The following is a 57671-nucleotide window of genomic DNA, read 5'->3' on the forward strand; positions in this document are numbered from 1 at the left end:
AACATCTATACTGGTTGTTTTAATTTTAAACAGAGGTCTCCAGACGGAGAACGAGATATTGCCAATTCATCATTCATCAGGGAATGCTGATCATTACTTTGAATATTAAAAGTAATCCGAAAAGTAAGGCGCCTGCTGCTCAATAGCATCTTCTAACAAATCAAGCGTTTCTGGATCACATTTAATACGGCCAATCTTATGCAAATACTCAGGACGCTTATAACCTAACAACATGGTCGTCATGGTTTGGATACTTATGCTATCTTCACTACGTCGACTTTGACTCCGAATTACTCTTCCGCTTCCATTCGGTTCAATCTGTAGAGTAAATGTGCCTTGATTCCAAGACAGCAACGGATCTTGCAACGTAAACGTCCACTCTCTATCCATCGCTGCGGGTTTGAACGGATATTTTGAGATAAATTGCTCAATGTCCACGATCCGTGCCATAAAGTAAGGTGAAATGGTTTCCTTAATATCCGCATCTTCCAGCAAAAAGGCAAGCTGTTCATCGGTATGAATATTGCCTACCACTTTAGATATCATTGAAAAATGTGCACTAATGAAATTCCACAGTCCACTGCGTGCCTCTTCATGAATGAAGATCATATCTTTGACGTGGAACACTTCTTCTTCAATCCAATATAAAATGTAGCCATCCGGTTGACCGTCTTCTCCATAATAGACAGCTGCAGTTAAATCATCTGAATCCCATCGCCAATACTCACTCCACGCAAGTTCTTTCCGCAGCATGGCTCCATGGGTTTGCATTGAAAAGCGTTCATAAGCCACCTTCACATCTTCGCTGTCGGGTTCGACACGTGCCACATCACCAGGAACAGGTTTGTTTTTGGGTAATTGGAAGTCTTGAACCTCAAACACGATTTTATCAGAAATGATCTCCCACCCTTTACGGCGATAATACGGTATGGAGTAAGGATACAAGTAAGAAATGGATTGTTTCTGTCCACGCATATTGGTGAGAGCTTGCAGCAGCAGTTTATTCATTAAGCCTTGACCCGAATATTCCGGAAAAGTCCCCACACCAGTGACGCCACCCATAGCGTATGTTTCGTTAAATATCCGAACTTCAAATGGATATATGGATACCTGAGAAATCAGTTTTTCTCCATCAAACCATCCAAGTACATCTGCTTGTTGTAAGACAGGTGATTTTTCATGGAGAATTTCGCTTTCTTTCCAGCCATGTTTGTGAAGATCATTATGAGTAACTTGAAATACATAGCGTAACAGTTGACTATATTGTTCTAAATGCGCTAAATCTACTTTTTTCATTTTTAAATTTTGCTTACGATGCATGCCAGTTATTCTCCCTTGGTTTTAAATTATATTATTTACCAATTGCTGCAGAATAATGCTGGCTCTGATCTAGATCAAGATAATTATTAAGATCTTGTTTTTACCTCTCTAAGTTTCCCTGTCGAATCTCTAAGGATAATATCCAGAAACTTATGTGCTGCATTATGTGAGAAGCTGAGCTTAAGATTCATATCTGACTCCAGTGTTGCTTTAGAGCTATATGCAAACATTTTTTTCTCGTAGTGCTCTAAAGCCGTTTTTAGATCGCTGTGATTAGCAAGAGATAAGCCTAACTCAGCTGCATCAAGCATCGCAATATTCGCTCCTTTTCCTGCAAATGGAGACATTAAATGCGCAGAATCTCCTATGAGAGTGACCCCGTCCTTATGCGTCCAGCTGTGGTCGATTGGCAACATATAGATTCTACGAGGCAACATCTCGCCATCAGAATAACGAATGTAATTTTTCAAGTCATCACTCCAATCGGATAATAATTGGAGCAGAGATTCTTTTGCCATTGTTGGTTGTTCAAATTTAATACCGCAATTATCCAGCCATTCTTTTTCAATCCTGAAAGCCAAATAAACTCGGATGCGGCCGTCACCATTAAGCTGAGCCATAATCGCTTTTTGATCTTGGAATGCAAACATACTCCCTTTCCCGTTGAATTCAGCTAAATCCGGGTGAATTTCATCAACATTTGATATCCCCATCTCAACCGCGCTTATTCCCGTGTAGATCGGCTGCACATCCGAGAGAAACTCGCGAACTCTTGAAAAAGCACCGTCAGCACCAACAACAAGATCTACAAGTTCTGTATGCTCATTCTCAAAATGCAACTCAAGCTGACCGTTGTCTAGTGAATTTATACTTTTTAGGTGATGGCCCCATTTTATTGTGTTTGGTTCAATAGAATCCAATAACAATTTGCGAAGTACGCCACGATCTATCTCAGGTCTATGGTTATCTTCGGGACCTGATATTTCGTCCCAATAGACTTTTCCGGTTTTATCTAGAAGCCGTAAGTCCTGGCCTTCATAACGAGCATTCACTTCGAATTTTTTTATCAGTCCAGCTACCTCCAATGCATATTGACCTGACTCAGGATGCATATCAAGTGTGCCGCCTTGTTGACGAGAGTTGGAGGATGGTTCACGCTCATATACAGTAGCTTTCATTCCATTTTGCTGCAGAATTCGAGCAAGCGTTAATCCAGAAGGACCTCCACCAATGATAGCAATACGGGCATTTTTATTTGACATACGAAAATCTCCCTTCAATCATATTAATAGTTAAGATAAATAAAATGACGTCAAACTTATTATTATTTACCTGTAAACAATAATAATTGATAAAGATTATCATTGTCAAATGTTAACGTGATAATGTCTATATCTTAGAATACTAACGTTTGTTTTAAAAATCATGCTAGAATTAAGCGAAACGAACCATTTTGTCTATTCATTTGACCTGAAGCTGATAAATTATCGCTTTGGTTCCTTTATCCAATTTAAATGCTACTCATGTGCTCATAAAATATTTCATATTATAATCTATTTTATTGTAAACTAGTTAACTAAATTACATTAACAAAAATGCTATTCTCAATCCGTTTAAAACACATTATGTCTTCTGCTTATAAAAAATCCAGACATGTGTTGATCTTCTCATTTGGGACAAGATTTCGTACCAACAAAACAAAAAAAAGCCGCTAAAATAGCGACTTTCAATGGATCCATCTTATTGCCTCGTACCAAGTAGTAATTAATTTTTTAAGTCCAATGTAAATCCTTCCAGCTCTTCTTCAGCTTCATGCATCAGATCCAACAACTGATCTGCGTACTCTCCAAGAGACTTCCGACTTGCCTCAAAATCAATCCACTGAATGGTAAGTGGCATAGGAAGAAATCCAGTTAGGCAATCCCATAATGCGTCCAAATTCCGCCCATACGTTTGACCTAACTCAAGACTGGTCTGAAGTACATCATGTAACTCTTCTTTTCCATGAATGTCCTTTCCATTGATGACTACTGTCTTCATATGATCACCCTTTCTCTATTCGATTTGCTCGAACGTACGATAATGATCGGTTGTTTTATAGATTAATCCATCATTGGAGTATAAAATCCGATCACTGCCCCGCGTTCCTCCCGAATAGTTAATATCTGCTTCGTACCAAGTCCTTCCTTTTTTCTTGGGCAACAGCCCTTCTCGATTTTGAAATACGTCACCGCCAATGCTTTTGCCTGGAGCCACTTTTTCCAAATTACCTTTACTAGGCTCCCATCCTAATTCTCTAGCTTCTTTCTTGGTTATATAATTTTCCGGGAGTTCATTATGCTCCGAAATATACTTGGCTACTTCATCAAATTGCGTTAGAGTTGCATTCTCTTGAGATGAGCCATTTAATGAAACCGTTTCGAGTGAGCAGCCTGTAAACAGGATGGTCGCCAGAATAAAAAGTAAAGCACCTAACCACTTTTTTACAACCATTGATTTTGATCTCCTTCTGAAAAATTAGCATCCTCCCTATCATAACATGTTCCTTTCGTATACTCCTCTTTATATTCGTTTCTCGCGGCTTTCAGCCGTCCCAACAGAAAAAGGCTGGAGTAGGGATATCCCCGCTCCAACCTTTATTATGCTTGCCTGCTTACGGCTCAATTCCCCAAACCAGTTGACCGTTGATATAGCCGGTAACCTGTTCATGGTTTGCGAACTGAGTACTCGATGCCTTAAACGAGTAATCGTTAGCCTGGTTGTAATTGGACCAGTTATTTTTGGAGAAACGTGCTTGAATTTCTGCGCTTTGTCCGGCATTAAGCGTTCCGGCAGAACTCGTAAAACCAACTTCCAAAACATAATCCGCTCCGGCAACTGGCGTTGCCAATTTAACGAATTTGCTGGTTACATTTGCACTTCCGATACTGGCCCAGTCAGACCAAAAACTCTGTGCTTCTTCCCCGTCGATCGTATAGTAATACCGGAGCTTTACATCACTTAACTGAATCGCCGAATTACCGGTATTGACCACTTTGAATTTAGGTGAGATTCCGTTGGTGGACACACTTGTATTGCCGTTAAAGGCTTGGATCGTCAAATTCCCAGAGGGTACAGAAACACTGCTGTCCACTACGTTTACTGTTAGAACAGCGTTATTTCCTCCATTAAAATGAAACGTTATCGTATTTTGGCTTAGCGGCAGCGTGGAAAGGTAGGATTTGCGCAGAACGATGGCATTGCTTGATGCCGTATAATCCTGGCCTGATACAAGTGTATAATTCCCATTCGTTATGCTTGTAAGCTGTCTTCCGTTTAAGGTAAGAGTCAAGGAAACATCCTGTGCTAGATTCGCTGCTTTATCAAATGTTGCATTCACGGGCGAAATTACAGCGCTTGTGCTTGGTGTTGAATCAACAATTTTAACTTTTAATACAGGATCTTGCCCTTGATTAAAATCAAAAACGATGGAATGTTCGCCAACCGGCAGTCCGGCTAAGAATTCTTTTTTCAGCAGTAACGTACTTCCGCTTAACGTATAATCCTGATTTGCAGTCAATGCAGAGGTACCTATCCGTAGACCGGTTAACGTATTACCGTTAAAGTTCACGGTTATGGCCTTGTCGCTTGGATTGGGCGTATGTTTGTCAAATTCAACGGTTGTAGGTGTGAGGGACGCGTTTGATGTTGGATTGTTAACCTTCAAATTAGGCAGTTCATTCAGCGTAATGACATAATCGCTTTGATAAAGCGTTTTCAGAGTTGCCGGATAATTAAAGGCTGAACTCATGAGATGCTCGCCGTACCACGGGCAGAAGTAGAGCCATCCTGATTTTTCCTCTGTCAGATTCTGTACACTTGGGACGGTATCATTCTCCGTCATGGCCACCATTTTCTTGCCGCCCGTTAAATCAACCAGTTGATAGAAGATCGAGGTAATGGCATCCTCATTCGGTACGCCGGACAACCCGTCAGTGCGGTTGTAGATCGTATTGTATTTATCATAGCCGACAATATCTACCCGATCGTTACCAGGGTACCATGCAGGAGAAGTGTTATATACGTAGCTGTTGTAAGTCCAAATCAAGTTGTGCAAACCGTAGGTCTCTGTAAGTTCAGTGTAGAGCATATCCCACAGTTGTTTGTACACATCTGCACCTGCGGAAGCCCACCAGAACCAGGCGCCTTCTCCATTTAACCCACCGTTGCCCTCCGCCTCATGATAAGGACGGAAAAGAACGGGCACATTGTTATCTTGCAGAATCAACAGTTGTTCCGCCAGATCATCAATCGTACTCATTACGTATTGATATTCTTTCGTACCAGGAATTACGGCGTTGGCTGTATTAAAATTGGTTTCTGTTGGTTTGTAAGTAGCCTCTTTCCAATCCACATGATCCCCAAGCTGGTAGGTCGTGAAATTTCGGGGCACATTAATATGCCAGGAAGCTGTCGCAATTCCATCCCGATTATTCACCCAATCGATCATTCGATCGGTTGTGCCGTCTTCCCATCCGTAGAGCGGATTATAGTTCATAAAATCAAATCCACGGATAGCCGGATACTTTCCGGTTAAATTATGAATCCAATCAAACTCCAACTCCGTATTGCCATCGTTTCCACCACCGTATATCTCCTGTTGACCTGAGATAATATGATTGCCATAAACCTCCGTTAAATAATTCATCAGAAGTTGTGTTTCCGGTGTGGCTTGGGAATCAGTAAGGACAGGCTGAACATCCAGGGGATCAAGATTGGCATAGTCCACAGTGAAGGTGTCAAAATAAGCGAAGCCCCAACCAGCCTTCAATTGAATCGTGTTACTTCCTTGATTCAGCTTCTGATAACCAAAATTGAAATCAGACCATGTTGTTGTGTATGGCAGCATATACGAGCCCTTGGTAACGCCATTAACGGATAAATATTGAAGTCGGCCGTCAGCACTAAGCTCCTGCATGTATCGGGTAGAAATTGCATACATGCCTGTTTCGGGGACAGTCACAGTGAAGGTTATCGTGCCGGAATTCTGCATCCAGACAAATCCACTTCCAGAAAATCCGGGCTTGGGTTGTCCGTAAATTTCTGTCGTCACTTGAAGATCGGAGGAAAGTAAAGCGTTTTCGCTTTCGATCGTAAAAAGTGGGGAATCTGCATGAACGGGTACTGTCATCAATCCAAGAAGCAGAGTCAATGCCAGCATTAATACGCCTGTCTTTTTGAGCAAAATCATCATCATCATCTTCCTTCCCATTTTAAAATATGATAAAGAATGATCCCTCTGTTTACTCATGATGGCGCTTTCATTGTAAACATAGCATATGTATCAATTTTTGCAAATATATGGACGAAAAAAAGCCGCAATTTGCGGCTTTCACTATGTTCATCCATTCATTTTCGGCAAATTTACTCCTCTTATTGGGCGGTGTATCCACCATCCACGATTAGACTATTTCCTGTCATATAGGATGAATCGTCGCTAGCTAGGAACAGTACGGCTTTGGCCATTTCATCTGCTTGACCAAGCCGCTTCATTGGTGTTGCCGAAGAAAGAGCCTGTTTGCTCTCTTCTGGAATAATCGGTGTATCGATGAAGCCTGGGCAAAGTGCGTTCACCCGAATATTTTTCTCAGCATACTCAAGCGCAAGTGAACGAGTCAAATTCACAACGCCACCTTTTGCTGCATTGTAGGCTGCAGAACCAGGTGAACCAACCCATCCGTACATGGAAGCCGTGTTGACGATAGTCCCTCCGCCAATTTTGAGCATTTCTCGGATCGCTTCACGCGCGACCAAGAATACGCCGTCCAGATCTACATTCACCGTATTGCGCCATTCAGCATATTCAAGCTCATGCGAAGGATGAACACGCCCGATTCCTGCATTGTTAAATACGATATCCACTTTACCAAAAACCTCTACGGTTTTTTTGAAAATCTCAGCAACCTCTTGTTCACTCGTGATGTTCGCTTTAATAAACAGAGCGTCAGCTTTAAGCGCTTTCAGTTCTTGCTCAAACGCCTTACCTTTTTCTTCATTCAGGTCCACCAAAACCACTTTGGCTCCTTCTGAAACGAATAAGCGTGCTGTCGCTGCGCCGATTCCGGATGCCCCTCCCGTAATAATTGTCACTTTGTCTTGAAGTTTGCCCATGATTAAATCCTCCAGTATACTATTTTGAATAGCACCTATTTGCATATGTGCTATATGACGTTTACAAACATAATTGTATGCTTAAAATTGTAACAATCCAATCATTAAGATACGATGATATGTCTACTACATAGACACTTGGTAAAACAATGTCTATTTTTATAGGAGTTTTATGTATGAATGATGAACAAATTATGAAATCTCAACAGCGCAATCGAACAGAAGAGCATCTTAAAAGCGCTCTGATCCAACTCATTAAGAAAAAAGGCTATCATGCCATCTCTGTCAAAGACATCGTTGATCAGGCAGGTTATAATCGCAGTACTTTTTACTTACACTACCAAGATAAATTCGTGCTCGCCGAAGAATTGTTGAATACGAAGCTCGAAGGTTTGAGACTCGCCGTAGGCAAGCCATATTCGCATGGTCAAAAGGTCTACACCAACAAGCTTAATTTTGAATCCTTTCAAATCATCGATTATATCTATGAAAACCGAGACTTCTTCGAACTGATTCGATATGATGATACGTTACCTGGTCTGCATACAGGTTTTCCTCAGACAATCCTGAAAATCTATGAGGAGCAGTTTATCTTCGAGACGATCAACGATTCCCCCGTTAACATGGAGTATTTTAAGTACTATACGGCTTACGGTTTTTTTGGAATATTGAACAATTGGATATTAAGCGATTTTCGTGAATCACGTGATATGTTTATCAAGAACGTAATCGAACTATCTAAAACACATATTCATTCTTTTCATTATGTGGGGGACAATTAGTTAAATTTCATTTAGAGACAAAGAAGAGGAATCGTATCCTCCACTCTTTGTCTTTTTTTGTCTTTCCCTCTCTTTTTCTTATGGAATTTATTGAATGATTATTTCTCAATCTGCTTATCTATAAATTTGCCTCTTGAGTAAATTTGCACAATGAGCAAATTAAAGTTATGATAATTTCGAGTAAATACTAAGGAGTTGAGTGAATACCAAATGAAAACAATCTACTATCGAGAGAGTTATTTTCTCCAGAAGCATGCATGTGGAGGTGTACGCATCTGATGGCCAAGCAAACCCTGCGACATTTAAAAAAAGAAGCTACTGAAAAAGCGCTAGCGACTACAGCATTTGAACTAGCACTTGAACATGGGTTGGACGGTTTTGTTGTCGAAGATATCGTGCAAAAAGCCGGCTATTCCAGAAGAACTTTCGCAAACTATTTCACATGCAAGGAAGAAGCAGTAGCCATTGGAGCTACTTCAGTTAATAACACAACTGAGTTTGAGAATTTGATCACCAAAATTCCACCAAATGCCTCTTTGCTTGACATTTTGTATCAACTAATCCAGATGCAGCTTACAGCAGACCTTATAGGAAGATTGCGTGAACTTCTGTTACTTTCCCAAAAATATCCTGTTCTCGAACCGCATTTCCTTGGAGTAGTACACCAAATGCAGACGACTGCTCAAGAGACATTATTAGACTTATCAAACGGGAATGATGACGAGGTATATACTTATCTACTTATTAACGCGGCCTACGGAACCATTCTTCCATTAATTGACGGAAGACTTAATGTGCTGTTACCAGGACAAAACATAAGTGACCACCAAAGAACTGGGGCTGTATCGTTCGATGAGTTTTTAGAAAACATGTTTGGTCACTTGCGCAAAGGATTCTAATACAGCAGCAATCCATATTCACCATAGAGGGAGTGTAAAACAAAGATATGTCTACATTATTATATAGAGTGGGGAAAACCGCTTTTCGCAAACCGGGGTACTTTATACTCGGATGGATTTTAATTTTAGGAATTGTCGTCTCGATGATCAGTGTGAATGGTGTGCATATCAGTTCCGAAATGAAGATTGAAGGCACAGAATCTCAAAAAGTTCTGGACCAGTTAGCCAAAGAATTACCTGCGGCCTCAGGCGGTCAAGGGAGTGTTGTGTTTGAAGCACCTCCAAACGAGCGTCTAGATACGCCAGAACGATTGGCAGCAATCACAAAGGGTGTTAATGATGTTTACGGGATAAAAGATGTGATTAACCCTGCAGATTATGCTGCTGAAGCCAGCGGATCAACTGCTGAGATGGCTCAGGCTTCCAATACAGAGCAGTCTGCAACAGTGGCTGCTCCCTCCTATGGTCCTCTGATGGTGGATGGTGTTCCTGTGCCGGGTGTTCTTCTCTCTCCCGACGGCAGAATTGCTTTGTTCCAATTTCAGTTTACCATTGAGCAGTCTGCTATCACGCAGGATGTTTTTGACTCCGTAATAGATTCCGTCATGACTGTTGAGAAAGGAACCAATATTACGGTCCTACCAGGCGAAACACTAAAAACCGTATCCATCGGTGTAGGATCCGCCGAAATCGTTGGACTTGTTATTGCCGCGGTTGTTTTGCTGGCCACACTTGGGTCCGTTGTAGCGGCAGGACTGCCTCTTGTAACTGCACTTCTAGGTGTCGGCATCGGAGTGGGCGGAGCATTCTCCATTTCCAAATTCATTGAAATGCCTAGTGTCACTTCGGTTTTGGCTCTTATGGTTGGACTAGCAGTTGGAATCGATTACGCTCTATTCATTGTAAATCGTCAACGCCGGATGATTATTGATCAACGTCTGAGTGCACAAGAAGCTGCTGCCAGAGCTATTGGTACATCGGGCAGTGCTGTATTTTTTGCAGGTTTGACGGTTATCGTAGCTCTATGCGGTATGCTAGTAATCGGTCTTACGTTCTTATCGACAATGGCGTTGGTAGCTGCTGCAACCGTGCTCATCAACGTATTCGTTGCCTTAACCCTTTTACCGGCGCTGCTCGGGTTGGTGGGTGAGCGTATCTGTTCGCCTAAAGCTCGTGAGAAAAGCGCCAAGTCTAACAAAGCGGCTGGTCGAGGCGCAGCTGACAGATGGGTTAAATTCGTTATCAAGTATCGTTGGGCCACAATTGTCGCCATCATCGTACTTCTTGGTGTCGCAGCAATTCCGATTACAAAAATGGAGATGGGCATTCCTGGAGCTGCTTCAGCGAATCTGGACACGACTGCAAGACAAAGCTATGAAGCAATTTCCGAAGGCTTTGGAGAAGGCTTTAACGGACCACTTATTCTGGTCGCCGAGCCCAAGGATTCTTCAACGCAGGTCTCTCCCGAACTCGTAGGTAATCTTGTGAAAGAGCTTCAAAGTCAAAAGAATGTTGCGCAGGTTTCACCTTTAGGCATGACTGAGGATATGGCTATTTTTAGTCTGATTCCTGAAACTGGCCCTAATGATAAAACCACCAAAAACCTGGTAAATGATTTACGTTCTTCTGAGTCGAGTATTGCACAGACGTATGACGTTAAGCTTGGAGTTACCGGATTCACTGCCGTAAATATCGATATGTCGACCAAGCTGGCAGAGGTATTCCCTATATATGTAGGAATTATTATTCTGTTGTCCCTTATCATTCTACTCTTGGTATTTCGTTCAATCATCGTGCCAATCAAAGCAACCATCGGCTTTCTTCTTAGTATTCTTGCTACGTTCGGAATCACGACAGCTGTGTTTCAGTGGGGCTGGCTCCACTCTCTCTTCGGCTTTGATACAGGTGGTCCGCTGCTAAGCTTTATGCCGATCATTGTTACGGGTATCCTTTATGGACTCGCAATGGATTATCAGGTTTTCCTTGTTAGCTCCATGCGGGAATCGTATGTTCATGGTCATCGGGGGACTGAATCCGTCGTTCACGGGTACAAACAAGTGAGTCGTGTCGTAGTTGGAGCCGCTGTAATTATGGTTTCTGTTTTTGCAGGGTTTATTTTCACGGATGATGTCATGATCAAACAAATTGGATTTACGTTAGCTGTAGGAATCTTGATCGATGCCTTCATTATTCGAATGGGATTGGTCCCGGCCATCATGGCTATTTTCGGGAATAAAGCGTGGGCGCTTCCGAAATGGCTGGACCGCATTCTGCCGAACCTTGATGTCGAAGGCGAGAAACTGATTGCTTCACTCAATGCTAAAGATAACGAACATCACAAGTCTTGATGCGGCAAATTATTTAGATTTGAATTCCTTTGGATGAAAAATAAGAAACAGCGACCACGTTCTGGTTACTGTTTCTTATTTTTTTTCATATTAATTTAGCTTAATGGATCTGGAGTTCCGCCACCAACATGATGGAAGCTTAGTTCCTGAAGTACTGCCTCTTGGTCACTTTCGATGATTTCAACAATAACACCCCGAATTTTGATCGCAGGGATACGAATAATTGCCTTATGACCTATATGCTGCCCTTCATAAATGGTCACAGGTCGTCTTGACTTTTGAGTAATGATGTCAATCTTGAAGCTTCGTATATTTTCACCAGATGTAAGATCCTCTTGGATGATAACGTGGTCGAGTAACTGGGGCACCTCTGTCTCGTAAACCCACGATTTTTCAAATCTTCTGCATTGCTCAAGTGTTGCAAATGGACGTTCGAAACGGCGAATTTCCGAACCGAATTCCAACAGTCTCTCTACATCTTTCTCCGGAAGCAGACCGTTGCGATCCGGTCCAATATTCAGGAGCAGGTTTGCACCACGGCCAACGGAATGATAATAAATGCCCATAAGTTCTTCCGTACTTTTCAGGGTAAGTTCATTGCTATCGCTATAAAACCAATCTCCCCTTATTTGGACGTCACATTCCGCTGGCAGCCATAGGTGTTCAAGCAATTGCTCTTTCTTTTCCGTCATAATTGAAAACTCCGTTGAGTCAACTTCATTCCAGCATGGAATAGGTGCAATACCATCCTCATTCCCAACCCACCGAAAGTCGGGGTCACCCATATTAAAAATTAAAATATGAGGCTGCAAGCGGCGAATTTCATCAATAATACGTTTCCAATCATATGAATGTGCCTCAGAGCCACAACCGTCAAACCACAGAATATCGATGTCGCCATATTGCGTGAGCAACTCTGTGATTTGATTGACGAAATAATCGTCGTAGGCCTTCGCATCTTGGGTGTAAAAGTCAGCTGAACCATCATACGGTGAATAGTACAAGCCTGGTTTCATATCATATTTTCGGCAAGCATCAACAAATTCGCGTATGACATCCCCTTGCCCACCCTTCCACTGAGAAGCCGCCACACTAAATCGACTGTAGTCGGAAGGCCAATTGGAAAAGCCGTCATGGTGCTTCGCAGTTAACACAGCATAGTTCATTCCGGCTTCTTTGGCCGACCGGATCCACTGCTCACAGTCTAAGTCAACAGGATTGAAAGCAGCCGGATCCATCTGCCTTTCATCGAAATCGACATATCCTTCATAAAAGGTGCGAAGTCCGAAATGAAGAAACAATCCAAATTCCCATTTTTGAAAAGCAAGTTGTTTGGCTGATGGCGTTAATTTTTGAACAAGATTCATATGATCACACCTTTCTCATCCCATTGTTTAATACAGCTGTTCATTCTGTTTGTCCGTTCTCAATCTCATATAATCGATCGTAGTCCTCGATATTAAAACTGTATAATTGCATGGCCGTTTTGCCAGAGGAGGGTGCAAGCTCTCTCGGATGATCGAATCGAAATACTCGCTGGAGAATCTTTTCAACCTGCTCTTCCTGTCCATTCTGCTTTGCTATCTGCATATATTCATAATCGCGGATGCCTCGCTGCAGCCACTTATAACGTAGTGAAAGCAGCGGTTTGCCCCTTTTTCCCGGGTAAACGAAATTGGTATCCCCGGCCTTCCAAATCATAGGACGATAGGAAAGCCTCTCCAGAGGTTTGTCGGGCCACACGGTATAATTCCACCGTAGAAAGCCATCCAATTTCAGCTTTTCTGCGAGCCAAGGGATCACCCGAGACTCAATTGACGGCGAACTGAGGAACGTGTTGGGTTTCTCTGGCGAGCAGCAAACGTAAAACGTAAATGTCCCCTTCACTTCTTTTCTTAGCTGCTCTAGCTGTTCATACTCTTCTGCAGCACAGTCAAGCACAGGCACATAATCAACGATTCCTTTAATATGTTTACGAATAAATTCGGTATGATTGATTGCTGCTTTATAGAGGAATGATGGCGCCATCTCGCGTAAGCATGCTAAACTTTCCTCAAATAAGCAGATATCAGCCGGTTCATCCGCAACAACACGAACGCGGTCAATCCACTTTTTCGAGATAAAATGCTGCTCTAATGCCACTACATAAGCGCTAAGATCTGATTTATTTCGGATAAACTTATAGCTCCCGGTTTCTTCATCATAATAGCGGACGCGAATGGCATCGGGGTAATCATCCACAACTCCCCCAAACCCTTCATCCTCATGCTTCCAAATATTGATCAAGCCGAATACTTCTATTTCTTTGCATATTCCGTGCTTCTCTCCTATCTCAACATACCGATCCAAGTGCGTAAAATCATAGTCAAATCGACCGTCGCTCCGTCTCACGATTTGAACGATACTGTATTCATTCAAGTCGGATGGCTCAGCATCGATAAATGATCGTTGTCCGCTCCATGGCTCCTCTGAAACAACAAGCGTCAACGCCTTTTGTCCGAGCTGAGATAAGCTGTGAAGATACGAATCAAGAAGCGTAAAATGTTCATCGGTCCAATAGGAAACATCATATTTTCTTGCAATATTACAGTTATGCTGCCACAAGTCCAAAACGAAAGTATAATTTTGAGGCTCTGGCAGCACTTGTTCACTGATCGTTAAACGAAACGTCAGTTCTTTTTCCAAAACCTCATCCTCGAACATCGTATGCGTGTAGAATTTCAGCTTGCCTTCATATTGACCGCTTACAACGGAATCATCGGCATGAAGCTCCACCCACAAAGGTTGGATCTGACGCTTCCTAAGCCATTGATAGGGTTCATCCAGCAGAACATCTGAAGTCATAACGCGATTATCGTCCTCAATTAACCCGATTAGCTGAAGATCGATCTTGCAGGGAGCATCCGTTTCCACCTCACAGCGCACGATTTTGATCGGCCCGCCCTTCCATAACAATGCATCCCGGTTAATCGTAACGAGCATATCCTCTTGATCTGAGCTGACCAATGCCTGGAAGGCGGCGCTGTCATTTTTACAGCAGCGAAGTTCCAAGTGTTTCACCTGCGTGTCTTCACGTCCCTGATTCCACCAATTGGACGACCACATATACTTATAGAACATGTTTTGCAAACCACAGTTCACTTTAAACTGCACCTCCGAGTCTAATCTGAAATCCTCCAGGTCCTCCTCCAGGTCAGACTTGAAGGTAGAATTATTTAGGGGAAATTTCGAATTATTTCGTATCAATTGCCTTCTGGTAAATTTCTATATACTGACCAAGCTGCAGACCATCCAGACCTTTTACATAAGAATCCCATTCTTTCTCGATGTCCTTGCTGCCCGTAATGAACTGAGCCATGTTTGACTTGACGTAATCTCGGATTGATGTTTTTAGTTGAGCCGCAACCTGAGTGTCTTCCAATGCTATGAATACGCTGGATGGATAATTCTCCTTCGATTGGAACGGCTCATATTTGGCTGATTCACGCTTCAGACGAACCTCGTAAGCGCCTTCAGCAAGCGGATCCTGCAGAGCTGCCCATGAGTCACGATACTGGTATGTGCGGAGGGACGGTCCAAGCTGATCCCAGCGATCATTATACGTAATTTTGGTTTCACCATCAGAAATAATTGCATAAGTTGCCGGTTTGCCGTCCATACCCAGCTCGCCATCCTCCGCTTTGCGCCATCCTTCACCTTCTGGACCATGCTCTTGATTCACAATGGCTTCTTCTGTATATAAATAGTCGGCCAAACGGATTGCGGCAATTTTCTGTTCATCAGTCGCTTTGTTCGTAATGGCCATTTGCGACACACTTACTCCCGCAAAGTATCCTGCTTGCTGCACACCGTTCGGTCCTTTAAGGGGAGGCACGGTGACATACTCTTTATGACGCGGGTGTTTGTCATCTGGGCTGTGGGCGTAACTGATTAGAGCGGTTGTAATGCTGCCAATCACATTCGCGTCTTGACGGTTGCCCAACTGCTGGATGGCATCGGAGTTCTGTGTGAATGATGCTGGATCGATCAGGCCTTCCGTATAGAGCTTGTTCAGGTACAATAATCCCTGCTTCCATTCTTCCTTATTGGCGACGAAATCCACTTTGCCGTCCTTTACCTGGAGAAAAGTCCCGTTGTCTTTGTCCACCTGATCGTCGATGATAAACGAATTCATCAAGAAGGAAGCGACGTTCCCTGCCCACATGTCGTCAGCGCCGGTAAGCGGAATTTCGTCTTTTATACCATTACCGTTCGGATCATTTTCTTTAAAAGCTTTTAGTACTTCATAAAACTCGTCCGTTGTTGACGGCATTTTTAACCCAAGCTTTTCCAGCCAAGACTGATTGATCCATAGCTTCTGTGCATAGTTGCAGTGATAACACTCGTTCACTTGCGGAAGAGCATAAATGTTGCCGTCCGGTGAAGTGATAGAGCTTTCCAGGTACGGCAGTTCAGCCATTGCTTTTTTGAAGTTAGGCGCATATTTATCAATCAAGTCGTTCAGTGGAATAAACACACCCTCTTTGCCGTACTTCATCTGCTCTTCTTTGGTTAAGCTCCCATGCAAAATTACTTCAGGATAATCACCGCTTGCCAGCATCAATTGTTTGCGGTCGTTTAGCGCTTTTTCGGGTACGAGATCCCATTTTATTTGAATATTCGTCTTGTCCTGGAGGTATTTCGTGAATGTATTGGTTTCCATATTCTCTATGACGGCGTACTGCGGAGCAAACATTTTGATCGTCATGGGCGTATTGACAATCGGATATTCTCCAACGGGCGTAAACACGTCGCTTGCTTCTGGTGCACTAGCAGAAGGTGTATTCGTAGTTGTGCTCGAATCCCCGCTACAGGCGCTCAAGACGAGTGATAAACAGAGTGCAGCTCCGAGGACGCAAGAGAATGACTTTTTCCATGTTTTCATAGTTATGACCCCTCCCATTTATCGAACATTAATTTCAATTACGGAAGCATTCTATCTGGTCTTCAACCCCTCACCTCCTTTAAATGCTGGTTGAGCTACCTCCCCGTCACTATCCTTTTAATGAACCGATCATGACACCTTTAACAAAGTGCTTCTGCACGAACGGATAAATGATCAGGACAGGTGCACTTGCGACAACGATAAGTGAATATTTAAGCAAGTCCTTCAATCCTTGCTGCGCCAACATCTGATCAACATTGGTCACCATAGTCGGATCGATCGAGTTTAGAATAAGAATGTTACGCAACACGATCTGTAACGGGAACAAATCTGGAGATTTCAGGAAAATCAATGCATCGAAGTAAGCATTCCAGTGGCCCACAGCATACATCAACGTCAGCACAGCCAAAATGGGTTTGGAGAGCGGAATTACCATACTGGTAATGAACCGGATGTCACTACAGCCATCGAGTTCGGCAGCTTCCGCAATTTCCTCGGGAATCGTGGTCTGAAAAAAGGTCCGAGCGACAATCACTTGAAACACCGCCATGGCTCCTGGCAAAATCATCGCCCAACGTGTATCGAGGATATGAAGGTTTTTTACTACGAGATATAAGGGGATAAGCCCTCCTTCGAACATCATCGTGATGACTAGAAGGACCATGATGAAATTACGGCCGTAGAACGTTTTTCTGGCGAGCGGATAAGCAAGCATAACAGTCAAAGCAACGTTGACTGCTGTACCTATGACTGTATAATAGAGCGAGTTCAAGTAACCGAAAACGATTTGTGGATTTCGAAACACCGCTTTATAGCCTTCCAGCGTAAAGTCGACGGGTAACAGCCACACCTTGCCGGATACGACGGCTTGCGGTGAGCTAAACGATGATGAAATGATAAAGATGAGCGGAAAAAGGACGACAATCGTCACTACGCTCAAAAAAGCATAGACACCGAGTAGAAACAAACGATCACCATACGATTCCCGAATCCTTGACGCTTTGAACATATTTGTTCCTCCTTTCTGCTGATTTGCTGCTACCATAAACTCGAATTGGATAATTTCTTGGCAATGTAGTTAACGCTCACAAGAAGAATCAGATTGATGATCGAGTTGAAGAAACCGATTGCAGTCGAAAAGCTGAAGCTGGAGCTGAGCAGTCCCACCTTATACACATAGGTAGAAATGACTTCAGAAGTGCTGATGTTTAGGGGATTTTGCATCAAATATACTTTTTCGAAGCCAACTTTCATGAAATTCCCTAAATTCAATATGAGCAGAATGACGGATACAGGGATAAGGCTCGGTAAGTCAATATTAATAATTTTCTGCATCCGGGACGCACCATCCACTTTTGCCGATTCATATAGTTCAGGATTGACTCCTGCCAAAGCTGCAATGTAGATAATCGCACCATAACCTGAAAATTGCCATACATCCGACCAGACATAAATCGATTTGAACAAGCTCGGAATTCCCATGAAATTTGTATTTTCAATGCCTAGTAGTTGTGTGAACTTGCTAATAATCCCAACACTTGGCGACAAAGTTACGATGAGAATAGAAACCATGATAACGGTTGAAATAAAGTAAGGCGCGTAGGTGATCATTTGTACACTGCTTTTGAAAAAACCGTTACGAATTTCATTTAATGCAAGTGCCAATAGAATCGGAGCAGGAAAACCAACAAGCAAACCGTACATATTAATGCCAAGCGTGTTCTTCAAATACAGCCAAAAGTTTGGTGATTCAAAAAATTGTTCGAAATATTTCAGTCCGACCCATGGGCTACCCCAAATACCTTGGATGACGTTGTACTCTTTGAAAGCAATGACAACGCCAGACATAGGTATATACTTGAAAATGACCAAATACAGCAACGGCAGAAATACGACCAAGTATAACTGCCAGTGACGCTTCATTTTTTTCCCAATGAAGCGTAATGATGATTTGCTGTCAGGCAATGCCGGTTCATGTGGCTGGCCTTGCATTGAAGTTTCGGGTTTCCTGATTCTCTTTTGCATGCTTGACATATGCTCCTTCTCCTTTCGTTCGATCTGATTGTTTGCGCTTACATTCTACATAGTAAAGTAGGATAACGAGGTGCAGCAAGAAACAATAATCGTTAACTTAACCGTCTTCGCATGGCCTGAAAATGCGCAGCAGCTCCGGTGTTTAGCCGGAGCTGCTGCATGAAATACATTATGAAACTGCTGGGTAAGCAGGCGTAGCAAACCATTTTCAACCAGTTAACCAAATTCAACCGATCTGTCTGCGTGCTGCTTCTTCGCGGAATTCGCTTGGGGAGTAGCCTACCACTTTCTTAAACACACGGCTGAATGAGATCGCGCTTGTATAACCTACCTTCTCAGCTACCTCCTGCATGGAACCTTGTGTTTCCGTGAGCAAGCGCTTTGCGGCCTGCAGGCGGATGTCAATCAAGAAGTCGACGAATTTCTGTCCGGTCTCTTCCCTGAACAGCTTGCTTACATATTTCCCATTAATGTTAAAGATTGAACTGAGATATTCAAGCGACATGTTCGGATTGGCATACTCCTCTTCGATCATTTTCCGCATATTTCGAATGGTAGCTGCATGCAGACGCCTGTTTTGCGCTTCCTTCAAATCTGTGAAAAAGCTGTTCAACACGCTCAAAGATTCTTCCCGCATTTGCTCGAGTGAATGGCACTCATCTATGATTTTACTGAGCCTTGGTAACCCATCTCGCATCCATATTTCTTGGACCTCTTTTGTCATCCCGGAGATTTCCAATCCCAAATAGTAAATAAAATAGTTCATCAGATTTGTAATTTCATCTTTCGTTAACAATCCTAGCTTCATTTCATTCATGAGCTTGTCATACTTCGTCTTCCATTCGTCCTCAAGAAGTCTGAACGACTGGATGATGGATCGAATTACGTTTAATTGTGAGAACACCTCAACCTGACCGTGATTTGCGATGTGTTCGCTAGTAATGAGCCTGTTTTCTCCTAACACTATTTTATATTTAAGCGCCCTAAGCGCCTCTTTATAAGAATTTGCGACGCTGGAAAGCTCTTCAACCTGCTCACCGATACCTACCGTTACCGTAAACTTCAGATTTTCCTGTACCCACACACGAACGCTCTCGAAAAGTTTGAGTGTTATGGAAGTACTTGCTTCCTCCTCGCTGTCCATAATTACCATGACGCTTAGCTGAAATGCCGAAGTCCACTCTGACCAAAGCGCGAGCCCATATTTTGGAGCAAGCTCCTGAATAACACTGCGTAGCGCGAATTTGAGAAGGTTTTGGTCTCTGCGGGAGTATTGGCAGCAAAAATCACTGTATTTATCCATTTCGATCACAAGTACGACTTGTTTATTAAACGAGTATGGAAGCTGAAGACTGTTTGTTTCTCCTATCCATTCCTCATGGGTTAAACCCATGTCACCTTCAATGAGTTGGTGGAACAAGTACCTTTTTCGCAGATGCAGATCTTCATCGTGCTTTTGCTGATACTGATTCGATTGCTCAATAATATTGGACAAGGCCGATTCGATGAAGGAAAATTCATCTCCCAACTCCTTGGACAAAGGGAGACGGTAACCTCGGATACGCGCCACAATCTGTTCCAGCGGTCTTGAATTGCGTCTGGTAACATAGAGCAGCCATACAAAACCACCCCCGATCGTCACGATACCGATGATAAACCAGACATTATATAATGAAGAGATTACATGGAACAACTTGCCATTTATAAGTCCACTTTGGTAGGACCATCCGGTATAGCTCGATACATAATTGGAGAAAATCTTTGATTGCTCTTTAGAATGCAAGTCACTAAACAAATCGTTTCCCGCGGCGTCCCGAATTCCGATAAAGCTTGTTTTTGAATCGTATAGGTCAGCAATACTGTTCTGCAACGAATCAGTGGCCACATTGACGACGATCATGCCTTTCTTGCCCGTAATAAATGGCGCTCCCCGTACCAAACTAACGACAGGCTTACTCCCTTTTGTAGAAAACTGCTCGAAGGTTCTTATGCCCGACCATTGCTTGGGTGCGAGCGGATCCATAGCCTTTTTAATAAATGGCTCGTCTCTGTAGTTGCTAAGTTGATCACTTGTCGCATTACTGAGCACGAAATTGTCTTCATAACGCACAAAATAGATCGAATCAATCATGGGGTAATAGGATATCATATCCTGCATTTTTTTAACTGCGCTTATGTTGATGAAAATGTTATTCTTCTCTTCATTATTGAAGAAATCAATCAACTGCTTATTATTTATGGTTTCCGACATTATCATATTGTCTATCGCCTTCAGGGAAGTATCGATCAGACGCATCGCCTGTAATGATAGCATTTTGTTGGCGTTAAGCGCCTCCTTACGGCTTTGTTCGCTTAATATCTGAAAAAAAACAAAAAATGTAAACGTGATCACGACAATAAAAATCGGCATATAAGAAAACAGCAATCGATTAAATAACGTTTTCCTCATATCCAGCCCCCAATTTTTTAAAAGGAATGATATATATTTACATATTGTACACGCTTACATCTGAAGACGTCCATACAAACGGTATGTCCACCCCTCAACAGTATGTAGACGAATTGCCTCTTTTTTAGCCATACAAAAATGCACCCCCTAGAATTTCATCGGCCAAACCCAGGGGTTTTTCCAATGTCTATTCTAAGGGGTGCACTTCACTCAACAGTAAGAGTCATTCTCTTAACTGTCTAACTGGAAGGGGATGGCTGACCTTCTTTACCCTCCCGAACCGGTAGGGTTCACACTCACTAAGATACGGTCGATATCTGGGGCATAACCCGTCGGCTGTGAGAACAGCAACGTATTGGACCCCGCCTGCAGATGTACTGTCGTCTCCTGTGAAGCCACTGTTGTCCAAGCGCCGGAACTTGGGAAGCTGAGCGATGTACCAGCCGCTCCATTTACACTTAATATGGCGGAGCGGCTCGCTTCACCATTCAAGTACTGGATCGTCAATTTGTAGTTGCCTGCTGACGGCACGGTTACACTATTAAACTTCAGCGTGCCGCTACCGTTGCCTAAATAACCCACCTTTGCCCCACCTGAGCAAGTCGTGCAGTTCGTAATGACCGCTGAACCTGCTAACGTGTTTCCCGCTGCCTCTGCCTCATAGGCGCTAACACCTGAATTCGGAGGTGTGACTGGCGTCACGGGCGGGTCAGCCAGTAAAGTAGAAGTCGTAGCACTACCAGAAACGTGGAAACCGGACAGTGTTAGCCAGCCATTTAGGTTCGCGTCCTGACGCGTGTTCGCAAAACGAATGGTCTTGCCGCCGGTGAGTGGATTGACAATCCGCATGACTAACCTGTAATCCCCTGCGGGAAGGTTGTGATTCGCACTATACGAGAAGGAATAGTCCGTGTCTCCAGGCAAGATGCTTTTCAGATTCCATGATTTCGTGCCAAGCGACTTAACCCATGTGTCGGAGGAATTCAGTACGCCGAACTCGACCTCCCAATTGTAGTAAAACGGAGCAACGCCCTTGTTCTGGAGTTTGACGTTGACTTGCAGTGAGGACGCCGATGAATCACTCAGCTGCACCGATGAATTGTACAGCGTATAACCAAGCATTTTATGAGCTCGCAGCGCATTAAGCTTAGCCGTCTCGTCAGGCAAAGAATTTTTGTACACACGATCGTACATTAGCCAAGAGGCGTGTGTCGTTTCGACTGAGGTCTGGAAGTCTTCACCGTTTTGGTTAGGCCAGTGCTGCCAAAAACTCGTATCCTGCTGGAGGGGTGGGTATAATTCGCCACCAATCGGATGAGTCTTCCAGATGTTCTGCAGGCCGTTCTGCGTAATCAAACTCCAGAATCCCCAGTCATTTGCGAACAACGTTTCGTACGAAAAAGAATCATCATGGTAGCCGAAAGCGTTTTTCAAATCTGCTGTACTCGCCGAATAAGGATACCTGGCCAGTACCTGGGTCTTCTGGAATGCGCTCTTGAATGCCGAAAGCAGTCCGTCACGGTTACTCTGGTTCATCTCCCAATTCGTTGGGTCTGTATTGTAGGGCCATGTATGCCACTCTCCCCAAAATCCGTATAATCCTGTTGTCAGGAAGCCAATCCGAGGATCGCCATCATAGCGGGCCCCAAGTGCGGTGACGAACTGTCGCAAAGCCTGATTCAGATTTGCGTCGTTCCAGTCGGGGGCCAGACTGTGAGTGGATGTATCATGGTTGCCGTTCTGATCATAATCCCGGGTCATAAGCCCGCCATTAATTAGAAACTGCGGAATACCGCTTGTACGCCCCGGGTAGTCAACGTAGACGCGGAAAGCCGCCTGGTTGCCCCGACTAGCGATATCATTAAGATAGGCATCCAGCGGTGCCCAGTTGTACGTGTTCCAGTCCGTCATCAGATCACGAAGCGAAACGTAGAACCATTCCATGCTGTGCGGAAAACTGTTGTTCGGATCAACACTTTCCGAGGGAAGCTTGGAGAAGGGTAAAAAGCCCTTCAGCGGGTTTAGCTCCAGCCCTGCTTTGTTCGGGTCATAGGTTTGGGCTTGCCACTCCCCTGACGCATAGGCATGGTTGGGCTTGAAGTTCATAAACATTATCGAGCCAAGTAGACAAAAGACGACCATCATCAATCCTAGCCTTGCGATTCTTGCATTCGACATTGCATCTTTCACTCCTGTTCGCATGAGATTAACTATTAAATATGGCAACGAACTTGCTCGCCAGTCTCACTCACCCCCTCTCCAGCTCGGAACTCCAAGCATGAACGAGAACACACCTCGTCTCTACTTGATGCAAAAAGCTTAGTAAACGTGGTGGTACGCTCAATCCATTTTCCAGATTACATCGGCGTAATTCAAAAAATCATCCCTTACTGGCACTGAAGGCGACACCCTCAATAAACCGCCGTTGGAAAATAAAAAACAGTATGAGCATCGGAATAACGGCCATGAACGCCCCAGCCATCAATACAGGATAATCCGTACCGAACATGGAGACAAGTGTGGCAAGGCCTGCCGACAGCGTTAATTTTTCCGGTGAGCTGTTGATGATAAGTGGCCACTGTAGTTCATTCCATGACCAGAGTAGTTGGATGATGACGACTGCAACCAGTGCTGACTTGACAAGCGGCAGCATGATGTAGCGAAAGATTTGGAACGGATTGCATCCGTCGAGCACTGCCGCCTCCTCCAATTCTTTGGAGATTCCGAGGAAAAACTGGCGCAGCAAAAAGGTAGCAAATGGGCTGACGAGCGAAGTGATCCAAAGTGCGGTCGTCGTATTCACCAATCCTAGTTTGCTCATCATCAAATATTGCGGGGTATAGAACACCGGGTTGGGAATCATCATGACCGAAATGATCAGAAAAAAACACAGACCTCTACCCGGAAAGCGAATGCGTGCAAATGCAAAGGCCGCCATCGCGCTGAAGACGACAGGGAATAATGTCTTCATGAACGCAGCCATCAGCGTATTCGCATAATAATGCAAGAAGGCCGACTGCCTAAGGGCGTCTACATAGCCTCGCAAGCTCGGCTCGGCAGGTAATATCGTAATCGGAATCTGGGTCGCCTCCGTCGTCGTCTTGAGCGACGTAAGAATCATCCAGAGAAATGGAAGCACCATGACGGCTGCGCCAGCGATCAGAACCAAATGAATAATAAGGTTGCTTCTATGCTTCGAAGAGACAACTCTGCTCACTTTTGTACCTCCTCAATCGTAAATCACCCATTTTTTTTGCAGCATGAACTGGATACCCGTCAAAACCAGGTTGATCACCAGCAAAATGTTGACAATCGCTGCTCCATAGTTCTGATCGTAATAGATAAATGAATTTTGGTAATAAGCGTATACAAGAGAACGCACGGCCGGTAGCGCAACGTTCGTTTTACCGATAATCAGATAGATACTGTCAAAAATTTGTGTGGCACCGATCACAAGCACGATCGACGTAAAAAATAGTGTTGGTGTTAATAGCGGGAGCGTAATGGAACGAAACTTGCGAAAGCCGACAGCGCCATCAATCTCAGCCGCCTCATACAGAGTACGTGGAATGCCTTGAAGCCCAGCTAGGATCAGCAACATGTTAAAGCCAATCGCTCCCCAAACACCGACCATGACAAGAGCATACATGGCGAACCGCTTGTCAGAGATCCACGCGATGTGTGTGCCGAGTACAGAGTTTAGTAGTCCGTAATCCTGAGCGAAAATAATGACCCACACCATAGCAGCCGCGGCCGCCATCGTAACCTGCGGTAGAAAATAAATGACCCGGTAGACAGCCTGACCCTTGATCTTAGCGTTCAGCAGTACGGCGAAGAACGTCGAAAGTATAATCGTCGTAGGTACAAACAGCACAACATAAAGTATCGTATTACGTAGATTTTGCCAGAACTCTTCGTCCATAAATAATCTCTCGTAGTTGGCCCAACCGACCCAGTGGTTGACAAGGCCGAAGTTTTCGGACTTCAGGAAGCTCAGATAGATGGAATAGACTGCTGGCCAGCTCCAGAAAACGAGCGTTCCGATCAATGTCGGAGCGATCATCATATAAGCCCATATATATCTGCTTTTCGAATGCATTGCCTTCACCTCATTTGTGCCATAGGTATTCCGTTAACCGGAATACCATCGACAATTTTGCCTGACGTAGGGCGCTTACTTTGCGTCCTCAATCGTCTGATTCATCATTTCCGCCACTTTCTTGGCGCCTTCTTCGATTGAAATGGCGCCGCCCCATGCCTGTGACATGATTTCTGCTTCTTTCGAGAACCAGACTGGGTACGATTTTGAACCGCTCGGGTACGGAGTCGCGTCCCCCGCCTGATCAATGAATACCTGCAGGTTCAAATCGGGATTGTTCTTCACCCATGCGTCTTGCGTATTATTGAACGCCGGAATCGCGGCACCCATCTCTGCCGTGATCTCAGCGGCCTCCTTGGAGCCGAGGAATTTCAGGAACTGCCATGCTTCATCCTTGTGCTTACCCTTAGTGGACATGACGTTGCCGATGCCATTAATGATATTGCCACGCTTGACCTTCCCCTTCGGCAGGGGTGCCCAATCGTACTTTCCTTTGATAATTTCACTACTCGCCAGATTGCCGTTATCCCAAGATCCATCGAAAATCATCGCGAGCTTGCCGGACTTGAACATTTCGACCGAATCCGTGTCGGTCATCTGCTGGTGCGTCGGCGAAGCCTTGTCAAGAATCATCTGGTAACGGGCCTTTAGTGCCTCAATCGAAGCCAACTCGTCGTAGCCGGATTTGGTCATGTCGTCATTTAAAATAAAACCACCGTTCGCTAACATGTCGTTCCAGTAGCCCGCTTGGGTGTCCAGCTTTGCGCCAAAACCGTAAATGCCCTTGTCTGGCTGACTTAGCTGTTTGGCGACTTCAGCAAGCTTGGCATAATCCCATGTATCGTCTGGATAAGGAATGTTCGCCTGATCGAACAGCTCCTTGTTGTAGGCCAGACCAATGGTATCGAAGTCCTTTGGAATACCGTAGTTTTGACCGTCCATCGTATAGATGGAGACGAGGTTGGACGCGTAGTTGTTCAGATCGATTTCATTGGCCTGCACTTTGTCCGTGATCGGCTCGAGGAACTGGCCTTCTGCGTACTTCATAAACTGACCGCCATGCATCCAGAATACATCAGGCAGCATTCCCGCTGGCGCTGCGGCGGACATCTTCGTCCAATATTCGCCCCAAGGAATAGCATCAACTTTCACCTTGATATTCGGGTGCTGCTCAGTGAACGCATCGGCGATCGCCTCCATTGCCGGCTGCTGGTTTTTGTCCCAGATCGTATAAGAGATCGTAACGTTCTTCTGGGCACCACCGTCGGTAGCCCCGCCCCCGTCGTTAGAACTATTACAGCCCGCCATCAACGAGACAAGAAGTAAGCTGGTGATCCCTGCTGCCATTTTTTTTCTTATATTCATCGTCAAACTCCCCTCGACTTTTCTTAAAAATGAAGTTGTACTCTTATGTCCAGCAATCATGCTCCAAAAGCTGGAGGACGAAAAAAATGCGCGTTTTTTCCGTCAGTCGATCGTCGTGAGCTCTTGACGTTCTCATCATAAATCAGGAAAAATCCGGTTTAAATGCCCAGATTTTAAGATTCAAACCACATTTTTAAGATCCCCTTCCCAACTGCGGATGATCTCTGCATAATAAAACCCGTACCTAAATTCAAACGATTGGGGCAAATCATCCACAAGATTTTGTCCGCAATTCCAAAGGAGAATTCTCCCATGAATAATATCTCAATCACCCGGTTGCCCGGTGAGTACTGGTGGGGCGGTGTGATCAACGATGGCAGCTCCATGCCGTTTGGCCAGACAACATATACGAGGGATTTGCGTGTGACGGATGACAATCAGGCCTCGCCTTTGCTGCTCTCCAATAAAGGCAGATATATTTGGAGCGAGGAACCATTTGCTTTCCATGTGGATGGGAATGGACTCTCGGTCTTTGATAACGCAGGTGAAGTCGTCGTGGAAGAGGAACATAGTTCACTGCAGGGAGCATACCGTCATGCTGCTGGCACACACTTCCCTCCTTCCAAGCAAATGCCCGACGCTCTCGTCTTCACAGCCCCGCAGTACTGTACCTGGGTCGAGATGTTCTATAACCCCACGCAGGACAGAATTATCCGTTATGCAGAATCAATTCTAGCGAACGGGCTACCCCCCGGCGTCCTCATTATCGACGACAATTGGATGATGGATTATGGCATGTGGGACTTTGACAAGCACAGGTTCCCGAATCCCCGGGAGATGATCGATACGCTGCATGGCATGGGTTTCAAGGTAATGCTCTGGATGTGCCCATACGTAAGTGCGGACTGCACCATGTTTAAGGAATTGCGGGCGGGTGATCTGCTTCTAATAGGCGTGGACAACGCGCCAATCATCCGACATTGGTGGAATGGGTACAGCGCAGTTGTGGATTATACGAAGGAGGAAGGTGCGGCCTGGTTCAAGCGGCAGATGGATCGTCTGATCACTGATTACGGTGTTGATGGTTTTAAGCTTGACGCCGGCGAGCCGTTCTTGCCGGGCGGAGCGGACACGACCCAGCCCGTTGCATGGACTCGTCCCCTGCGTCAGCTTGAAGACTGCGAAGCATATGCTAATCTCGGAGTTGGCTACTCGCTGGTTGAGTTGCGGATGTGTTGGAAGCTCGGTGGCCAGGGACTCATCCAGCGCCAGCGGGACAAGACACATACGTGGGACGCCACTGGGCTCAGCGGACTCATACCCAACGCGATTGCTCAGGGACTGCTTGGTTACGCATTTAACTGCCCCGATATGATCGGCGGCGGTATGGACGGCGATATCAACTCCCCGGAATTTCACTTTGACAGCGAATTGTTCGTACGGTATACCCAGTGTGCCGCACTGTTCCCTGTGATGCAGTTTTCCATGGCACCCTGGCGCGTGCTGAAAGGTGAGGAGCTAACCTGGTGCCTTGAAGCTGTACGGCTAAGATCCGAGCTTGGTCCCGAAATTCTGGCGCTTGCTCGCCAAGCCACTGCAGACGGTTTACCGATACTGCGCAGCTTGGAGTTCGAATATCCCGACTGCGGCTATGAGCTCGTAAATGACCAGTTTCTCCTCGGACAGAATCTGCTCGTTGCGCCAGTTGTCGTCAAGGGACTGACATCTAGAAACGTGGTTTTTCCTGAAGGTCAATGGCAGGACGAGGATGGAAATATCATCAACGGGCCTACCGAACTTCAAGTTGATGCGCCCCTCTCACGTTTGCCTTGGTATCGCAAAATCCAATAGGAGGTATGTATATCTCCATGAAAAAATAAAGCTGGCTCTGATTGGCGCAAACGCCCGAGGGCTGCCTAGCTATGTTCCCTATGTACTCGCCCATTCGGACGAGGCCGAATTCGTAGCAGTCGCCTCCGCTCAGGCCTCGCTTGACAATCATCTGATGGCATTCGCTGCCGAGGCGTCAAGGCTGAGGCAGGGATTAGTCGTCGAGATGAGCGAATTCAAGGCAACGATTCTGGCGTCTTCAGCCTGCAATTGACAAAGGAACAGTTCTGCTCAGATAATAAAAAGGTTGAAGATACGTCAACCGTAACAAGCGAAAACTGACTGGGGGATTTAAGCATGTATGAGCTACTAATTGTTGATGATCATGCTCATCTCGTGGACAGTCTCGAACGCACCATGCCGTGGGAAGCGCTCGGCATTGGCAAGGTTCACAAGGCTTTCTCTGGCGAAGAGGCACTCGAACATTGCAAGAGCTATCCCGTCGATATTATCATCACCGATATTCGAATGCCCGGGATCTCCGGCCTGGAGCTGATCGAGCATATAAAAAAATACGACAAACACTTCAAAAGCATCCTGCTATCCGGCTACGGCGAATGGGACTACGCACAGGAGGCGATCAGACAACAGGTGGATGGTTATCTGCTCAAGCCAGTCGACCAAAGAGAGCTGGCCGACATGCTGCGCCAACTTACGGAAGCGCTTCATCTGGAATGGGACGAACGGGGAAAACAGGTGAAGGCAATGAGCATGCTCAGCGAACATATGCCATTGTTTCGAGAAAAGCTGCTTATGGATCTGCTTCAAGGTAGGAAGCTTGCTCCCAAGCTTCTCGAAGAAAAAATGGCTTATTATCGGCTGCCGTTCTGTCCGAGCGACGAAACTGCAATATGCCTCCTACGCATTGAATCGTCTGCTGAGGAGTTGAACTGGAAGGACCAGTCCCTGCTCTCCTCGGCCGTCGCAAATATCGCTGAGGAAACCTTCTCGGAATTGTTTCATGTCTGGCACGGGCGTGATGCGTACGAGCATGAAGTCTTCGTTCTCAAGGTACGGGAAGAGTCATGGCTAGCGCGGGAGAAGGAGCCGGAGCTTAATCGGCAGCGATCCCTCGAACATTTGGCGGCCAGGCTGCAGCAGCACGTCAGACACTTTCTCAAAAGCAGCATTTCAATCGTCGTGAGCCACTGGCAGGTCATGGCTCATGGCCTGCGTGAAACTTACCAGGACGCACTGGCTATACTCACCCGCCATCTTGGCGGTGAGACGGACCTCTTAATCCGCCTGCAGGACGCCTTAGTGCCGGAAAAGCCCTACCGAGTCCATAGTCTTTACGAGTCACCCACGTTGATCCAGTTGTTCGAAATTTACCAGTGGGAGGCGATCTCTGCCAAGTGGGACGCCATTTTCCTTGAGGTGACAAACAAACGAATGGATTCACGGGAAACGCTCCTTGAGCTCTATTATCACGCGATGGGCGCCTTCAGCTTTTTTGCCCACAAAAACGGACTCAGCCTGCTTGAGATCATCCCTCCAGAGCTGGAAAAGGCCTCTGAAGCCAACCGTTTCCGCCATATGTACCAGCTTCAGGATTGGATAGTACTCACGCTCGAGCGATTGCGGGAGATGACCAAAAGCGAATGGAACAATGAGCAAGTAGCGCTCATCCGTAAGGTCCAGCAGTTCATCACAGCGCATCTCGCGGACGCCACGCTGCAGACGGCAGCGGATCACGTCGGCCTGCATCCCGCGTATCTGTCCGCTCTGTTCAAAAGCAAGGCAAGCGAAAATATTAGCGAATATTTGTACAAAGTGCGCATGCAGCGCGCGCGGGAAATCCTTATCGAGCAACCAGAACTCAAGGTTAGCGACGTTGCGACGGCAATCGGCTACCATAAGCCGCAGTACTTCATCAAGTTGTTCAAAGAGCATTGTGGACTGACACCGCAAGACTTCCGTCATCAATCCTCCTGACCGAACGGGGACATTATAATGAAACTAACCATTTTCACAAAAATTGTACTTGTCATCTTTCTACTGCTCGTCTCTACCCTGCTTCTGTACTACCTGACCAATCGCTCCAGCGTGCGGCTCATCAAGCAGGAAATTCAAAGAGTGAAATTGAATGAGCTTACTTTCCTGGCCGGAGACATCGACAACAATCTGTCCAAAGTATCGTCCTTTAGCGATTTTCTCGTACTCGACAAAGATGTGCGATTGCTTGCGACTCCTTCCTTTCTGGAAGGAGATTTTGAGCTGAACAAGTTGAAACTGCGGGTATCGGACAAGTTGAACCTGTTGCATGCCCTGAACAACTGGAACGCCGAATTTATGGTGATTTACGATGAGGATAGTTCATCTTTCTCCTCCACGTCCTCTTCGTCAAAGTTAAGCGAACTGTACCTGGAGACGCACTTCCGTCCGTTCTGGCAGTATGAGCAGACGGGCGATGGCACGTATTTGACGTATTATTTGGCGCATCCGTACACCTTCCGCTTTGATCCGGAGGAAGTGTCTTATGTCGTCAGGGCCAAGATCGACACCAAAAATGTACTCGCCTACTTGGACCGCGCCAAGGGAACGAACGACAACAGCACAATCTTGTTTTCTACGGCCGGGGATGTGCTTGCAAGCGACACAGGGAAGCTTCCTTTCATCCGTGAATTGACAAGCCGACTTGAAGTTGGTAAAGAACTGAGTGGTAACCGACTTATTAAACTGAACGGTGAGCAATACCTCGTTAATTTCACTGCTCTGAGTAACTTTAAAGATTGGTACATCGCCGACTATACCCCGATCAGTGAGGTGCTCAATCCGATCTATGCCAACCAGCGTCTCTACTACTTCTCTAGCGTTTTCCTACTTCTGTTCAGTATCCTGCTCGCCCTGCTGTTATACCGGGACGTGCAGATTCCGATACGTAAACTGCTCTGGGGCGTGAGGAAAATCACATCCGGTCAATATTCCATCAAGCTCCACCAAGAGAGCAATGACGAATTCATGTATTTGTTTGAGCGCTTCAACGAAATGTCCAAAGAGATCAAAGAATTAATTGAAAGGGTTTACATGGAACAGATACGCTCCAAAGAAGCAAAGCTTCGGCAGCTCCAATCCCAGATCCAGCCGCACTTCCTGTACAACTCGCTTGCATTTATCAAGAGTATGACCGAGCTTGATGAGAAGCAGGCCGTCATTGACATGTCTATAAGCTTAAGCCGTTATTTCCGGCAAACGATCAAGTTCGAGAACACGTATACAACGGTGCGGGATGAGCTTGAGCTCGTCCGGTTATACCTGACGATCCAGAGCCTTCAGATGGACCGCTTCGTTTTCACCATTGATGTCGAAGAGCAGCTCCTCGATATACAGGTGCCGCGACTGCTTCTACAACCGCTCGCGGAAAATGCCATTCTGCACGGCATTGAGGCGCTGCGCATGGTTGGTGACATCCGAATTCGTGGCTATTCCAACGGTGAATATTGTGAGCTTATTGTGGCGGATAACGGCTGTGGTGTCGAGCCCGGTCGACTCGACACGCTTCGTAATGCAATCTACTACGGCGCGGACGCCAATACTGCCTGGGCGCTTCACAATGTATATGAGCGGATGAGAGCGATGCTCGGCTCAGAGGCCGATATGGAGCTGGCTAATGGAGAACTGGGTGGACTTCAGGTGACGTTGCGCTGGAAAGTGGTCCGTGAACAGGAGGTAACAGAGATATGTTAATCTGGAAATGGTTGAGGCAGACAGGTCTGTTTGGCCTCGCGATCATCTTGTTTCTAGTCGTTATGATTTTCTCGTTTATCTTTTGGGAAGATCCAACGGCACCCTCCCAACTACTGAAGAAAGAAAACACTTCTGTCAGGCCTGCCCCTTCGTTCATCGGTGGAAAATATGAGTCTCCCGTCGTCTTGACGACCGTTGGGCATCTGTACCCGGACATCGAGTTCAAAAACGGTGAGGATCTGCAAAACAACGTACTGAGCCGACTGTTTGAGGACAAGCTTGGCATCAAGGTCAATTACCTCTGGACGACGACTGGTGATGAGGATGTCTACATCAATAAACTGAACACCTTGATCGCGACCGGTCAGTCCCTTCCCGACATCGTCACATTCAAGGGTGGACAAAATATGTATCCGCTGCTGCGCTCCGGTGCCTTCCGCGACGTAGGAGAGTTGTTCGAGCAGTATGCCTCACCCAAGTGGAAGGCAGCCATGGCGCAGGCACCCGAGTCGTGGGAGCGGTACATGATCAACGGCAAAAAAATGGCGATACCAATCCTCGACGGCAAGATGAATTCGAACGAGGTATTGTACATTCGTCAGGATTGGCTTGATAAGCTTGGTCTGAAGGCGCCCACCACCCTCAAAGAGATGGAGTCCGTCATGGATGCGTTCGTTCATCTAGACCCGGACGGCAATGGTAAAGACGACACCTATGGACTTAGCATCAGCTTGAAAAATTCGTTTTTCACCTGGATGTCGGATGCGGGATTTGTATTTGGGGCTTATGGGGAGATGCCGGATATCTGGAGCACAGACCCGGACGGGATGCTGTCTTACGGTACGGTCCAACCAAGTGTTCGGCAAGGTCTAACGACGTTAAAACGCTGGATGGAGCGAGGCTACATACCAAAGGATGCTGAGATTCTCGATGAGGTCCAAGCGACGGAATCATGGAAGCTTGGCAAGACAGGCATGATTGTGGCGCCGCTGTGGGCGGCCGGATGGCCGCTAGGGAACGTAACTGCGAAAGTACCGGACGCCAGGTTCGAGGCATACCCGATCCCCGTCGGGCCGAGCGGCTTATCTGGTACGCGTGGCACACCACCAGAGTATGGGGCAATTGCTATCAACGCAGATATGGCGAATCCCGAGATTTTTTTCAACTATATGAACTTTGTTTATGACAACTTCATTGATCCTCCTGCTGGCTCACCGTATCGCTGGGGTATCGCTGAAGGCTACGACTACGGCTATGAGGATGGCAAGGTGACATTTCTGGAAAGCCAGGTTCCGGGCGGTTTTGCAGACCCCCAGAAGTATCTCTTAAGCCTGTCTCTCCCCTCTGTCCCTAACCTGCTCAGTGAATCGATTGCTCGCATCAACAGCGGTGTATCCGATCAGACCTCATATGACATCAAAAACAAGCTGCTCCGTACACCTCAAGAGCTGAAGGGCTGGCAAATCGTTGAAAGCAATCCCTCCGTCTACAAGACAGATGCCTTCACAGGTGCACCTACGCCTACGATGGAAAAGATCGGTGACGCCCTTGACGAGTTACTGCATGACGCGATGCTCAAAATCGTATATGGGCAGGAGCCGTTGTCAAGCTTCGATCTCGTCGTCGCTAGATGGCACAAGCTAGGTGGCGATAAGATCACTGAAGAGGTGAACAACTGGTACACATCGCTGGAAAAAATCAATCAATAATCGTTGTTTTCTGTGGGTTATCTAAAAATTGAAAGGATCAGATAAAAACATGGCGCACAATGTTTAGTTGTACGCCATGTTTGATGAAATATTAAATTAATGCAGCTCTGAAATGATGGGATAGATTGGACTTCTCAGATTGAAATTGTAGTTCAGGTCTACAATCCCTACGACTTCGTTGTTATCATATAGATCTAACATGAAGCCTGCCATTTCTTTGGCAGTGTGGTATTTAGACATGTTTGCTTTGTAATCAAATTCTTCTGTGTCTAATGATTTCTTCACGAATTCCGTTTCCGTAATTGCTGGAGCCAGTACTTTTGCTTTTAATTTTGCCCCTTTTATTTCAAGTTCTTTGGCAAGCCCTTCTGTGAAGGCACTCACGTAATATTTCGATGCCGAATACGCAACACTCCCAACAGCGATGGCATATCCAAGTGCGGATGCAACGTTAATTAACTGAGTTCCCTCTACGTCTGCGTAATCTCGCACATACAGTGTGGAAAGGATCGTCAGGGACTCAATGTTCACACGCAGCATCGTTTCAACTTTCTCCAAATTCTGTTCTGCTACAAAAGAACCTTCACCGAGCCCCGCATTGTTAATCCAAGTCTCAATTTGGTATTCCTTAAGCGTGTTATAAAGTGTGTATGCCTGTCTTGTATCCGATAGATCACTTGTATGAACAATAACATCTACTGTAGCATCAATATTCTGAATTGCTGATTTGAGTTCTTCTAATTTGTCCACTCTTCTAGCGACCAAAATTAAGTTTTTGCCACGTGCAGCAAATGCCAAAGCTGTCTCATATCCAATCCCTGAACTTGCACCCGTAATAACTGTATATTTCATCCTATTTTCTCCTTATCAACATGTATTTTAGTATAGATAAGCTTTCAAAATAATTTTAGAACGATCGTTCTTGATATTGCAAAAAAAGTTAGATCTAACTTGCTATTTAGAATATCATTTCTAGAACGAACAGTAAAGAATTATTTTCTGACTACTATATAATGATGTTTGAACATGGAACTAATGAGTTTTGCCAGACATGCGATACAAGTTCTTTATAACGTTAACAGAAAAGAACCTGTATCACTAAAACAAATCAGCCTTTGTGGAGACATCTCCCTCTTTGCCATCCAAGGTGTAACTCCACTTTCAATCTAAAACGGATAATGTCATATCCATAATATTTGTTAATTTTTGCTGATCCGTAGTGGTCTTAACCAACGTACGTATGCCCACCCATGCATTCATCAAATAATGAGAAATAACTACAGGATCAATGTCAGCCTTAATTTCACCCTTTTGCTGGCCTTCCAGAACAAGGTTTCTCAAGAATTCCTCTGTTCGCAAGTAACTCTCATTAACCAAGGATGCAACTTCAGGATCCAGTACGCCCAGTTCCACGCCTGAGTTTACAAGAAAACAGCCTAACGGTTGTCCTTCATTTCTTATTGTTGACTCAAACAAAGCCCGTATTATCTCTTTGATTGGTTTTTGTGTATCAATCAGAAAGCTCATTTTGTTGGTCTGCTTCGTTTCATATCGTTCAAGAGCTTTCATAAAGAGAGCATGCTTATCCCCAAATGTATCATAGATACTTCTGCGGTGAATGCCCATAAACCCAACCAAATCCTGCATTGAAGTTTTCTCATATCCTTGGGCCCAGAACAATTGTATGGCTTTATCTAATACTTCATTAACTTCAAATTCTTTGGATCTTGCCATCCTCATCACCTCGAATAATCATTATACATTGAAGTGAACCATCGGCAAACTGAAAATGAACAAGTGCATAGATTACAGGGATGACATGCGCAAAAGAAGATTTATTTATTTGCATAATCATCCATGGCTTGAACAGCTAATTCGAATGCCTTGATTCTTCTTCTTAAAAGCGTCTTTTGAGGGCTGCCCGCTTTGGACTTATTATAACTGTTCTCAAGTGATGGGAATAATCCAATCAGAACATTTCGAGCTCCTGCTAACTCTTCGTTGGTGTACTGATGAGCTTTTTGATTCCAGGCCATTTCCAGCATAGCCAAACCGACGTATAAGGCGTTAAGTCGTTTCTTTAATAAAGTAGTGTTATTCCCTTTCTGAGTCAAATTAGTCAAAGCGTTTTCGGATTTGCGTATGGTCGATTGGAAAGCTTGAATGGATAGCAATTGTTCTTCCTCTGATACATTTTCCATGTAGTGCTAACCTCTCCTTTTCTCATGCATACAACTAATTTACATTTCCCGCGAGGTGCGATCAATAATATAACGGGCAAAAACTACCGCAGGTTTCAATGTTAACTGTCTTTTTCACCGTAGCAGATGGATAAATTAAAAATCCCGCCCTAGACATTTTGTCCAGAACGGGACGTACTTGTTGAATTAATCGTTTGCGTTTTCCTTGGTCAACAGCTTCAATTCAGCAGGGATTGATTTTTCTACCTGCTTGCCGCCCAGTACATCCAGAGCAGCTTGCACCGCCAGCTGGCCAATCAGTACTGGCTGCTGAGCGACTGTTGCTGTCAACTTTCCGTCCTTAATGGATTTGATCGCATCATCATTGCCGTCAAATCCAATCACGGGAATGTCTTTACCAGAACTTTGGATCGCTTCGATCGCCCCCAATGCCATCTCGTCATTATGGGCAAATACAGCCTGCACGTCAGGATTGCCCTGCAGCAGATTCTCCATTACATTCAAACCTTTGGAGCGATCAAAATCGGCAGACTGCTTCGCAACCACATTAAGTTTTTGGTCAGCAATCTCGTGGAAACCTTTCCCCCGCTCTCTTGTTGCGGAAGCTCCGGGTACACCCTCAAGTTCAATCACTTTTGCTCCCTCGCCAAGCTGTTTTACGAAATATTCCGCCGCCATTTGTCCACCTTTGACGTTATCGGATGCGACCAATGCTGCCACGTCGCCTTTGTCTGCGGAACGGTCCAATGTAATTACTGGAATACCCACGCTATTGGCCGATTGAACAGCCGTTGAGATTGCCGCGGAATCCGCAGGGTTAATCAGCAGAGCATCCACGCCCTGTTGAATCAGGTCGTCCACATCATTGGTTTGTTTGGCTGAATCATTTTGAGCATCAACCACGATGACCTGAATTCCTTGTTTTTTGGCTTCCGCAACGACTCCGTCCTTGAGGGAAACAAAGAAGGGATTATTCAACGTGGAAACTGACAGGCCGATTTTTTTCTGTCCATTGCTTCCGGCAGAGTCGGGCTTAGCCCAACCCGGAGGCTCCAGAGAGCATCCTGCCAGAACGATCATCATTACGCTTACAAGCAATATGGTTAGTTTTTTCATGTTCGCTTCTCTCCTTAAGCCGTTTTCTTGCGGTCCAGCAGGACAGCGATGGCAATAACGACACCTTTTACAACCATTTGATAAAACGAGTTCACTCCGAGCAGGTTCAAACCATTGTTCAACACGCCGATAATCAGGACCCCAATCAATGTACCGACGATCCGTCCTCTACCACCTGATAGGCTTGTTCCACCCAGAACAACAGCTGCAATGGCGTCCAATTCATATGAAGTTCCTGCCGTTGGCTGCGCAGAATTCAGACGAGAAGTCAGGATCGCGCCTGCCAGCGCTGACAGCATACCTACCAGGGAGTAAATCATGATTTTCACACGATGCACTTTAATACCTGAGATAATAGACGCTTTCTCATTGCCACCAAGCGCGTACGTTTTACGGCCAAAAGAAGTTTTGTGCAAAATCGTCCACAGAATTACGAAAGTAATGAGCATTGTGATTGCTGGAACCGGTATGCCTAGCATATAACCACGACCGAACAGTTGGAACAGCAGGCTATCGCCCAATCCGGTAATCGGATTACCGTTCGTATATACCAGCGTCAATCCACGGAACACCGTCATCGTCGCCAATGTAGCAATAAATGGAGCCATCTTGCCTTTTGTTATCATGAGTCCGTTCACCATACCCATGACACCGCCGAGCGCAACCCCGATAATGATCGACAGAATCGGATCCAGGCCGGACAGCATCATATTGGCTACAAAGGCGCTAGATAACGCCAGAATGGAGCCAACCGACAAGTCGATGCCGCCAGTTAGAATGACAAATGTCATGCCAAAAGCAATCAACGCGTTAATCGAAACCTGACGCAATAGATTCAAGATGTTAAGCGGTTCCAAAAAGCTTGGATTCAATACCGATACGATGATAATCAAAATGATCAGTCCGAGCAGCGGACCTAATTTCTGTGTCAGATTCGTTAGACGGAAGCCGCTTTTGGCGGGTTGGTTTTCCTGCAAAGTTGTCATATCATTGTCCCCCTGTAGCCAATGTCATAATGTTTTCCTGTGTTGCCTCTTCTTTTGCCAGTTCACCGCTAATGCGTCCCTCATGCACTACCGCGATTCGATCGCTCATGCCAAGCACTTCAGGCAGTTCGGAAGATACCATAATGATGGCAACTCCGCGGTCAGTCAGCTCGTTCATCAACTGGTAAATTTCTCGTTTGGCTCCAACGTCCACGCCTCTTGTTGGCTCATCCAGGATAAGTACACTTGGGCCAATGCCGACCCATTTGGCGATAACCACCTTCTGTTGGTTGCCCCCTGACAGGTTCCGTGCTGCCGTCTCAGAGGATTGTGTCTTGATTTGCAAACGTTTGATGAGCGTATCGACGAATTCCTGTTCTTTCTGAGTCGAGATGAAGCCCTTACTTGAGAAGCTGAACAGATTGGGTAAGGCCATATTCTCACGAATGGAGAAATCAAGCACCAAGCCTTCATCCTTGCGATCTTCCGTAATAAATCCGATTCCATGTTTAACCGCATCCGCTGGCTTCCGAATATGAGCCTTTTTGCCTCGAATCATGATCTCGCCACCGTCCAGAGGTTCCAAACCGAAGATCGCTCGCATGATCTCTGTCCGTCCCGAACCCATCAATCCGGAGAATCCGAGGATCTCGCCTGCTCTCACCGTAAAGCTGATATTCTGGAATAATCCTTTGCTGCTTGCGTCCCGTACTTCAAGGACCACCTCACCATACGACGGATTTCGTGCCGGATATCGTTCCGTGAGTTCCCGTCCGACCATCTTCCGCACAACTTCGTCAAAACTGGTCTCCGGGATCGCCTTGGTATCTACCGTTTTACCGTCACGCATGATCGTAATCCGGTCGCAAATGGTGAAAATCTCCTCCATCCGGTGCGAGATATATACGATGGAAACGCCATTTTCCTTAAGCGAAGTGATCACGCCGAACAACTTCTGAATCTCCCGCTCCGTAAGCGCCGCCGTGGGCTCATCCATGATGATTACTTTGGCGTCGGTCATCAGTGCTTTGGCAATTTCAATCATTTGCTGCTGACCGACAGAACATTCCCCGGCAGGACGATCCAGCGGAATCTGTACGGAAAGCTTGGCAAACTGCTCAGTGGCAAGCGCTTTCATTTGTCTTGAATTCAGCAATCCAAAAGACGAAGTTATTTCCTTACCTATGAAGAGATTATCAAGCACCGTCATTTCCGGCCAAACGTTTAACTCTTGGTGGATAAAAGCAAGCCCCATCTTCTCAGCTTCCTTCGGATTGGCAAAATAGGTTTCTTTGCCGTCAATGGAGATGGTTCCCTGATCCCGCCCATGAAGACCGATCAAAATGTTCATTAGCGTGGATTTTCCAGCCCCGTTCTCTCCCATCAGGGCATGAACCTCGCCTTCCTTTAGTTCGAAATCTACCCCGCTTAGCACTTGGTTGGTGCCAAAAGCTTTATATATGTCTTGCATCTGAATATGCATGATACCGTCCCCCTTTTAACCGAAAATGACGCCCGATTGTAAAATGCAATTGGCATACGGCGTAGCTTCGCCCGTACGAATGACCACTTTGGCATTCCGGGTCAACGCCTTGAATTGTTCATGATTAATGGAAACGTCAATGGCTTCATCGCCAAATTTCTCGGTAATAAACTGCATAGCTTCTGGATTCCCTGCCTTGATTTCTGTTGCCAAAATCACTTTCTCAACGACCATATCGTCCGCAATAAGCTCCACGATCTCTTGAAAACTCGGTGTTCCCAGTTTCAAGGACAAATCGATTTTGGGGACCCCTTCTGGAACCGGAAGGCCAGCATCCGCGATGACAATCATGTCCGTGTGACCCAAATCAGACAACACCTTCGAAATGTGACTGTTCAATATTCCCAGCTTCTTCATTTCAGGCTTTCCTCCACTTCATCCCGTGTCGGCATGCCTCCTTGTGCCCCAAACTTGGTCACGGATAGCGATGCAGCCCGGTTGGCGAATCTAATGCTGTCTTGTAGCGGTTTGCCTTCAGCCAAAGCCACCGCAAATGCGGCGTTAAACGTATCACCCGCTCCGGTTGTATCCACTGGTTCCACCTTATAAGTAGGTACAACGATTTCCTGTTCGCCGTCAAAATATCGAACTCCGTTGCTGCCCTCCGTAATAAACAACTTGTTTGGATATTTGCGCAGCGCCTCAGCCGGAGTCATGCCCTGAAACAATATCTCGGCCTCATGCTCGTTCGGCGTGATATAAGCAGCTTTGTCAATGACCTCATCCGGTACTTTCCTTGCAGGTGCAGGATTCAACAACAGGGGCGTTCCGCTTTGGGCGCAAATCTCGCTGACACGAACAACGGTTTCCTCCGGAATTTCCTGCTGAATCAGTACAATATCTGCACGTTGGATCACTTCTGCCGCTTCATCGACATAAGCCGGTGTAACTTCTCGATTTGCCGCTTCAACAACCACAATACTATTATCACCTTCAGCCAGCACGATATGAGCCGTACCGCTCTCCATATGTGTAACCGGTTTCACATTCTGCGTATTTACACCATTTGCTTTGAAATTATTTAAAATGGATGTACCAAAAGTGTCATCACCCACCCGGCCGATCATGGAAACGTCGGCCCCCAGCCTTGCGGCAGCAACTGCCTGATTTGCTCCTTTGCCGCCAGGAACTGTTTTGAAGCTGTCGCCAAGGACGGTTTCACCCGCCCCCGGCCGCCTTGCAGAAGTAACAACCAAATCCATGGAGCTGCTGCCAATTACGCATATTTTAGCCATCTGAATTCACCTTTCTTGTTGTGCCCCGTTCAATGAAACTGACCGGAAGCTGTATGTGTTTGTTTTCGATTGGAGCTTGTTCCACCAGTTTGATAAGCAAACCGGCAGCTTCCCTTCCCATCTCATATGCCGGTTGGCGAATGGTTGACAATGCTGGTGATAGCAGGCTGCTCATCGGGATATCGTCGAAGCCGATAATTTGCATATCCTCCGGAACTTTTTTACCGATGCGCAATGCCTCGTGCAGTACCGCCATAGCTGCGATGTCATTACTTGCAATGACTCCGTCTGTATCGCCGTACTTGCTAAAAAGCTCATCCGCCCATAACCCAACATCGTTAAAGGAAAAGGATGTCGTTTGGATTACGCGGTAATCCAGACCAGCTTGACGTATGCTCTCGATTGCGCCTTCAAAACGATCCTGTGCAGGTTTGATATGTGCCGGTCCCTGCATAACCGTAATTCGGCGACTTCCACGCTTGATAATCTCCCGTGCAGCCAGACGTCCACCCTCTCTGCCATCCGCAAATACGGAGGGACTGTCCAGAGGTGTTCTGTCCAGAAACACCACGGGAATTTTCAAGTTCTCATATATTGAAGAATGAGGGTAATTCGTTGAAGAGATTACGCCGACTACATTATTCTGGATAAAAGTCTGGATGTAATCCTTTTCCTTCTGTTCATCCTCATCACTATTTCCGAAAATCAATCTGAAATCCTGCTCCTGCATCCGGTCCTCTACGCCGCGTGCAAGCTGCGGAAAGTAAGGGTTTGCAATATCGGGTAACAGCAGGCCAATCAATTTGGACTTACGCTTGTATAAAGAGCGGGCCACCTCATTGGGAGAGAAGTTAAGCTGCTTGACCGCCTCCTCCACTTTCTTACGAGTGTCCGCATGAACATAACCTCTTTCATTAATGACCCTTGATACAGTGGCAACTGAAACGCCAGCCAATTTAGCTACATCTTTTATTGTTGTCATGAACGTTCACTCCTATGTGTGTAACCGGTTACAGATATGAAAATATCATATTTTATTAAGTTTGACAATCCTTTTGTTACTGGAAATTTATCCAAGTCACCAGAAAGAGACCTGATTACACTTGCTTTATTATGCCCTAGCATCTTCATAAAATGACTACTTGCCTTGAATTCAACTTATCCATTAGAGTAGATATTGGAGGTGTACATCATTGAAATTTAACGAGTATGTTATAGGCGAGACCTATAGAACAGAGTCTATTCAATTGTCAAAGAAAGATATTATTGATTTTGCAAAAATATATGACCCTCAATATATGCATATAGATGAGGCAAAAGCCAAAGAAGGACGCTTCGGCAGCCTCATTGCTTCGGGTATGCAGACGATGAGCACGTCCTTCAAACTTTGGGTGGAACTCGGGATATATGGAGAAGATGTTATCGCAGGAACCGGCATGAATAACATAAAGTTTATCAAACCTGTGTTTCCAGATGATGAAATCAATGTTCTATCCGAAGTGATTGAATTGGCTCCAAGAAGAAGCAGGGGTGGAATTGTTACCGTGCTGCTCACTACTTTTAATCAAAATAATGAGAAGGTTTTTCAGGCAGAATTAAGTGCTTTGATTAGCAACTGAATTTGTTCAATTCGTTTCCGTTGTTGACTTTGAAAACAAAAACGATCGCACATCAGGTCTGATGCGCGATCACTGCTGTACAATCTCAATTCGTGTATCATTTACAATATTTCGATATATCCTTCTGTTCCATGTACCCGAATTCGCTGCCCATCTTTTATTCGATGAGTTGCCTTCTCCACTCCGACAATGGCTGGCAAGCCATATTCACGCGCAATCACAGCTCCATGGGTCATCAGTCCACCCACTTCGGTAACTAGGCCTTTTATAGAAACAAATAATGGTGTCCAGCTCGGATCAGTATAGGGAGTCACTAGTATATCTCCATCTTCCAGATCCGCATCTTCAATATTGAAGATGACACGTGCACGGCCCTCTATCACTCCGGAAGAAACAGGCAGGCCGACAATAGCTTCGGCTGGCATATTTTCACGTTTATACTGACCTGTAATGATTTCACCATCAGACGTGAGCACGCGAGGTGGAGTTAGCTTTTCATAGATTTTATAATCGTCTTTCCGTTGGGTAATGATCTTCTCATCCAGTTTATTGGTGCGTACAACTTCACGAAGTTCTTCAAAAGTGAGAAGGTATATATCCTCTTTTTCGGCAATAACACCGGCTTGTGCAAGTCGTTCGGCTTCTTTCAATAAAGCCTGTTTATATACGAAGTAACGATTGATCATGCCGTATTTGGGATATTCCCGATAACCGATGAAGTTGCGAACTAGGTCAATCATTCGTTTCGTTTCCTTGGCTTTTTGTTCACCATCAGGCAATAGCTTCAATCGATCCAATATTTCCTGTTCTTTCTTCAATGCTTCCTGTCGTCCCTGCTCAAATTTTCGTTTGCTTGCATTAGGCTTAAAGTTTCTGATGTTACCCAGAATCAACGGTACAAGTGTAATGGGTTTTTCAATCCAACGGGTTCTGGTCAGATCGATTTCTCCGGCACATCGCATTCCGTATTTGTCCAGATAATCCTGGATCGCTTCCCTTGTTTCCTGTCCACCCTCAACCTTAACCAGTTCGTCCATAAAGTCATCCTCTTTCACTTGCTGTAAATAAGCAATGACTTCAGGATACGGACGAATCACATCTGCAACATCCAGTAATGCCAGACCCATTTCCGAAGTGATATTGTTAGGTACAGATTGAGACAGCGTATCTGCTGCATTTTTCTCACCCAACCACTCTTTCATGTTTTCATTGATCCATGCTGAAGCATTCATGGCAGTCATAAATACATTTGAACTTCGTGGGTCAGATAGAAATCTCTTCAATTCTTGCAGATCTTCAAGGATAAAATCAAACAAATCCAATCCAGACTTGTTTTGGATGTTACGTTTTAGCTCTTCTACTGAGGCTTGATTGCTCTTAATCAAATCAGAGACGATAGTCGATTCATTTTCAATATGTGCTTGAAAACCATCAGATACGCTCTGTTTATGGTGATTACGCGGAGTTGGTGCTGGCTGATCAACAGGTAACGATTTTATGAAATTCCCGCGCTCGATTACAGTTGTAAGTGCGTCCCTAAGGAGCGGATCGGATTGTCCCATGGTATTTATGAAGTTTTCTCTCATGACAGGCGAAGCTAGCCTAGGCGTAATATCAACAAACAATCTTCCACCAGCTATACGCATGGGTGCCGGAGTCGTTAATAGAAAGAAAGATAAGCCCAGCGGTTTCATGGGATCAGTCATCATTTGTTGATGACCCACAGATAGGTACACATGATTTTCTTGGTCACTCACTTCAGGGATCGGGTATAACGTTGTGATTGGCCGACTTTGGACAATATAAAACATATCATCCGCCAAACACCATTCAATATCTTGCGGGAAACCAAAATGAGCTTCGATCTGTCTTCCTATCCGTGCCAGTTCTAAAATTTGTTGATCGGTAAGTGTTTGCGTCTTTTGCAGCACGGGATCGATCTGATGTGTATACGTTCCACCTTCTTTCCGTCCATAGATACCCAACGTTTTGACGGCTATCCTCTTATCGACAATTTCACCTTCCCGGACTTTATAACAATCAGCAGATACCAAGCCGGACACCAGCGCCTCACCAAGTCCAAAACTGGCGTCGATGGAAAGCAATTTCCGGTTGGATGTGATCGGATCAGCCGTAAATAAAATCCCTGAAGCCGTTGGGAATACCATCTTTTGAATGATAACGGACAAATAAACCTGACCATGGTCAAATCCATTTTGCATACGGTAAATTACCGCGCGATCGGTAAACAGGGAAGCCCAACATTTGCTGATATGATGCATAATTGATTCTTTCCCAATGATATTTAAGTAGGTGTCTTGTTGACCCGCAAAAGAGGCATGTGGTAAATCTTCAGCGATCGCACTGGAACGCACTGCATACGCATGGCCCTCTCCAAATGTGGAGAGATAATGAGCAACTTCTTTTTCAACATCGACTGGAATGTCTACGCCCAGAATAAGTTCCCTGATCTTCCTGCTGATTTCACCAATTTGCTCTCGTTCTTCTACTTTCAACAAGGTTAATTGATCCAGTAAAGCATGATACATTTCATTTTGTTCAATGGCTTTCTGATATCCAACGGTTGTAACACAAAATCCTTCAGGGACGTAAATTCCTTCAATCTTTGATAACTTCGCTAGATTTAATCCTTTTCCACCAACGAGTGCAAGCTGCAATTTTTCCATTTCCTGAAACCCGACAACCAAAGAACTCATTCCGAATCTCCCCTAACTAATAAATTGAGAAAAAAACATTTGACAAAGAGTTTACCGCCATGATAAAATTTAAATATAAGATAAGATATTTATATCTGATATATTAAAAGCAATGTAATCTGATTATATCATTGTGTTTGTTTATATACAATATCGAAGAACCTGGGATAATTACCCAGGTTCTTTTTTGATTTAAATACTATTAATCTTATAGAAACATGGCTCTCCTCAACCAGATCACTGTCGTGAACATGTTATGTACCACAGATGTTGAAGCCAACAGAAAAAGCAACCTGCCCTCAAATGAGGTTGGGCTGCTTTTTTTCAGTAATCGCCTTTTTAAGACAGTAAACATTTCAACAGGGTAACAAGATCTCAATTTTCGTACCTTGCCGCACTTTGGATTGTACATGAATTTCTCCGCCGTGTGCTTCCACGATCGTTTTGGCGATACTCATCCCTAGTCCAGAACCTGCCGTCGATTCCTCTGTATTTGTTCCCCGATAATAACGATTGAACAAATGCTGCAGCGTTTCCTCATCCATCCCTTTCCCATTATCAAATACGCGTATACATGCCTTATTGTTCATTCTGCCGATGGAGACGGTGACGTTAACGCCTGGCGGGTTATGCTTCACGGCGTTGGACAGCAAGTTATCCATTAACCGCAGCAGCCAGGTTTCATCAGCCTGTACCCACAAGGGACGCTCCTCCCCAACATAGTGAAACTGGTATTCAGACAGCGTAGCGTCATTGACATACTTCAGCACGGAGCAGCGCACCAGTTCAACCAAATCGATTTTCCGAATCTCCATAATCGAATCGCCCTGCTTAAGCTGATGAATCATGGAAAAGTCAGAGATCAGCTCAAGCATATAATCCCCTTTTTCCCGGATCGTCGCCCCCATGGTACGCATCTCTTCTCGGCTCCATTGTTCCGGTAAACTCTCCAGCATATATCCATACCCTTGAATGGTGGACAGAGGTGTGCGCAGATCATGTGAAATTCCTGACATCCACTCTCTTTGATCTTTCTCCAGCCGCTCGCGCTCCTTCTCGGTTTGGGCCAATTGATCAGCCATTTGGTAGAAGGATTCAATGACTTCCTTATAGAGCCTGTATCGGTTTCGCATCGTGCCATTGGAGCGGAATATCTTGCGTTTGTCCTTGGCGGTAAGTACCTGATCGTACTGCCCCCGCCCCATACGTTCGAACCAGCCTGCGAACAAAATCAGCGGCTGACCGTAACGGTAGCCATGCCAAATCGATAAGGGTACTGCCAAGAGAAGAGCTAGACCTGCAAACCACATAAGTCTGCGCGTTGCCGTATCCATCGCTGGATGTTTCAAAGGGCCACCCGCTGGATTGGGCGTATAAAGAATCCAGGTCATTCCACTACGCTGGTCCCGATGGGCGACTATATTGGTATCATAGTTGCTGGGCGATTGCTGGATTGCCAGAATGTCCAGTGGACGGTATCCCTTCTGCAAATACGTTCCATCACCGATGGCTTGTTCGGTATGACCCGTGGAATTAAATACCTGGAGATAACTGCCGGTTTCACGCAGTCGCTGATCCAGAAAGGAAAGCTTTTCGCTAGATACCATGCCTTGCTGCCCGTATTCGTCGAACCAGGCCTTGAGCTGATTAAGGTCAGAACTTTGGTAGCCAAGGATATACAGAACCGGCACATTAAAGGCAAAGTTCAGATGAGTTTGAACAGCATACGTCCCAAGTGTCCGTGTCTCCTGAATATCGAGCAGTTGGGCGATTGAGTATGATGGCGACAGCCCATCATGCGTATCTGTATTTACTTCGTAAATGACCCCTCCTTCGGCATTTACAACCTGCATCCACATTCCTTTTTCCTCAATGAGCTTATCCCACTTGGGGGAGATTTGAATGGTCCCGTCTTTTGAAGAAGCTTCTTGAGCAATCAGTTGTAAGGCACCCACCGGAAAGTTCCGGCGCAACTCACTATTGGTCGTGTTTTGAAAGAATATAATGCAAGCAATGAGAGTAATCGCCAGAATGATCAGGGCATAAAAGATCAATTGATACGTGAAGTGAAATGTCATGCGCTGTTGTATCTTCATTGCTCCTGAAACTCCTTTGACAGCTTGTAGCCGAGCCCGCGTACGGTCAGCAGCAGCTTTGGATTTCCTGGATCGATCTCGATCTTCTCTCGTATGCGCCGAATATGTACCATTACCGTCGAGTCATCTCCCTGTCCGTTGATCCCCCACACCTGATCATAGAGCTGTGTTTTGGAAAATACGACTCCCGGAAACTTGCAGAAATGCAGCAGCAGATGGAAAACCTGTGCAGGACAAGGGACAGGTTTTCCATCCACGATTAACTCGCCCTCCGCCTCATTCACGGTGAAGCGTCCGAATCGGTAAACCCCTGGTTCAGGGCGTTTCACCTGACTCACAGTTGGAGCTTCAGGCTCTAAACGGCGTATGCGCGCCTGAATTCTTGCAGCTACCTCCAAAGGATTGAAGGGCTTGGTAATATAATCGTCCCCGCCCATGGCGAATCCTCTCAGCACATCGAGATCGGATGCCTTAGCCGTCAGAAACAAAATATGCGGATTTCCGTATTCACGGAGCTTGGAACAAAGCTCCAGACCACTCCCGTCCGGGAGCGTGATGTCGAGCAGGACAATATCCGGGGCAACGCGCTGTACCAGATCGAGAGCTTCCGCACAGGTGGAAGCATCGTACAGCTGATGAAACCCTGCCCTGCGAAGCACCATTTGCAGCATGGTGACAATCGAGGGTTCGTCGTCGACAATTGCAATTTTAATATCCGTTTGATTGGTCATCGTTTTCACCCATTTCATAGTAGCATACTCACATTAACAGAACCTAAACGACTTGGGCAAACTTAAACGATTGTTCAGCAACTCGTTTAGGCTCTGTTTCAGTAACGCTGTTAGCATAGGAAATGAGAAATCTGATTCGCGACAAATCTATTTTATTTTAGGAGGAAAACATTTGATTATTACAACAACAGCAGTAATTGAAGGTTCCCCGGTTAGACAGTATATCGGCGTTGCAACCGGTGAAGTCATCATCGCAGCTAATGTCGGGAGAGACTTTCTCGCTTCATTTAGAGATCTTGTAGGCGGCCGTTCTCGTACCTATGAGAATAAGCTAAGAGAAGCAAGAGACGCTGCCTTTGAAGAAATGACCGAGCAAGCCGCACAGATGGGAGCCAATGCCGTAATCGGTGTGGATCTGAACTACGAAGTTGTTCGTCAAGGTATGCTCATGGTCGCAGTCAGCGGAACGGCAGTTATTATCTAAACTTCAACGGCATTATCGCGCTGTCCTAAAATAATCCTCACGCTTTATCAATTCACAATAAGGAGCTTACATGCAAATGAAAAAAATTACGGCTTCAATTCTGTCCTTATGTTTACTTACCTCAGGGCTTTCCTCCGTTCATGCAGAAGAGAAAGTGATATCCTTATCATTAAATGGCGAGTCAATCCAGTTCAGTCAATCCTCAGCGATCGTAGACAAAGGGGTAACTCTCGTCCTCTCAATCATTTTTCACAACGTTAATTATATCTCTTAGTCTTGTTATGAAACGGGATTTCATTTTTTTGTTACAGCTACTCGCAGTTTGTGATATGGTCAGTGAGGTGCGATCAGCCCGTACACATTTACATATCATGCGAGGAGAAGATTGAAAGTGAATGAAATAAAAGCATTGGAGAACCCGAACAAGTTTAGTGATCCTTTATTTGTAACCTTAGTTGCAAGTTTATGTTGCTTGTTATGGGGGAGTGCCTACCCGTTTATTAAGCTTGGATATAGTGCTTTTGACATCCTGGCAGAAGATATTCCATCCAAATTTGTATTTGCAGGTTATCGATTTATTTTAGCAGGATTACTGCTCCTATTCCTGTTTCGTGTCATTAGTAAACGGAAATTTGAACTGTCTGGACGACAATTTTCAAGCTTAATATTGCTTGGCATGTTCCAAACGGGTCTGCAGTATATGTTTTTTTATGTGGGTGTAGCCAATACGACAGGTGTCAAAGGTTCGATTATGAATGCGACAACGACCTTTTTCAGTGTTGTTCTAGCTCATTTTTTATATAAAAATGATAAACTGAGCAAAAATAAAATAGTCGGCTGTTTGCTAGGATTTATTGGCGTAATTATTGTGAATTTCCACTCCAATCTGCTGGAATTCTCCTTCTCTCTCACAGGTGAAGGTTTCGTTATTATGGCGGCTCTTATTTTTTCCATTACGGCCATCTACGCAAAGCACTTGACAGGCTCCATCGATGTCCTCGTTATTACTGGAGTTAGCTTGTTTGTCGGCGGACTGGCACTCACCGTACTGGGACTCCTGCTTGGCGGCCGGGTTACACATTTTACACTCGAATCAACGGGTATCTTGATTTATTTAGTTTTACTTTCATCAGCTGCATTCTGCTTATGGAATCTACTTCTGAAATACAACAAAGTGGGGAAAGTATCTGTGTATAACTTCCTTATCCCTGTCTTTGGTGCATTGCTATCGGCGTTATTTTTGGGAGAAACGATTTTGGAATTCAAAAACCTAATTGCATTGCTCTTTGTATCCATCGGTATTTATATGGTTAATCGCGTAACCTCTCGAAAGTTCTCAAATACCCTGGAACCTTAGTTCAAAAAGAAAAGGAAAAAATAATAACAGGGGCGCGACATTGCTCGCGTCCCTGTTTGTTTCCAATTGTACGAATACTCAACATCAAGTCGTTGAATTAAGCAAATGCCTCGTCAGAATCCACTCCCGCATTACAAACAGGAGTAAACGACATTACGCAAGCGGCGATGAACATAAGGCTCCTGATTGTTCAGCAGATGCTGCGCATACATGACCGTGAGTTCAGAATCTGGATCAATGATGGCCATGCAGCCGGCAGCACCACTCCATCCAAATTCACCAAGTGGGCTTAACGAACCGCTGCCCGCTTTGGAGATATGCGTGCGCACACCCAGTCCATAACTATACCCTCCCATATGATCCCAGGAGTAATCATCACGGGTCAGATCGTTCAGATGGTCTGTGCGCATCAGCTCAATTGATGCCTGTGACAGAATGCGCACGCCTTGCGGACTGGTCCCGCGTCCAGTCAGAGCGTTCAGGAACAGTGCATAATCGCTAACGGTGGACAACAACCCGGCACCGCCGCTCTCCAAATCCGTTCCTACCCGGAATCCGTTTCCGTCCATTCGTACGGCTTTTTCAAGCTCATCATTGTAAGCATACTGGGGAATCAGACGGGTCTGCTGTTCATCGTTCAGATCGAATGCCGTATCGTTCATACCTAGCGGTCCGGTAATTTCTTCTTGCAGATATTTACCAAAGCGTCTGCCACTCACAACCTCCACCAAGGCTCCGAGCACATCGTGACACATGCTATAGTTCCAATGCGTACCTGGCTCAAACAGAAGTGGTTCCTTGGCGAGCGCTTTCGCAAATTCTCTTGTCGGCAATGTTCCGTTCGTGTTCTTCACAGCTTCCTGAATGCTTGGCGAGCCAACATCATAGGAGAACCCGGCAGTCATCGTAAACAAGTCACGTACTGTAATCGCCATTGTCGCTTTTTCCAATCTGACCTCGCCGCTCGATAATGTTTTCTTCACCGTCATCTCGGCATATTCCGGCAGGTAGTCAGATAACGGATCGCTCAGCAGCAATTGCCCTCTCTCTACAAGTTGAAGCGCTGCCACACAGGTCATAATTTTCGTCATGGAGTAGAGATTGAAGATCGCCCCATCGCCGATGGGCGTTTGCTCCTCCAGATTAGCGTAACCATTCCGGTAACGGAAAACGGTATCATTTTGATGCATCACAAGGACCTCTGCCCACGGAATTCTCCATGATGTGATGCGATCAATAAATGAAGCAAGCGGTTTAAAGTCCATATTTCCCCGTCCTTCTATGTAGAATCGTTATCAATACACATAGTGGATCTGTGTTCATGCACATGGCCCACATAGTATTAATATACGACCATTCACATGCATTGACCATATCTAATAGTAAGCAACGTTTAAACAATCTGTACATTTTTTAGGATCGGTACGATTACTAGAGTGTCTTGACCATGATAAAATCGATTTGTTCCTCGTCCCCCATGTAAAAAGAGTGAGAGCCAGTCTGAACAAACCCCATCTTCTTGTAAAAAGCAATGGCATTGTCATTCTTTTCCCATACGCCAAGCCAGACTTCCTTCTTTTGGTGCTCCAATGCGGTCTCCATCGCTTTATTTAGCAGATATTTACCCAGTCCATGCATTTGGAATTTTTTCCTGATATAAATTCTCTCAATTTCTAGTGAAGCATCACTCATTTGTTCGGATTGGGCGCCCTCTCTGTTCACCTTTAGATATCCGGCAAGTTCCTTATTGTAGTAGACGAAAAAGATGTCTGAACAGCTATTGGACAGTTCCTCTTCCAACTGTTTAGCGTTAAATGCTCTTTCCAGATAGGCTCTCATATTGTCAGGGGAATTCTGATCTTTGAATGTATCGTGGAATGTTTCTATACTTATTTCTTGTAGTTTTTGTAAATCCTCGCGACTGCATGCTCTTATTTCCACGGTCATTGTGATGTATCTCTCCTTCTATGAATCAGTTACTTATTTGAAAACACTTCAGTTTTTTTGTTGCAAATACAACATTTATTATGTTCTTAATCTACTCTAATTTTGTAGAGTTTGCAACATAAATCAAGTGAGACGAAACAGGTTGAAATACAAGGCAACTCAAAAACGTTTTGTACATACTATCTTGACGTTTATTTACAATCCACACCTCTATGTTTATTAATGAACAAATTTAATGAATCTAACAATTGATTCTACGATTCTCTCTTATATAATAATAGATAGATGTTCATTATTGTATTAATGTAAATTTGAATTACACATCAAAGTAATACTACAGTAATGAATAATATTCACTTTTCCCCCTTGCAATCCATTCATGTCGAAAGGAGATGCTACGATGGACAGACCCTATACGATTTGTCATATGCTTAGTTCAATAGATGGCAAAATTATCGGCGATTTTCTGGAAGATGATCGGTCAACCTACTTCATTAAAGAGTATGAACGTATCCATGACCGCTACGAGTGTAATGCTTGGATGTGCGGACGAGTCACGATGCAAGAACATTTTGCACATGAATATATTCCTCCACCCAATCAAGAGAAGCAGTCCCCGATTCCTCGAACGGATTATGTTGCGCAGCAAGACATTGGAACTTATGCCATCGCCGTAGATCCACACGGCAAATTGGCTTGGACCCATAACTATATATCCGAAGGAAATGGCAACAGAAAAAAGGATCACATTATTGAGGTGCTGACTGAACAAGTGCCCGATGCTTATCTCGCATATCTACAGGAATTGGGCATCTCTTATATCTTTGGTGGAACGAAAGAGCTGAACGTTGTGACGGTTGTAAAAAAATTGAAAGCATTGTTCTCCATCGATCGATTACTGCTTGAAGGCGGGGGTGTATTAAATGGTTCTTTCCTGAATGAAAGTTTGATCGATGAGTTAAGTCTCGTATTCGTTCCTTTTGCAGAGGCAAGCTCTCCGGCTTTGACCATCTTTGAGAAAAGTTCGAGTTCCAAAGAAACCTTCCCCGTTCATTTTGAATTGATAAGAGTCGAACAAATGGAACATAACGGATTGTGGATGACTTATCGAGTAGAAGGAAATTCTAAATAACTCTCAACCGAATTACGAATGGAGGATCACATAGCTATGGAAAAAAAACAAACTGCTGGAAGAGATATATTAGGTGAGTTTGCCCCGAAATTTGCAGAGTTGAATGATGATATTCTGTTTGGCGAGGTATGGTCAAGAGTAGAAGAATTATCTAGTCGTGATCGCAGTATGATTACCGTCTCTGCACTTATTGCCGGTGGAAATTTCGAACAATTAACCCCACACCTTCACAAAGCAAAGGAAAATGGAGTAACTCGTAATGAAGTGTCTGAAATGATTACTCACCTTTCCTTCTATGTGGGCTGGCCGAAGGCATGGTCTGCGTTCAATATTGCAAAAGATATTTATAAATAAAAAAGAAAGTAGGGAACCATTATGACAAACGAACATTTGAGTAACAGCAGCATCTTCCCACTCGGAAAGAAAGTAGAAGCCAATTTTATTGGAGATGCGTATCTGGAGATGGTCTTTACAGATGAAACTCCACTTAACACTAGCATTGGAAATGTCACTTTCGCGCCAGGAGCACGCAATAATTGGCATTCGCATGCTGTAGGTCAAGTGTTACTTGTTACAGGTGGTGAAGGCTGGTACCAGGAAGAAGGTAAACCCGCACGATTGCTTAAAACCGGAGATGTTGTAAATATTCCTCCTAACGTGAAGCACTGGCATGGGGCAACAGCCGATAGTTGGTTTGTGCATTTGGCTATGACACCTGGACAAACCGAATGGTTAGAACCTGTGAATGATGAGTGGTACAACGCGCTCTAAGGAAAGAATCTGATCCAAATGAAAGGAATGAACTGAATATGTCTAATATTGAGGGTAAAGTTATAATTCTTACGGGAGCATCCAGTGGAATTGGAGAAGCTACCGCGAAAGTTCTTGCTTCAAAAGGTGCCAAACTGGTATTAGCAGCTCGTCGGGAAGAGCGTTTAGTACAATTACAAAAAGAAATTCAGAACAATGGCGGTCACGCTATTATCAAACCAACAGATGTGACTTCGCAAACTCAAATGGAAGACTTGGCTAAGTATGCACTAAGCGAATTTGGTAAAATCGATGTTCTAATCAACAATGCAGGAATCATGCCTCAAGCCTTTCTTTTCAAGAAAAAAATTGATGAATGGGACAACATGATCGATGTAAACATTAAAGGTGTCCTCTATGCTATTGCAGCGGTTCTCCCGTCCATGAGAGAACAGAAATCAGGTCATATTTTGAACCTTTCCTCTGTTGCTGGACATAACATATATCCGGGTGGAACTGTATACTGTGGAACAAAGCATGCCGTTACAGCAATCTCCGAAGGCTTGCGTCAGGAAGAAGCCATGAGCGGCACCAATATCAGAGTCACCAATATTTCTCCAGGCGCTGTCACAAGCGAGTTACTGGAAACGACAAGTGATCCTGAGTCCAAAGCAGGTTTAGATGAGTTCTACAAATCCGCTATTGATGCCGATAACATCGCACGTGCAATCGCATTTGCAATTGAGCAACCATCGGATGTAGCAATTAACGAAATGATCATTCGCCCAACGGTTCAAGTCGGTTAATGGTATTGATTTACTAAAAAAAGGAACGAATGCAAGCTTCTTATCGAGGCTGCTTCGTTCCTTTTTTATAGTATACACTTACAATTTTCGAGCTGTCACCATAGGCTGGTAATAACCTGTGTCCGCAGGGAAATGCCACTCTACATCCATAAAACCAGTCGCCCTTAATACGTTGTTCATCTCTTCTCGCAACAATGCTCTGTACGGTGTGCTATTATGTTTTGTTTTCCATTCACCATTCATTTCTTGCACAATAAATTGGTTTGTCGTATACGTTTTCCCATCTTCGGCCCAGTCCCATACCTGAAAAACAACCCTCTTCCCCTTATCTAAAACACGCGGCTGCGTGGTTGATGGTCTCTCTTTTACCAATGCATCATAGTCTCTTATAGTAGCAATGAACAAGCCATTCCGATTAAGCTTTGTATATATATTTTGAAAGGCCTTATGTAAATCTCCGTCTGTAAGTAGATGTGGAGTAGCATTGTCTGCGGATAGAACGATATCAAAAGCTCCCGTTAGATCTGTATCCAACGAGCGAAAGTCGGCTACCCCAAAGTTTATGTTAACTCCGCGAGATGCGGCTTCTTTCTCAGCTCTTTTTACGGAATCAGGACTTACGTCAGTCGCACTTACGTTATACCCGTATTTCGCTAGTCCGATTGCTTGTGTACCTATACCACATGAACAATCCAAAAGTGAAAGGGTCTGGGTAGTAGAATGAGTCAACTTGGATTGGATGACTTGGTCGAGAATTTGCGCTTGCTGTAAAATGGATTGATTCCAATCCCCCTCAAATGGTCATATTTCATGCTCATTACATTACCATACTTGGAACGATTCTGCCCGTTAGTTAAGATGCCTTTTTTTTGATTATATTCAGAAGTCCAAGCATACTAGTAACCTTTGAATATATTATCCTATCCCACTCATTAGGAGGTAGATTCAATGACAACTTTTCTTGATGCAAGAACATCGCAAAACGCAAGTTTGGCTAACTCGATTGCTATTCCGATTCTGGTAATCAACGCGCCGCAATTGTTTGGACAAATTGGTCTTCAAACAGCAGGTGCAGGTACTAACCCTAGAGTTCAATTTAAAGGAACGGTTTCTGTACAATTACCATTAGCTCTTGTCGGAATAACGATCACCATTGTAAGAGGTACCTTGTCGACTGACCCTGTAATTTACTCAGCAACTTCAACATTTGATTTGAGTCTTTTGGCTCCTCAAATCATTACGTTCTCTGCGGATGATTTCAATCCGCCAATTACCCCTCAATTGACATACACTGCATTCGTAAGCTCCAACTTGCTGGGTACGATCCGTGTAGGTCCTGAGAACTTTGATGGATTCGTCGTTTCAGACTAATACGACAGCTCCTCTTTCTAATCCTTTCACTCAGTCTCCTTCATCATAAAAGAAGAAAATCCAATCGCAATGTTATGAGCGATTGGATTTTCTAATTTCTAGGTATAGATCAAATGGTAAATGTCTTTACCGACAACTTTAAAACAATTTAAATTGTGCTAGTGTCAATTACGAATCTGTACTTCACATCAGAAGCTAATACACGTTTGTATGCTTCGTCAATTTGGTCAGCTGAAATGACTTCGATCATAGGAACAATACTATGTTCTGCACAGAAATCAAGCATTTCCTGAGTCTCACGGATGCCACCGATCATTGAACCAGCAAATGAACGACGGTGACCGATGAGGGACATCACATTTACTGCCAACGGCTCCCCAGGAGCACCCACATTAACCAACGTGCCATCCAGAGTGAGCAGTGAGAAGTATGCATTGATGTCGATATTTGCACTTACCGTGTTAATAATCAGATCAAAAGACCCGGCGAGTTTTTTGAACGTATCTGGTTCACTTGTGGCATAGTAATGATCTGCCCCGAATTGCAAACCATCCTCTTTTTTCTTCAATGATTGTGACAGAACAGTTACTTCTGCCCCCATCGCATGTGCAATTTTTACAGCCATATGACCCAGACCGCCCAGACCTACAACCGCTACTTTTTTACCTGGTCCAGCTCCCCAATGATTCAACGGCGAGTATGTTGTAATACCTGCACATAGAAGAGGTGCAGCGACATCCAGCTCGATGTTATCCGGAATACGAACGATGAACTCCTCAGTTACGACGATGTGAGTGGAGTATCCACCTTGTGTAGGTTCGCCGTACTTATCAACACCCGCGTAGGTGGGAACATTTCCTTTGAGACAATACTGCTCTTCGCCTTGGCGGCAGTTCTCACATTCGCCACAGGAGTCCACCATGCATCCAACTCCTACTCGGTCACCAACTTTGTACTTTGAAACTTCGGCTCCCACATCTGTAACAATTCCTGCGATCTCATGTCCAGGTACGAGCGGATAGTTTACGGGGCCCCATTCGCCGTGAGCAGTATGGATGTCAGAATGGCAAATGCCGGCATATTTAATCTCGATCAGGACATCGTGCAAATCCAAATCGCGTCGTTTAATCTCAGCCGCCCGGAATGATTGGTGCGGACCGTCAACAGCTCGTGCTTTAGCAGTTATCATCATAAAACCTCCTAAGATTGTCATTCTTCCTTTTCTCTTGCAAAACTATCTTAATCCCTCTAGTTAACTCTAGGTCAAATGTCTTTTGAAATTTTGACATTCTGCAGCCTGCGTGGTAGAATCCCAAAAGATAATCCTAGAGTTAGCTCGAAGTCTATATTAGTACGAAAAGGGGAAAATAAATGACGTATTCAATTAGCGAGGTTGCTAAAGAATTGAATCTAACCGTATATACATTGCGCTACTATGACAAGGAAGGACTCATGCCCTTTGTAGAGCGTACCCCTGGCGGAGCACGAAACTTCAAAGAATCAGACATCGATTTTTTAAAAATCATTCAATGTCTGAAAGCTACCGGGATGCCGATCAAGGATATCAAAGATTTTATTGCATGGTGTTCCGAGGGGGACTCCACCTTGCAGGAGCGATATGACATGTTCACCGAACGCAAGGCCAGTGTAGAAGCGCAAATGGAAGAACTTAGAAAGACCATGGAAGTTATTGAACATAAACGTGCATATTACAGGACTGCTCTCGATGCTGGAACGGAAGAGATTCATCAAAGCAAGAGAATGGGAAATTTCATTGCTAACTAATTACGTTATATTTAACTCACAAAAAAAGAGCCTAAACGTCTATAGACGTTTAGGCTCTTTTTGCTCAATCCACTTCAGCAATGACGTTTTCCTGTTAATAACCCATATCCTTTAATATTTTGGATAATGTGCGCAAACG

At 44.9% G+C, this 57671-nt stretch carries 49 protein-coding genes (1 of these 49 running past the window's edge); 16 read left to right on the forward strand and 33 right to left on the reverse strand.

Annotation, left to right across the window (positions count from 1 at the left end; all coding sequences use genetic code 11):
• Positions 1 to 105: 105 nt before the first annotated feature.
• The 6 genes from AC4PM4_RS23700 to AC4PM4_RS23725 form a co-directional block, all read right to left on the reverse strand.
• Complete coding sequence (locus tag AC4PM4_RS23700; protein WP_063562719.1) at positions 106 to 1320, reverse strand: GNAT family N-acetyltransferase; 1215 nt, start codon at positions 1318 to 1320, stop codon at positions 106 to 108.
• Between the two features lie 86 nt (positions 1321 to 1406).
• The gene (locus AC4PM4_RS23705; RefSeq protein ID WP_063562720.1) at positions 1407 to 2582 is read right to left on the reverse strand and encodes an FAD-dependent oxidoreductase; all 1176 of its coding nucleotides are present in this window, start codon (positions 2580 to 2582) and stop codon (positions 1407 to 1409) included.
• Between the two features lie 502 nt (positions 2583 to 3084).
• Positions 3085 to 3360, reverse strand: coding sequence for a barstar family protein (locus AC4PM4_RS23710; RefSeq protein WP_063562721.1), 276 nt, complete (start codon positions 3358 to 3360; stop codon positions 3085 to 3087).
• 15 nt (positions 3361 to 3375) lie between these two features.
• Entirely contained in the window at positions 3376 to 3813 is a 438-nt protein-coding gene (locus AC4PM4_RS23715; RefSeq protein WP_063562722.1) for a ribonuclease, read from the reverse strand.
• Positions 3814 to 3973: 160 nt separating this feature from the next.
• The gene (locus AC4PM4_RS23720) at positions 3974 to 6553 is read right to left on the reverse strand and encodes a glycosyl hydrolase (protein ID WP_491614782.1); all 2580 of its coding nucleotides are present in this window, start codon (positions 6551 to 6553) and stop codon (positions 3974 to 3976) included.
• A 179-nt stretch (positions 6554 to 6732) separates the two neighbouring features.
• Entirely contained in the window at positions 6733 to 7470 is a 738-nt protein-coding gene (locus AC4PM4_RS23725; protein WP_491614702.1) for an SDR family NAD(P)-dependent oxidoreductase, read from the reverse strand.
• Positions 7471 to 7646: 176 nt separating this feature from the next.
• Here AC4PM4_RS23725 and AC4PM4_RS23730 point away from each other — a divergent pair, with 176 nt between their 5' ends.
• From AC4PM4_RS23730 to AC4PM4_RS23740, 3 genes are all read left to right on the forward strand, one after another.
• Positions 7647 to 8252 carry a TetR/AcrR family transcriptional regulator gene (locus tag AC4PM4_RS23730; RefSeq protein WP_063562731.1) on the forward strand — a complete coding sequence of 202 codons (606 nt, stop codon included), beginning with the start codon at positions 7647 to 7649 and terminating at the stop codon, positions 8250 to 8252.
• A gap of 278 nt (positions 8253 to 8530) precedes the next feature.
• The gene (locus AC4PM4_RS23735; protein WP_063562732.1) at positions 8531 to 9151 is read left to right on the forward strand and encodes a TetR/AcrR family transcriptional regulator; all 621 of its coding nucleotides are present in this window, start codon (positions 8531 to 8533) and stop codon (positions 9149 to 9151) included.
• A gap of 47 nt (positions 9152 to 9198) precedes the next feature.
• A complete protein-coding gene (locus tag AC4PM4_RS23740; protein WP_491614703.1) occupies positions 9199 to 11499 on the forward strand; it encodes an MMPL family transporter in 2301 nt (766 codons plus the stop codon).
• A gap of 95 nt (positions 11500 to 11594) precedes the next feature.
• Here the strand turns inward: AC4PM4_RS23740 and AC4PM4_RS23745 are convergent, their stop codons facing one another.
• From AC4PM4_RS23745 to AC4PM4_RS23790, 10 genes are all read right to left on the reverse strand, one after another.
• Positions 11595 to 12866, reverse strand: coding sequence for an alpha-L-fucosidase (locus tag AC4PM4_RS23745; RefSeq protein ID WP_491614704.1), 1272 nt, complete (start codon positions 12864 to 12866; stop codon positions 11595 to 11597).
• A gap of 40 nt (positions 12867 to 12906) precedes the next feature.
• Positions 12907 to 14652: a DUF4091 domain-containing protein gene (locus AC4PM4_RS23750; RefSeq protein WP_491614705.1), complete on the reverse strand. Its 1746-nt coding sequence runs from the start codon at positions 14650 to 14652 to the stop codon at positions 12907 to 12909.
• Between the two features lie 79 nt (positions 14653 to 14731).
• Positions 14732 to 16423 carry an ABC transporter substrate-binding protein gene (locus AC4PM4_RS23755; RefSeq protein WP_170867806.1) on the reverse strand — a complete coding sequence of 564 codons (1692 nt, stop codon included), beginning with the start codon at positions 16421 to 16423 and terminating at the stop codon, positions 14732 to 14734.
• A 109-nt stretch (positions 16424 to 16532) separates the two neighbouring features.
• The gene (locus AC4PM4_RS23760) at positions 16533 to 17432 is read right to left on the reverse strand and encodes a carbohydrate ABC transporter permease (protein WP_063562736.1); all 900 of its coding nucleotides are present in this window, start codon (positions 17430 to 17432) and stop codon (positions 16533 to 16535) included.
• 29 nt (positions 17433 to 17461) lie between these two features.
• On the reverse strand, positions 17462 to 18448 hold the full coding sequence (locus tag AC4PM4_RS23765) for an ABC transporter permease (protein WP_371129236.1): 987 nt from the start codon (positions 18446 to 18448) through the stop codon (positions 17462 to 17464).
• 235 nt (positions 18449 to 18683) lie between these two features.
• Positions 18684 to 20906: a helix-turn-helix domain-containing protein gene (locus AC4PM4_RS23770; protein ID WP_491614706.1), complete on the reverse strand. Its 2223-nt coding sequence runs from the start codon at positions 20904 to 20906 to the stop codon at positions 18684 to 18686.
• 267 nt (positions 20907 to 21173) lie between these two features.
• Positions 21174 to 23084 carry a DUF4832 domain-containing protein gene (locus AC4PM4_RS23775; protein WP_274567367.1) on the reverse strand — a complete coding sequence of 637 codons (1911 nt, stop codon included), beginning with the start codon at positions 23082 to 23084 and terminating at the stop codon, positions 21174 to 21176.
• 202 nt (positions 23085 to 23286) lie between these two features.
• Entirely contained in the window at positions 23287 to 24123 is an 837-nt protein-coding gene (locus AC4PM4_RS23780; RefSeq protein ID WP_063562739.1) for a carbohydrate ABC transporter permease, read from the reverse strand.
• Positions 24124 to 24135: 12 nt separating this feature from the next.
• Entirely contained in the window at positions 24136 to 25005 is an 870-nt protein-coding gene (locus tag AC4PM4_RS23785; RefSeq protein WP_072733230.1) for a carbohydrate ABC transporter permease, read from the reverse strand.
• A gap of 75 nt (positions 25006 to 25080) precedes the next feature.
• A complete protein-coding gene (locus AC4PM4_RS23790) occupies positions 25081 to 26370 on the reverse strand; it encodes an ABC transporter substrate-binding protein (protein ID WP_491614707.1) in 1290 nt (429 codons plus the stop codon).
• A gap of 312 nt (positions 26371 to 26682) precedes the next feature.
• On the opposite strand from AC4PM4_RS23790, the gene AC4PM4_RS23795 reads away from it, so the two are divergent.
• The 4 genes from AC4PM4_RS23795 (at position 26683) to AC4PM4_RS23810 (ending at position 33656) form a co-directional block, all read left to right on the forward strand.
• Complete coding sequence (locus tag AC4PM4_RS23795; protein ID WP_491614708.1) at positions 26683 to 28221, forward strand: glycoside hydrolase family 31 protein; 1539 nt, start codon at positions 26683 to 26685, stop codon at positions 28219 to 28221.
• Between the two features lie 336 nt (positions 28222 to 28557).
• Complete coding sequence (locus AC4PM4_RS23800) at positions 28558 to 30195, forward strand: response regulator (RefSeq protein ID WP_063562743.1); 1638 nt, start codon at positions 28558 to 28560, stop codon at positions 30193 to 30195.
• Between the two features lie 18 nt (positions 30196 to 30213).
• Positions 30214 to 31947, forward strand: a complete 1734-nt coding sequence (locus tag AC4PM4_RS23805) for a sensor histidine kinase (protein WP_491614709.1) — start codon at positions 30214 to 30216, stop codon at positions 31945 to 31947.
• A complete protein-coding gene (locus tag AC4PM4_RS23810; RefSeq protein ID WP_095205907.1) occupies positions 31941 to 33656 on the forward strand; it encodes an extracellular solute-binding protein in 1716 nt (571 codons plus the stop codon). Before AC4PM4_RS23805 ends, AC4PM4_RS23810 begins: the two co-directional genes overlap by 7 nt.
• 96 nt (positions 33657 to 33752) lie before the next feature.
• On the opposite strand, the gene AC4PM4_RS23815 is transcribed toward AC4PM4_RS23810, so the two are convergent.
• From AC4PM4_RS23815 to AC4PM4_RS23855, 9 genes are all read right to left on the reverse strand, one after another.
• The gene (locus AC4PM4_RS23815; RefSeq protein ID WP_063562745.1) at positions 33753 to 34508 is read right to left on the reverse strand and encodes an SDR family NAD(P)-dependent oxidoreductase; all 756 of its coding nucleotides are present in this window, start codon (positions 34506 to 34508) and stop codon (positions 33753 to 33755) included.
• A 309-nt stretch (positions 34509 to 34817) separates the two neighbouring features.
• On the reverse strand, positions 34818 to 35390 hold the full coding sequence (locus AC4PM4_RS23820; RefSeq protein ID WP_063562746.1) for a TetR/AcrR family transcriptional regulator: 573 nt from the start codon (positions 35388 to 35390) through the stop codon (positions 34818 to 34820).
• A 101-nt stretch (positions 35391 to 35491) separates the two neighbouring features.
• Positions 35492 to 35857 (reverse strand): hypothetical protein, encoded by a 366-nt coding sequence (locus AC4PM4_RS23825; protein WP_274567375.1) that lies wholly within the window; start codon positions 35855 to 35857, stop codon positions 35492 to 35494.
• Positions 35858 to 36043: 186 nt separating this feature from the next.
• Positions 36044 to 36973: a ribose ABC transporter substrate-binding protein RbsB gene (gene rbsB, locus AC4PM4_RS23830; RefSeq protein ID WP_063562748.1), complete on the reverse strand. Its 930-nt coding sequence runs from the start codon at positions 36971 to 36973 to the stop codon at positions 36044 to 36046.
• Between the two features lie 14 nt (positions 36974 to 36987).
• A complete protein-coding gene (locus AC4PM4_RS23835) occupies positions 36988 to 37959 on the reverse strand; it encodes an ABC transporter permease subunit (protein WP_063562749.1) in 972 nt (323 codons plus the stop codon).
• 1 nt (position 37960) lies between these two features.
• Positions 37961 to 39442, reverse strand: coding sequence for a sugar ABC transporter ATP-binding protein (locus tag AC4PM4_RS23840; protein ID WP_491614710.1), 1482 nt, complete (start codon positions 39440 to 39442; stop codon positions 37961 to 37963).
• A gap of 15 nt (positions 39443 to 39457) precedes the next feature.
• The gene (gene rbsD, locus AC4PM4_RS23845) at positions 39458 to 39859 is read right to left on the reverse strand and encodes a D-ribose pyranase (RefSeq protein ID WP_072733236.1); all 402 of its coding nucleotides are present in this window, start codon (positions 39857 to 39859) and stop codon (positions 39458 to 39460) included.
• Positions 39856 to 40737: a ribokinase gene (gene rbsK, locus AC4PM4_RS23850; protein WP_491614711.1), complete on the reverse strand. Its 882-nt coding sequence runs from the start codon at positions 40735 to 40737 to the stop codon at positions 39856 to 39858. Before rbsK ends, rbsD begins: the two co-directional genes overlap by 4 nt.
• Positions 40730 to 41719, reverse strand: coding sequence for a LacI family DNA-binding transcriptional regulator (locus AC4PM4_RS23855; RefSeq protein ID WP_063562753.1), 990 nt, complete (start codon positions 41717 to 41719; stop codon positions 40730 to 40732). Before AC4PM4_RS23855 ends, rbsK begins: the two co-directional genes overlap by 8 nt.
• A gap of 211 nt (positions 41720 to 41930) precedes the next feature.
• Here AC4PM4_RS23855 and AC4PM4_RS23860 point away from each other — a divergent pair, with 211 nt between their 5' ends.
• Positions 41931 to 42356, forward strand: coding sequence for a MaoC family dehydratase (locus tag AC4PM4_RS23860; RefSeq protein WP_063562754.1), 426 nt, complete (start codon positions 41931 to 41933; stop codon positions 42354 to 42356).
• A gap of 101 nt (positions 42357 to 42457) precedes the next feature.
• Here the strand turns inward: AC4PM4_RS23860 and ppsA are convergent, their stop codons facing one another.
• The 3 genes from ppsA to AC4PM4_RS23875 form a co-directional block, all read right to left on the reverse strand.
• Positions 42458 to 45073: a phosphoenolpyruvate synthase gene (gene ppsA, locus AC4PM4_RS23865; protein ID WP_491614712.1), complete on the reverse strand. Its 2616-nt coding sequence runs from the start codon at positions 45071 to 45073 to the stop codon at positions 42458 to 42460.
• Positions 45074 to 45429: 356 nt separating this feature from the next.
• Positions 45430 to 47169 carry a HAMP domain-containing sensor histidine kinase gene (locus AC4PM4_RS23870; protein WP_491614713.1) on the reverse strand — a complete coding sequence of 580 codons (1740 nt, stop codon included), beginning with the start codon at positions 47167 to 47169 and terminating at the stop codon, positions 45430 to 45432.
• A complete protein-coding gene (locus tag AC4PM4_RS23875) occupies positions 47166 to 47900 on the reverse strand; it encodes a response regulator transcription factor (protein ID WP_090807548.1) in 735 nt (244 codons plus the stop codon). The genes AC4PM4_RS23870 and AC4PM4_RS23875 overlap by 4 nt, the downstream gene beginning before the upstream one ends.
• A 172-nt stretch (positions 47901 to 48072) precedes the next feature.
• Here AC4PM4_RS23875 and AC4PM4_RS23880 point away from each other — a divergent pair, with 172 nt between their 5' ends.
• Both AC4PM4_RS23880 and AC4PM4_RS23885 read left to right on the forward strand, forming a co-directional pair.
• Positions 48073 to 48384 (forward strand): YbjQ family protein, encoded by a 312-nt coding sequence (locus tag AC4PM4_RS23880; RefSeq protein ID WP_090807009.1) that lies wholly within the window; start codon positions 48073 to 48075, stop codon positions 48382 to 48384.
• A 391-nt stretch (positions 48385 to 48775) separates the two neighbouring features.
• Entirely contained in the window at positions 48776 to 49741 is a 966-nt protein-coding gene (locus AC4PM4_RS23885; RefSeq protein ID WP_491614714.1) for a DMT family transporter, read from the forward strand.
• A 131-nt stretch (positions 49742 to 49872) separates the two neighbouring features.
• Here the strand turns inward: AC4PM4_RS23885 and AC4PM4_RS23890 are convergent, their stop codons facing one another.
• Positions 49873 to 51006, reverse strand: coding sequence for a serine hydrolase domain-containing protein (locus AC4PM4_RS23890; protein ID WP_491614715.1), 1134 nt, complete (start codon positions 51004 to 51006; stop codon positions 49873 to 49875).
• Positions 51007 to 51172: 166 nt separating this feature from the next.
• Positions 51173 to 51688: a spermidine/spermine N(1)-acetyltransferase gene (paiA, locus tag AC4PM4_RS23895; protein ID WP_491614716.1), complete on the reverse strand. Its 516-nt coding sequence runs from the start codon at positions 51686 to 51688 to the stop codon at positions 51173 to 51175.
• Between the two features lie 400 nt (positions 51689 to 52088).
• On the opposite strand from paiA, the gene AC4PM4_RS23900 reads away from it, so the two are divergent.
• From AC4PM4_RS23900 to AC4PM4_RS23915, 4 genes are read left to right on the forward strand one after another with little or no spacing between them, the layout of a single operon-like run.
• Positions 52089 to 52820: a dihydrofolate reductase family protein gene (locus tag AC4PM4_RS23900; protein ID WP_491614717.1), complete on the forward strand. Its 732-nt coding sequence runs from the start codon at positions 52089 to 52091 to the stop codon at positions 52818 to 52820.
• Between the two features lie 36 nt (positions 52821 to 52856).
• A complete protein-coding gene (locus AC4PM4_RS23905) occupies positions 52857 to 53174 on the forward strand; it encodes a carboxymuconolactone decarboxylase family protein (RefSeq protein WP_064637276.1) in 318 nt (105 codons plus the stop codon).
• A gap of 21 nt (positions 53175 to 53195) precedes the next feature.
• Positions 53196 to 53591, forward strand: a complete 396-nt coding sequence (locus tag AC4PM4_RS23910) for a cupin domain-containing protein (protein ID WP_491614718.1) — start codon at positions 53196 to 53198, stop codon at positions 53589 to 53591.
• 38 nt (positions 53592 to 53629) lie between these two features.
• Entirely contained in the window at positions 53630 to 54376 is a 747-nt protein-coding gene (locus tag AC4PM4_RS23915; RefSeq protein ID WP_072733246.1) for an SDR family oxidoreductase, read from the forward strand.
• Between the two features lie 78 nt (positions 54377 to 54454).
• Here the strand turns inward: AC4PM4_RS23915 and AC4PM4_RS23920 are convergent, their stop codons facing one another.
• Positions 54455 to 55105, reverse strand: a complete 651-nt coding sequence (locus AC4PM4_RS23920) for a class I SAM-dependent methyltransferase (RefSeq protein WP_491614719.1) — start codon at positions 55103 to 55105, stop codon at positions 54455 to 54457.
• A gap of 219 nt (positions 55106 to 55324) precedes the next feature.
• Here AC4PM4_RS23920 and AC4PM4_RS23925 point away from each other — a divergent pair, with 219 nt between their 5' ends.
• The gene (locus AC4PM4_RS23925; RefSeq protein ID WP_063562764.1) at positions 55325 to 55747 is read left to right on the forward strand and encodes a hypothetical protein; all 423 of its coding nucleotides are present in this window, start codon (positions 55325 to 55327) and stop codon (positions 55745 to 55747) included.
• Positions 55748 to 55895: 148 nt separating this feature from the next.
• Here the strand turns inward: AC4PM4_RS23925 and AC4PM4_RS23930 are convergent, their stop codons facing one another.
• A complete protein-coding gene (locus AC4PM4_RS23930) occupies positions 55896 to 56936 on the reverse strand; it encodes an NAD(P)-dependent alcohol dehydrogenase (protein WP_063562765.1) in 1041 nt (346 codons plus the stop codon).
• 182 nt (positions 56937 to 57118) lie between these two features.
• On the opposite strand from AC4PM4_RS23930, the gene AC4PM4_RS23935 reads away from it, so the two are divergent.
• Positions 57119 to 57532 (forward strand): MerR family transcriptional regulator, encoded by a 414-nt coding sequence (locus tag AC4PM4_RS23935; RefSeq protein WP_063562766.1) that lies wholly within the window; start codon positions 57119 to 57121, stop codon positions 57530 to 57532.
• Positions 57533 to 57626: 94 nt separating this feature from the next.
• Here the strand turns inward: AC4PM4_RS23935 and AC4PM4_RS23940 are convergent, their stop codons facing one another.
• Positions 57627 to 57671, reverse strand: the 3' end of a protein-coding gene (locus tag AC4PM4_RS23940) for a DUF6530 family protein (protein WP_063562767.1). Its footprint extends 435 nt past the window's final position; the window shows 45 of its 480 coding nt (coding positions 436-480); its start codon lies off the right edge, out of view; it ends in the stop codon at positions 57627 to 57629.

The organism is Paenibacillus sp. MDV22-iso6 (assembly GCF_058408365.1).

Bases quoted from the DNA above. Each gene is read 5' to 3' on its own strand.
- AC4PM4_RS23700 (WP_063562719.1), bottom strand. From the start codon at position 1,320: ATGCATCGTAAGCAAAATTTAAAAATGAAAAAAGTAGATTTAGCGCAT.
- AC4PM4_RS23705 (WP_063562720.1), bottom strand. From the start codon at position 2,582: ATGTCAAATAAAAATGCCCGTATTGCTATCATTGGTGGAGGTCCTTCT.
- AC4PM4_RS23710 (WP_063562721.1), bottom strand. From the start codon at position 3,360: ATGAAGACAGTAGTCATCAATGGAAAGGACATTCATGGAAAAGAAGAG.
- AC4PM4_RS23715 (WP_063562722.1), bottom strand. From the start codon at position 3,813: ATGGTTGTAAAAAAGTGGTTAGGTGCTTTACTTTTTATTCTGGCGACC.
- AC4PM4_RS23720 (WP_491614782.1), bottom strand. From the start codon at position 6,553: ATGATGATTTTGCTCAAAAAGACAGGCGTATTAATGCTGGCATTGACT.
- AC4PM4_RS23725 (WP_491614702.1), bottom strand. From the start codon at position 7,470: ATGGGCAAACTTCAAGACAAAGTGACAATTATTACGGGAGGGGCATCC.
- AC4PM4_RS23730 (WP_063562731.1), top strand. From the start codon at position 7,647: ATGAATGATGAACAAATTATGAAATCTCAACAGCGCAATCGAACAGAA.
- AC4PM4_RS23735 (WP_063562732.1), top strand. From the start codon at position 8,531: ATGGCCAAGCAAACCCTGCGACATTTAAAAAAAGAAGCTACTGAAAAA.
- AC4PM4_RS23740 (WP_491614703.1), top strand. From the start codon at position 9,199: ATGTCTACATTATTATATAGAGTGGGGAAAACCGCTTTTCGCAAACCG.
- AC4PM4_RS23745 (WP_491614704.1), bottom strand. From the start codon at position 12,866: ATGAATCTTGTTCAAAAATTAACGCCATCAGCCAAACAACTTGCTTTT.
- AC4PM4_RS23755 (WP_170867806.1), bottom strand. From the start codon at position 16,423: ATGAAAACATGGAAAAAGTCATTCTCTTGCGTCCTCGGAGCTGCACTC.
- AC4PM4_RS23760 (WP_063562736.1), bottom strand. From the start codon at position 17,432: ATGTTCAAAGCGTCAAGGATTCGGGAATCGTATGGTGATCGTTTGTTT.
- AC4PM4_RS23765 (WP_371129236.1), bottom strand. From the start codon at position 18,448: ATGCAAAAGAGAATCAGGAAACCCGAAACTTCAATGCAAGGCCAGCCA.
- AC4PM4_RS23770 (WP_491614706.1), bottom strand. From the start codon at position 20,906: ATGAGGAAAACGTTATTTAATCGATTGCTGTTTTCTTATATGCCGATT.
- AC4PM4_RS23775 (WP_274567367.1), bottom strand. From the start codon at position 23,084: ATGTCGAATGCAAGAATCGCAAGGCTAGGATTGATGATGGTCGTCTTT.
- AC4PM4_RS23785 (WP_072733230.1), bottom strand. From the start codon at position 25,005: ATGCATTCGAAAAGCAGATATATATGGGCTTATATGATGATCGCTCCG.
- AC4PM4_RS23790 (WP_491614707.1), bottom strand. From the start codon at position 26,370: ATGAATATAAGAAAAAAAATGGCAGCAGGGATCACCAGCTTACTTCTT.
- AC4PM4_RS23795 (WP_491614708.1), top strand. From the start codon at position 26,683: ATGAATAATATCTCAATCACCCGGTTGCCCGGTGAGTACTGGTGGGGC.
- AC4PM4_RS23800 (WP_063562743.1), top strand. From the start codon at position 28,558: ATGTATGAGCTACTAATTGTTGATGATCATGCTCATCTCGTGGACAGT.
- AC4PM4_RS23805 (WP_491614709.1), top strand. From the start codon at position 30,214: ATGAAACTAACCATTTTCACAAAAATTGTACTTGTCATCTTTCTACTG.
- AC4PM4_RS23810 (WP_095205907.1), top strand. From the start codon at position 31,941: ATGTTAATCTGGAAATGGTTGAGGCAGACAGGTCTGTTTGGCCTCGCG.
- AC4PM4_RS23815 (WP_063562745.1), bottom strand. From the start codon at position 34,508: ATGAAATATACAGTTATTACGGGTGCAAGTTCAGGGATTGGATATGAG.
- AC4PM4_RS23820 (WP_063562746.1), bottom strand. From the start codon at position 35,390: ATGGCAAGATCCAAAGAATTTGAAGTTAATGAAGTATTAGATAAAGCC.
- AC4PM4_RS23825 (WP_274567375.1), bottom strand. From the start codon at position 35,857: ATGGAAAATGTATCAGAGGAAGAACAATTGCTATCCATTCAAGCTTTC.
- rbsB (WP_063562748.1), bottom strand. From the start codon at position 36,973: ATGAAAAAACTAACCATATTGCTTGTAAGCGTAATGATGATCGTTCTG.
- AC4PM4_RS23835 (WP_063562749.1), bottom strand. From the start codon at position 37,959: ATGACAACTTTGCAGGAAAACCAACCCGCCAAAAGCGGCTTCCGTCTA.
- AC4PM4_RS23840 (WP_491614710.1), bottom strand. From the start codon at position 39,442: ATGCATATTCAGATGCAAGACATATATAAAGCTTTTGGCACCAACCAA.
- rbsD (WP_072733236.1), bottom strand. From the start codon at position 39,859: ATGAAGAAGCTGGGAATATTGAACAGTCACATTTCGAAGGTGTTGTCT.
- rbsK (WP_491614711.1), bottom strand. From the start codon at position 40,737: ATGGCTAAAATATGCGTAATTGGCAGCAGCTCCATGGATTTGGTTGTT.
- AC4PM4_RS23855 (WP_063562753.1), bottom strand. From the start codon at position 41,719: ATGACAACAATAAAAGATGTAGCTAAATTGGCTGGCGTTTCAGTTGCC.
- ppsA (WP_491614712.1), bottom strand. From the start codon at position 45,073: ATGAGTTCTTTGGTTGTCGGGTTTCAGGAAATGGAAAAATTGCAGCTT.
- AC4PM4_RS23870 (WP_491614713.1), bottom strand. From the start codon at position 47,169: ATGAAGATACAACAGCGCATGACATTTCACTTCACGTATCAATTGATC.
- AC4PM4_RS23875 (WP_090807548.1), bottom strand. From the start codon at position 47,900: ATGACCAATCAAACGGATATTAAAATTGCAATTGTCGACGACGAACCC.
- AC4PM4_RS23890 (WP_491614715.1), bottom strand. From the start codon at position 51,006: ATGGACTTTAAACCGCTTGCTTCATTTATTGATCGCATCACATCATGG.
- paiA (WP_491614716.1), bottom strand. From the start codon at position 51,688: ATGACCGTGGAAATAAGAGCATGCAGTCGCGAGGATTTACAAAAACTA.
- AC4PM4_RS23900 (WP_491614717.1), top strand. From the start codon at position 52,089: ATGGACAGACCCTATACGATTTGTCATATGCTTAGTTCAATAGATGGC.
- AC4PM4_RS23905 (WP_064637276.1), top strand. From the start codon at position 52,857: ATGGAAAAAAAACAAACTGCTGGAAGAGATATATTAGGTGAGTTTGCC.
- AC4PM4_RS23910 (WP_491614718.1), top strand. From the start codon at position 53,196: ATGACAAACGAACATTTGAGTAACAGCAGCATCTTCCCACTCGGAAAG.
- AC4PM4_RS23915 (WP_072733246.1), top strand. From the start codon at position 53,630: ATGTCTAATATTGAGGGTAAAGTTATAATTCTTACGGGAGCATCCAGT.
- AC4PM4_RS23925 (WP_063562764.1), top strand. From the start codon at position 55,325: ATGACAACTTTTCTTGATGCAAGAACATCGCAAAACGCAAGTTTGGCT.
- AC4PM4_RS23930 (WP_063562765.1), bottom strand. From the start codon at position 56,936: ATGATAACTGCTAAAGCACGAGCTGTTGACGGTCCGCACCAATCATTC.
- AC4PM4_RS23935 (WP_063562766.1), top strand. From the start codon at position 57,119: ATGACGTATTCAATTAGCGAGGTTGCTAAAGAATTGAATCTAACCGTA.